The following is a 57,671-nucleotide window of genomic DNA, read 5'->3' as shown; positions in this document are numbered from 1 at the left end:
GCGCGCCACTCAATTGTGTAATAACGGGAAGTAGCACAGCTTGGTAGTGCACCTGGTTTGGGACCAGGGGGTCGCAGGTTCGAATCCTGTCTTCCCGACCATTTAAGGGGCTTTAGCTCAGCTGGGAGAGCGCCTGCTTTGCACGCAGGAGGTCAGCGGTTCGATCCCGCTAAGCTCCACCAATTAAACAGATAATGGCGGGATAGCTCAGTTGGCTAGAGCATTCGGTTCATACCCGGAGTGTCGGGGGTTCGAATCCCTTTCCCGCTACCATTAAACAATTAAAGGTGTTTCTCTGTAAAGGACCCTTAGCTCAGTTGGTCAGAGCTATCGGCTCATAACCGATTGGTCGCAGGTTCGAGTCCTGCAGGGTCCACCAAAAAACATCGCGGGATGGAGCAGTCTGGTAGCTCGTCGGGCTCATAACCCGAAGGTCGTTGGTTCAAATCCTTCTCCCGCAACCAAATATGGTCTGGTAGTTCAGCTGGTTTAGAATGCCGCCCTGTCACGGCGGAGGTCGCGGGTTCGAGCCCCGTCCAGACCGCCATATATTGGTCTCATAGCTCAGTCGGTAGAGCAGAGGACTGAAAATCCTCGTGTCGCTGGTTCGATTCCGGCTGAGACCACCATTAATTGATGCAGGTTTACCCAAGTCCGGCTGAAGGGATCGGTCTTGAAAACCGACAGAGGATGAAAGTCCTGCGGGGGTTCGAATCCCTCAACCTGCGCCAGTTATAATTAAAGCCTCGTTTGAGGTTTTTTTTATTATTCATTATATGGTACTATTTTAATAGTACTGATGTTCAAATAGAGTTCATTATTTATGTATATATTATTTATTTGTGAGGTATTCATTATGATTAAAGGATTGACTCGGCAGGAAGTCATGGAGAGAAAGAAAGCGGGACAGACTAATTTTCTTGACGATAATATTTCTAAATCTAAAAAACAGATTATTCGTGAACATGTATTAACTTATTTTAACTTTCTTAATCTTTTTTTAGCTATTATTATCTTTTTAACAGGTCAGTATAAAAATATGGCTTTTTTAGGAGTGATTTTTACTAATACTTTTATTGGTATCTATCAGGAATTTAAAGTTAAAAAAATTATTGATAAGCTTTCAATAGTTACTCAGTCTCATATTAAAGTATTAAGAGAAAAACAGGAACTATTAAATACTGATGAACTTGTACTTGATGATATTGTTTATTTAGAAGCCGGTAATCAGATACCGGCTGATTCATCTGTATTGGAGAGTCATCATTTAGAAGTTAATGAATCACTTTTAACCGGAGAAGCTGATGCAGTTATCAAAGATAGAGGAGATGAAGTATTAGCCGGCAGCTATGTTATAAGCGGAAGTGCAATTGTTCAAGTGATTAGGACAGGAAAAGACAATTATTCATCTCATATTGTTTTAGAGGCTAAAAAAGGTAATCGTATTACTTCAGAAATGAAAAATACAATAGAGAAGATTATTAAGATATTAAGTATTATAATTATACCGATAGGTCTTTTACTATTTAGAGCTCAATATTATGTTAATGATAATTTATCAGTTGCTGTCATTAAGACAGTAGCCGGTGTGATTGGTATGATTCCGGAAGGACTTGTTCTCTTGACTTCTATTTCTTTTGTATTGGGAGTTGAAAGATTGGCTAAAAAGAAAGCTCTTGTTCAGCAGATGGAAGCTATTGAGTCACTCGCAAGAATTGATGAATTATGTCTTGATAAGACAGGAACAATCACAACAGGGGATTTAAAAGTTATAGATGTTGTTACTTTAGGAAACTATACTAAAGATGACATTGATAAAATAATGGGATCTTTTGTTTATGTAAATGATGATGAAAATGCTACTCAGAAAGCCTTAAAAGATTATTTTAAGAAGAATAGTGAATATAGTTTTATAGATGAAATACCTTTTTCCAGTGAACGAAAAAGTCATCGGGTTAATTTTAAGGAAGGGCAGTTTATCTTAGGAGCACCTGAATTTATAACTGATGATCAGGAAATAAAAGAAAAAACACATTATTATGCTGATGAGGGGTATCGTGTACTTCTTTTAGGAGAATATGATGCAGAGAATTGTTTAATATGCTGTGCCTTGATAATTATTGAAGATGTATTAAGGGAAGATGCGGTTGAGACTTTTCGCTTTTTTGCTAAAGAGAATGTCTCTATTCGTGTTTTATCAGGTGACAATCCCGTGACAGTTTCAAGAATATGTATCAAGGCAGGTATCAAGAATGCTCATCAATATGTGAATGCTATGGAGCTTTCTGATGATTTAGATAGTTTTTCTGAAGAGATTGAAAATATTCATGTTTTTGGACGTGTAAAACCGGAACAGAAAAAGTATATTATTGAATCATTGCAGAAAAAGCATGTTGTTGCTATGGTTGGAGATGGCATTAATGATGTACTGGCTATTAAACAGTCAGACTGTGGTATTGCAATGGCAAATGGAGCAGATGCTGCCAAACAGGCAGCGGCTATTGTATTAGTTGATTCACAATTTTCAGGCATGAAAGATATTGTTAGAGAGGGACGTACAATTATAGGTAATATTGAAAAAGTCAGTTCATTATACTTAACAAAAACTATCTATTCAGCTGTTTTAAGCCTGATTTTCGGATTGCTGGGAGCTCTTTATCCATATACACCGGTACAGCTGACTTTGATTAGCAGCTTTGCAATAGGAATACCGTCATTTTTTATCACTTTACAAAAAAATGTAAAAGTCAGTCGAGATGGTTTCTTGAAGCATGTTTTACAGACTGCTTTGCCTTGTGCTTTGTCTGTAGTAACACAGATTCTAATTCTTTTGGTTCTTAGAAAACACCATTTATTAGAAAATAATCAATATATTGCGCTAAGTTTTCTAGTGACCAATCTTATTAGTTATTTTGTGGTATATAAGGTCTCTCATCCATTCACGAAATTATCTTTATTTATACTTGTTGTAGACTTTGTTTTAAGCTTTAGTTTAATTCTTTTATTTCCTCGTTATTTGGATGTATCAGGTCTCTTTACTTTAAATCTTTTTCATCTTATAATCATATCAGCTATTTCAATAATAATTGTTATGGCTTATTCAAAGATATTAAATCGTATTGAGATAAAGCGAGGATATTATGAATAGAAAATATATATTTTTTGATATTGATGGTACATTAACTGATTTAAAGACTGGAAAATTGGTATCTAGTGCTGTAGAGACAATAGAAAAACTGAAAGAAGCAGGGCATTTTGTGTCTATTGCGACTGGAAGAGCTTACTATAAAACGAAGAAAATTGCTCAGATGGCTCATATTGATCATGTAGTGGCTAATGGTGGAGCATGTCTGGTCTATCATAATAAGGTTATAAAAAACAGTCCTCTAGATAAAGAGAAAGCTATTCAGCTTCTTAAGGAAGCAGATTTATTAGGACTAGGAATACTTATATCTCCTAATGATAGTATAGATGTTATTATGAAGGATGAACGTTTTATAAGGCAGGTCGGATTTAGACAGGAACCGACTCGTTATTTTTATCAGAAAGATTTAGATTTTGAAGATATCAGCGATATTTATAAAATTTATATTGCTTATACAGAAAGGATAGAGAATCTTACATTAAAGGATACCTTAGGGCATATTCATTTTGTAGATAAATATCTTACTTATCAACATGATGCAAAAGATCAGGGAATTAAAGAGATGATTGGGTTGGCACAAGGCAAGGATGAAGATGTTTTTGTTTTTGGTGATGGAGAAAATGATCTTGTTATGTTCAAAGATGAATGGACTAAAATTGCAATGAGCAATGGCTATCCTGAACTTTTGAATAAAGCGGATTATATTACTGATACGCCTATTCAAAACGGTATCCAAAAAGCTTGCTTAAAATATGGTTTAATAAAGTAGAAGAAATATAACAATATATTTCTTCTTTTTATATTTATCAGTTGACTATTTATGATTAAACGATATTCTCTATACATTTTTTTGCTTTTGTGTTATCATAACAAATAATTATACAGGAGAATCTTATGGCAGATATTATTGAGAGAAGTTTTCAGAAAGCACTCAATCAGACAAATATAGAGAATCAGCTTTATAATAAGTATTCAGTAAAAAAAGGACTTCGTAATGAGGATGGAACAGGGGTATTGATTGGCTTGACCAGAATCAGTGATGTGGTTGGATATAGGATGGAAAATCATAAGAAAATAGATGATTATGGACGGCTTTATTATCGGGGATATGAAATAAGGGATATTTTAGAACATAATAAAGGAAATCATTGTTTATTTGAAGAAGTTTGTTTTCTTATTTTATTTGGTTATCTTCCTGATAAAAAAGAATTAGAAGAATTTAAAGAGACAATCATAAAGAGGTATGAGCTGCCTGCTCATTTTCTGGAGCGTTCTATTCTGGGATTTCCTGCTTCTAATTTAATGAATAAGCTTCAGCAGGAAGTATTAATGCTTTATAATTATGATCAGGATAATCCTGACAGTATTGATATTCATGATACTTTGGAAAAGGGAATTCACTTAATTGCCAAGATACCTGTGATTGTCTGTTATACATATGCTACAAAGACATATCATTATGATGAAAGCAGCTTAGTCATTCATCATCTTGATCCATCATTGTCTATTGCTCAGCAGATTCTTCATTTATTGAGACCGGATGGACAGTTTACTTCTACCGAGGCAGAAATATTAGATACAGCACTAGTGTTGCATGCGGATCATGGAGGAGGTAATAACTCTACCTTTACCAGTGTTGTGATTAGTTCTACCGGAACAGATCTTTATTCAAGTGTTGCCGGTTCGATTGGATCACTTAAGGGACCGAAACATGGAGGTGCTAATTTAGCTGTCTGTAAGCAGATGAAAGCAGCTATTCAAGAGATTAGCTTAGAAGCTTCTGATAAAGAAATAAGAAATCTGGTTAGACGTATTCTTGATAAAGATTTTAATGATCACTCAGGACTTATTTATGGTATTGGTCATGCTGTTTATACTCTCTCTGATCCAAGAGCTGAAATACTAGGAGAAAAATGTAAGAAACTTGCTTTAGAGAAAAATAGATATAAGGAGTATCAGTTTTATCGGTTATTCGCAAAAGAAGCTGTCGCTGAAATCGAGGAGAGAAAAGGTATTAATGTCTGCCCGAATGTAGATTTTTATAGCGGTCTGGTTTATGACATGCTGGGTATTCCGGAAGATTTATACACTTTATTATTTGTGATAGGAAGAACAGTAGGGTGGGTTTCTCATAATATTGAAACAAAGCTTTATGCTGACAGAATCATTCGTCCGGCAACAAAATATGTTGGGAATATTCATAATTATATTAAGCTGGAAGATCGATAAAATAAAAGCAAATAGATTGTAAGTTTAAAGAAAGATGTTATCATCAGAATATGGAAATAAGAAATAATGTAGAATTAAAGAATTATCTGACTATGCGTATTGGCGGCATAAGTCAGTATTTAGCTGAAATAAAAAATAAAGAAGAATTATTAGAAGCTTTGACTTTTGCTGATAAAAATCATTTAAGAATATTTATACTTGGTGGAGGATCGAATACACTAGCGAGTGATAAAGGCTTTGCAGGGCTTGTTGTCGTGAATAGAATGACAGGGTCATCTATTCTTAAAGAGGATGATGAATCTATTAGTATCTGTTATGGGAGTGGAGAAGTGCTGGATGATATTATTCTTTCTTCTGTCCAAAGCGGATATACAGGTATTGAGGCAATGAGTCATATTCCCGGTACACTGGGCGGGGCATTGGTACAGAATAGTGGTGCTTATGGTCAGGAAATTGCTGATGTGTTTGAATATATGGAAGTTTATGATTTAAAAGACCATTGCTTTAAAACACTTTATAAAGAGGATTGTCATTTTACTTATCGGCATTCTATTTTTAGAGGACGTGAGAAGGGCAGATATATTATTATAAATGCTGTACTGAGATTATATAAGGGTTTTCCAAAACCTCCATTTTACAAACAAGTTCAGCAGGTTTTAGATGATCAGAATGTTAATGAGTACACACCTGAAATTATTAGAAATATAGTTGTAGATATTAGAATTAACAAATTGCCTGATGTTAATGTAATTCCTAATTCAGGCTCATTTTTTAAGAATGCTGTCATATCTGAAGAAAAGTATTTTGAATTAAAAAAAGTTTATCCTGAACTAAAAGGCTTTAAAAGTAATAATGAATATAAGATATCAACAGGATGGCTTATTGAAAAAGCAGGATTAAAAGGAACTTATCTCTATGGCATGCGTGTTCATGATAAGAATGCTCTTATTCTTACTAATGTTGATGCTTCAGGATATGGAGATTTAAAGAAAGCCAGAGAAGAAATTATTAATAAAGTTAAAGAAAAGTTTGATATAGTCATCAAACAGGAAGTATTAGAAATCTAATGATTCTTATCTTTAGGAGATAAAATGAGACTTACAGAAAATCAAAAAGAGCTTATCAGAGAAGTAAGCAAGAAGAATATACGCAGTTCACGACAGGCAGCTTTAAAATGTCTTGGAGAGGTAGAAAATTTAGATGATCAATGGTTTGTAGAAATGTGCTCAAGGTTATTAAATGAGGAAACATCAATGTATGATCTTCCTTCAGAGATACAGGGATTATTAACTGTAGAAGATGTTAGCGAAACATTTCATGAAGATAGATATTACTTGTCACAGAGAGAAAAAAAGATATTTGATCAGATTATTAAAATGCAGGGTGTTACTGAAAAGTTGGCTTTAAAAGATATACGTTATATCAATTCAACACTTATGTATGGAGTACCCGGAACCGGAAAAACAATGTTTGGCAGATATTTGGCTTATAAAACTAATCTGCCTTTTGCTTATCTTAATTTTTCTAATATTGTTGATTCGCTTTTAGGATCAACTGCAAAGAATATTTCAAAAGCTTTTAAATTTGCGATTAGTACACCATGTATTTTTATGCTTGATGAAATAGATGCAATAAGTACAAGAAGAGATATATCTACAAGTGCATCGGCAGATAAGGAAATGTCTAGAACAACAATTACTCTTATGCAGGAATTTGATCATTTGCCTAATGAGACAATTGTTTTAGCAGCAACAAATAGAATTGACAGGATTGATGAAGCGTTGTTAAGAAGATTTAGTAATAAATATGAAATGACTGTTTTCAATAATCAGGAAAAGAAAGAAATGATTACAAAATATCTTCAGGCAATTGAAATGACTATTTCTAAACAAGATATGAATAATCTTATTAATGGCAAAAAGAGTCAGGCTGAAACAATTACAGAACTTATTCAATGCATTGCTGATACTTTGATGATGGAACAAATTTGATGAATTAATTATTGACACATATGCTTTATTCATGTATATTATTTATGTACTTTTAATAAGGTATATAGGCGCCGCATTCGTATAACGGCTATTATGACTGCTTGCCATGCAGTAGATGCCGGTTCGATTCCGGCATGTGGCTCCATTAATAAAATAGCTCCTAATAAGGAGTTTTTTAAATTATTTATATAAAATAAAGAGATTACAGTTAAATAACTGTAATCTCTTTTTCTCATTTCTTTAAAAGATTTTTATTTTTATCATAGATAATCTTTAGTCCCTTAAATGTAAGATTATTATCATAGATATCAATTCTATCAGTCTGATTAGCGATAATTTTTCCTAAACCTCCGGTAGAAATAACTTTAAGATTTTCACCATATTCTTTTTTAATCTTATCAATGATGTATTCAGTTTGTCCAATATATCCATAGACAATGCCTGCCTGCATGCTTGAAATTGTATTCTTGCTGATCAGATGTTCTGGTCTTGATATTTCTATTTCAGGAAGCTGAGCAGCCATAGATGATAAAGCATTGGCAGTAATACCGATACCGGCAGCTGTGGCTCCGCCAATAAATTCTCCCTTATCAGTAATAACATCATATGTTGTTGCAGTACCAAAATCAATCACAAGACAAGGACCACCATAAGTAAAATAAGCACCTGCTGCATCTACTAATCGATCAGCACCTAATGAAGATGGATGATCAATTCTGATTGATATACCTGTTTTTATACCCGGACCAATAAAAATAGGATGAATATGAAAATACTTAATAATTGATGATGAGAATGAATAATTAATCTTGGGGACAACTGAACTGATGATGACATCATGTAATTCATTAGTTGGATAATGATTTGCATTCATAAATGAAGTAATCATAATACCATATTCATCACTAGTTCTTTGTAGACGTGTAGTCAATCTAAAGTTATTAATGAGCTGATTATCTTTATAGATACCAATAGTAATATTTGTATTTCCAATATCAACAGCTAACAGCATTGCTTATCCTCCATTTCTTTACATTGAAGTAGAATATCATAGCTTAAATCTTCTTTAGATTTCTTATCATAACTGATTATCTTATCTTGAGTAATGATACTAATAACATTTGTATCTGTACCAAAACCAGCACCTTCTACTTTTAAATTATTACATACAATCATATCAGCTTTTTTATCATTTAATTTTTTTTGAGCATTCTCAATAAGATGATTTGTTTCCATCGCAAAACCACAGATAATCTGATGAGCTTTTTTGTGAGTTCCTAAATAAGCAAGAATATCATTTGTTTTCTTTAGTGAAAGAGTCATAGTATCTGATTCTTTTTTGATTTTTTCTGTATATGTGTCTATAGGCGTATAATCTCCAACAGCAGCACTCATAATAATATAATCATAATCATTAGAAATTTCTGTTACCTTCTCAAATAATTCCTGTGCCGATGTTATATGAGTTATAGGAATATAAGGAATTGTAAGATTAACAGGACCACTTATTAAGTGAACATCCGCTCCTAACATAAATGCTGCTTTAGCAAGAGCATAACCCATTTTACCGGTAGAGTGATTAGATATATATCTTATTGGATCAAGGGATTCTTTAGTAGGACCGGCAGTAATAAGAATCTTTTTTCCTTTTAATATGTGATAATTTAAAGCATATTGAATCATAAACTGAATATTCTTTAAATCAGCTAATTTACCTTGTCCGATATCTCCGCAGGCAAGTAGCCCCTTGTCAGGTTCTATCACTAAGGCACCATCTTCTTTTAACTGATTGATATTTCTTTGGGTAACAGTATTTTGATACATATGAACATTCATAGCAGGAGCAATAAGCTTTGGACATACTGCTGCCAGATAGGCGGCTGTCAGCATGTTGTCAGCGATACCACAAGCTAATTTTGCGATAGTAGTAGCACTGGCAGGAACAACAATAAATAAATCAGCATTCTTGACAATATCGATATGGATAATAGATGAAGGATCATCATCAAAAATATCAATATAAACTTTTCTTTTAGTAAGAGCCTGAATACTTTCTTTAGTAACAAAGCGATTTGCTGAAGAAGTCATAAGGACTTCTACCTGATAACCAAGCTTAACAAGATTACTAATAAGCTGAATACTTTTGAAAGCGGCAATGCTGCCGGTAATGCCAACAATAATTTTTTTAGACATAAGGACTCTCTTCTTTCTGATAAACTTTAAATAATACTTTACTTACCATGAATACAATAATAGTTCCAACAACTGCTTCTAATAAGCCGTTAGAGAAAATAATAGATATAAAATAAGGAAAGAGCTCAGCTGTTGTTTTATGCAGTATTTTAGCATAGAGATCTCCAAATATAATTAGAATACCCCCTAATACAAGAATAGTATTTGTAAGAGCACCGGCTAATGAACTGATGATAATAGAAATAATCAGATTATACTTACAAAGATGTTCAAATAGGAGTCCGCTTATGTAACCGATAAGCACTCTGGGAACAATAGAAATAAATAATGAAAGTATTGTGCCACTAATAAAAGGTGAAAAAACAAAGCTTGTAATTGTTGGCTGGATTGTATTTATAAATAAAGACATTAAGCCAAATGTAAGACCAATAAGACTGCCTTCTTTTTTACCTAATACTATACCTGCCGTTATGACAGGAATATGAAGTGTTGTTAGTCGTAATGGTCCAATCGGAATAAATCCTAAAAAGGGAATCATAGAGAGTAAAATCTCAATTGCGATAAACATCGCTAATAATACCTGTTTTTTTGTTTTTGAATATTTCATTTTTCCTCCACTGTCATTCATATAGATATGACGTTTCATTTTATTTTTCTATCCACTCATGATTGATGCCATCAGGTCACCATATGATATGAGTTTCAAGATAAATTTATTATAAATTATTATAAGAATGTTTCAAGATATTCTAATCATTAATAGGCGATTCATGAGGGTGTCTGGTATCTATAGCTTTATCAAAAGAAACTTTCATTTCAGTATTATGCTTATAATCTAAAGAAAAAATATAACTATAAATAAGATTAAAAAGAAAATCAGTAGAAATTGAAGAAGCAAATGGAGCAATTTTATTAAAAATCTTTTCTCTTGATTCAATATGCAGAATATAGTCACCATAATGAGATATCTGATTATCACCTAGGCTTGTAAGAACAATGATAGGAGTTGATCTCTGTTTTAAAATTTTAGCAACCCTGATCATTTCAAAGGTTTCACCGCTATATGAAATAATAATGGCTGTATGTTTTGGATTAGAGCTTCTGGCAAAAAAAGCCTGCTCACCTGTTAAAGTACGCAAATTTACATTTTTATTAATACGAGTCATCTTATGCTGAAAACTCATAGCACTAAGCAGTGAATTACCACTGCCATAGAGATCAATACAACTGCTTTTATTTAATAAATGAACTACTTTATTCAATTCATCATAATTTAAATATTTGATTGTATCTTTAATTACTTCATTATATAAAACAGCCATCTTATGAGCAATCGTTTTATAAGAATCTTTCTCATCGAAAGGAAAATTCACATCAATATTATTCATTTGAGCTGTTTTATTTTCTAATTCTGCTGAATATTTTATTTTAAAATCATTATATCCTTCTAATCCTAATTTCTGGCATAATCTGACAATAGTAGCAGGTGATGTATAAGTTTTTTGTGAAAGCTGACTGACTGTCAGCTTTAAAACATCCTCACCATGTGATAAAAGATAATGTGCTATTTCTTTTTCGCTGTTGGTAAAGTTTAATTCAAACTCTAACTGGGTAATAATATTCATTTCATTATACTCCTTTCAAAATGAAAATATATTTCATAATATGTTATAAAAGTAGAACAACTCTGAAATAAAATTATAAAAGATACAATGTATATTTACATTATATTTTAAAATAACATAAAATGAAATAGAAATAGGAGGAATTATAAATGAATAGTTTGCCAAAAGATTTTTATTGGGGAGGAAGTGTTTCCTCGTTCCAGACTGAAGGAGCATGGAATGAAGGAGGAAAAGGTGTTTCTATTTATGATGTTAGACCTACTCCGGAAGGACATGCAGACTGGAAAGTGGCAATTGACGAATATCATAGATATAAAGAAGATATTGCTTTAATGAAAGAGATGGGATTTAATTTTTATCGTTTTTCTATTGCCTGGTCTAGGATTATTCCTAATGGAGATGATGAAGTAAATGAAGAAGGTGTTGCATGGTATAATAATCTGATCAATGAATTAATAGCAGCTCATATTACACCAATGATCACTCTGGTCCATTTTGATATGCCTTATAAGCTTGTAAAAGAATATAACGGCTTTGCTTCACGTAAAGTTGTAGATTTATTTGAACGCTATGCTCGTGTATGTATGGAAAGATTTGGCGATAGGGTTAAGCATTGGATGAGTTTTAATGAGCAGAATTTACATTCATGTCGTTTGATCTATTCTAATGCTGAAATTATCCCTGAGGGAAAAACATTACCTGAACATTTATATCAGGTTGCTCATAATGTTATGATTGCTCATTGTAAGGCAGTTAAAGCGTTAAGAGAGTTAGTGCCTGATGCAAAGTTTGGCGGTATGACAACGATTACAAATTATTATCCTGCAACGACTTCACCACAGAATATGCTTTTCTGTAAGCAGGCTTATAATCTTGTTTCATTATGGGTTGCTCATGTTCAAGCTAAAGGAGAATATCCTTCATATTATACTGCTTATTTAAAGCAGAGAGGCTGGTTTCCTGTATTTGAAGAAGGTGATGAGGAGTTATTAAAGTATACATGCGATTATCTGGCATTCTCTTATTACCGTTCTAATGTATTAACAGAAGGAACATTTGATAACACAACGCCTTTTGCTGATATAGTAGAACAGCATACTGTTCCTAATTCATATTTAAAAGCAACCGAATGGGGCTGGGAAAAAGATGCTACAGGATTAAGAATTGTTATGAATGATCTGAATGAAAGATTTGATCTTCCTTGCTTTATCTTGGAGAATGGCATGGGTCATCGGGAAGAGCTTGACGAAAATGGTGAAATTAATGATGACTATCGTATTGAATATCATAGAAATCATATTCAGGAAATGAAGAATGCAATGTTTCAGGATGGTGTCAACTGTCTGGGATATATTACCTGGGGACCAATTGATATTCCATCTTCTTCATGTCAGGTTGCTAAAAGATATGGTTTTGTTTATGTAAATAGAACAGATAGTGAACTTTTGGACTTAAGAAGAATACCTAAAAAATCATTTAAATGGGTTTCTAAAGCTTTTAAATCTAATGGTGAAGAATTATAACTTTCAGATTTTCTGAAAGTTTTTTCTTTACTGCAATCATTCTTTAAATGAAGTATAATAGTTTCAAAGGAGTTTTTATTTATGAGATTAGATACCCATTTAGTTAATATATTTTTTTCCCAGCTGCTTCTTATTTGTTCTTTAATTACAGGTATGATATGTATCATACATAATCATATTCTTAAGTACCGATATGTTTCATTTTTAGCAGTTCCTTTAGTGATTATTACTTTTGTTTTAAGCATAACAGGTCTTTTCTTTAATTTATACAGTCTGTTTATGACAGATTATATTTTGCTGTTTATAGGATTAGCCGGTTTAGGAATACTCTTTCTTTATTATATTTTAAAGAAAGATAGTCATTATCTTATTTATCAGTTATTTTTTATAGCTTATATAATTTTACAATATGATGTTATTTTTATGCTTTTAAATATAGGTCATCTTCCATTTTATACTAGCATTATTTTAGGTTTGATATTATTTATGGTTTTTATTATAGATGAAATCGTGTATAATAAATTAAGCGAGAGAAAGTCATATTATTGGCTGGTAGGCATGGGAATATGTTTATTCGTCATTGTATGTCTGAATACTTACTTTATTTTATCATAAGGAGAATATAAAAATGTGGTTTCAGAATGCAGTATTTTATCAGATAAGTACGCTTGATTTTTGTGGCTGTCCTAAAGAAAATGATGGAACAGTTACTGATCATAGAATTAATAGAATAAAAGAATTTGCAGATTATTATAAAGATTTAGGAATCAGTGCTATATACTTTAATCCTGTTTTTTCCAGTGATTCGCATGGTTATGATACAAGAGATTATCGAAGGCTTGATGAACGTTTAGGATCTAATCAGGATTTTAAAGAGATTGTGAAAGAGTTACATAAAAGACATATTAGAGTTGTATTGGATGGTGTTTTTAATCATGTAGGAAGAGGATTCTTTGCTTTTGAAGATGTTATTTTACATCGTGAGAATAGTCGTTATGTAGGATGGTTTAAAATAGATTTTAATGGCAATTCAAATTACAATGATGGATTCTGGTATGAAGGATGGGAAGGTCATTATGAACTGGTTAAGCTAAATTTAGATAATCCTGAACTTCAGAATTATTTAAAAGAATCTATTGGATATTGGATTGACTATTTTGACATCGATGGTCTTCGTTTAGATGTTTCTTATTTACTACCTAGATGGTTTATGTCTATGATTGGTGACTATGCCAGAAGTAAAAAGAAAGATTTCTTTATGATGGGTGAAGTATTAGGAGATAATGCCGGTTATATGTTTAGTGAGGCGTGTTTAAATGCTATTACTGATTATCCCGGATATAAAGGATTATGGTCATCATTTAATAGTTATAATCTCTTTGAAATTGCTCATACATTAAAAAGAAATATGTTTGATATGTATAGGGATCAGCTTCTTTTAACGTTTGTTGATAATCATGATGTAGAGAGAATAGCTTCTAAGCTGGAAGATTCAGCCAAGCTTCCATTAATCTTTGGATTATTATTAAGTCTGCCGGGGATTCCTTGTATTTATTATGGTTCAGAATGGGGACAAACCGGTAAAAAAGAAATAGGCAGTGATGCTTCACTAAGACCGGAATATACAAAGCCTATGCCAAATCAGCTGACTGATATGATTAAAGGTTATATTTCTGCTAGAAGAAAGCATAAAGCATTATCTAAAGGGAAGTTTAGAGAATTAGTTCTTACAAATAGACAATGGGTATTTGAGAGAGAGTATGAAGGGGAAAGAATCATTGTAGCCTTGAATATTGATAATAATCCTTGTACAGTACATTTCGATGCTCGCAGCGGAACTGCTGAAGAATTGATATCTCATCAGATTCATGACTTTGGCGGAGGAAGTGAATTAGCTCCATTATCTTTATATTTATGGAAAACTGAAAAGAAGAAATAAAGCAGCTGATTAAAGGCTGCTTTTCAGTTTATCAGAAAGAAAAAGAAGAAATTTAATTAAAAGTTGTTTTCATATCTTAGGTAAATAAAAAAAGCGACATTTGTCGCTTTTAGTTATATTGCAGTATAACCGCCATCTATTGGTAAGGCTACATCGGTAACATAAGTAGAAGCAGGTGATGCTAAGAAAATAGCAGCACTGTCTAATTCGCCTTCATGTCCATACCTTTCTAATGGAATCATAGTTTTAGCGTTTTGTTGAAAAAAAATCGCTATTTAATGTTTCAGTAGTTAAATCTGTATAGAAATAGCCTGGACAGCTTGCATTAACAGTAATACTATATTTAACCCCATTCAGCAGCTAATGCTCTTGTTAAGTTAATAACACCGCCTTTTGCTGCATGATAAGGAGCACACCCAGCTATTTTATTACCTACTAATCCATACATAGATGCAATATTAATAATGCGTCCATACTTAGCAGGAATCATTGCCTGTTTAGCAACTCTGAATGACCCAAATAAGTCAATTTGCACTTCACTATCAAACTGTGCATCAGTAATATCTTCAGCAGGAGCAACAGCACCAGTTCCTGCATTATTTATTAAAATATCAATGTGTCCAAAGTGCTCCATTGCTTCTTTGACCGCATTATCAACCATTTCAGTATTTGTGATATCGCATGCTATAGTATATGCATCTATATCATACTCCTTCTTTAAATCAACTACAACCTGATCTAATTTCTTTTTACGATGGGCTAATGCAACGATATTAGCTCCTTGTGAAGCAAGAGCTTTAGCCATTTGAACACTAAAACCAGCCGAACAGCCGGTTACTAGGGCAACTTGTCCTTTTAAATCAAAATAATTTTTCATTTTTAATCTCTTCCGATATATATATCGGGATTTGTATTATTTCAATCTTTTTGCCTTATAATAAAATAAGTTTTCTTTGATTAAGATATTTTGACAGTTATTTATATAAATATTAGAATATGAATAGATGTTTATTTTTACTGATGGAGGTTTTATTTATGAAAAAGGATATTCATGGATATATAGGTGTTTTTGATTCAGGAGTAGGAGGTATTTCTGTATTAAGAGAATTGACTGAAATATTACCGGAAGAAAACTTCTATTATTATGGTGATTCTTTATATGCACCTTATGGAGAAAAAAGTGTTAAAGAAGTTACTGATCGGACTATGGAAATTATGAATATGATGGTCAATAAAGGCGTTAAAGCTATTGTAGTAGCATGTAATACAGCTACCAGCATAGTGATTCCAATTATTAGATCAGTTTATAATATACCTGTTATTGGCATAGAGCCGGCTTTAAAACCGGCTATTGTTAAAGATCATCATCAGAGGGTTCTTGTTTTAGCAACATCTAATACATTAAAACTTGATAAATATAAACAGCTAGCAGAAGTATATGGAGAGAATATTACTCTTTATGAAGTAGCAGCTGTTGGTTTAGCAAAAGCAATTGAAGAGGGAGATATTCATTCACAGAAAATTAAGAATTTATTGAAACAATATTTAAATCCCTATAAAAACAAGATTGATGCGGTCGTATTAGGATGTACACATTATCCTTTTGTAAAAGATGAAATACAGGCTATTTTAGGAGATATAGATTTTTATGATGGTGCATTAGGAGCTAGTAAGCAGCTAAAAAGACAGCTGACAGAGAGAGCTTTATTAAATAATAAAGGGGGAGACATTATTTTTGCAACCAGCAGTAATAATCCTTCAGAATTAAATATATATAAAAAGCTTTACGGTATGTAATACACATATTTTCACATATCATAGACATATTCTTTCGGCTTATTTTAGATAATATAAATATAAACAAGAAAGGGTGATATTATGGATAACAATCAGTTTTATGGAAAAATGAAAAGAAAACATTATTTTTTAAAAAGAATGATAATTGTTTTTCTTATTATGGTTTTAGCAGCATTTAGTGGAGCTATGGGTGCTTATTATCTTTTATCACAAACAAAAGGCACATCAGTGGCTACAACGACTGTTTCCGGAGCATCAGCTATATCAAGCAAGCAATCCGTTTCAGTAGCTTCCAAAATCACAAAATCAGTTGTTGCGATTAGGACGGAAGCAATGACTACAAATAATTATTGGTATGGATCACAGGTATCCAGTGGAGCCGGAAGCGGCGTTATCATGAGCAGTGATGGCTATATTATTACTTGTGCACATGTTGTTAATGGGGCTTCTTCTATTAAAGTTACCACATCAGATAAGAAAATTTATTCAGCTAAGTTGGTAGCTAGTTATACGAAAGGAGATATCGCCGTTCTCAAGATTGAAGCAACTAATCTAAAGCCGGCAGTTTTTGCAGATAGTAATAATTTATCTCAGGGTGAAAAAACTTATGCTGTTGGTAATCCGGAAGGGACTTTTTCCGGGTCTATCACATCCGGTATTGTTAGTGCATTAAATAGAACGATAAAAGTATCAATTAACGCTTCTTCGTCTGAAAATTCAAGATTTCCTTATCTGGGAGATAATTCTTCTCAGATTGCTGTATTAAAGGTTATTCAGACAGATGCTGCAGTATCTCCAGGGAATTCCGGAGGAGGATTATTTAATGCTAATGGGGATTTGATTGGTATTGTTAATGCTAAAAGTTCCAATGCTAATTCTGAAGGATTAGGTTTTGCGATTTATGGAAATAATGCTTTAAAAATCGCAAAATCACTTATTAAAACAGGAACTTACAGCGAATAAGAAGACTTCGGTCTTCTTTTATTGTATTTTAATAAAATAAGCTTACAATAGAAAAGAGGAGGTAACAACATGAATAAATTAAGATATCGTATTTATCAGTTTATGCAAGGAAGATATGGCTTAGATACACTTAATCAGCATTTGAATTATGCTCTCTTAGTATTGATTTTTATTCATTTCTTTATTAGATTATACTGGCTGAATGTACTTATCTGGGTGCTTCTTATTATTGAAGTATATCGTATGTTGTCAAAAAAAATTTATGCCAGACAAAAAGAAAATGAAGCTTATCTTAGAATCATTTCTCCATTAAGAGATTTTTTTCATTTACTCTCATTAAGAAGAAAAGATAAAGAACATGCTTATTATAGATGTCCCCAATGTAAACAGATTACCCGTATTCCTAAAGGGAGAGGAAAAGTGGATATTACTTGTCCTCAATGTCATTGTGTATTTGAAAGAAAAAGCTGATTAGTTTTTTCTTTTTTTGTAGGATTATACACTTTTATTAAATATTGTATTAAAATACAAAAAAGAGGTGAGATTTATGGATACATTCTTAAGAGATATTAATACTCTTATTTATTTCAAATATATTTTATCCTTATCACTGCAAGGTATTAAAATTACTCAGGGAAGTAATGAAGATGAATTACTTTTAGATACACCTTTTGTAAAAGGGAAAGTAACAAAATATAAAAATAATGTAATTGAAGAAGAAGTTATTTCTAAAGATAAGGAAGAGGTTTTATTCTATATCCATTTTCAAATGGCTAATATGAAACATGCTTTAGATCTTTTAAAAGAAATGATTGATTGTATCTATGAATCTTATAATGAGCCTATTGGAAAGATATTACTTTGCTGCAGTGGTGGAATGACGACAACCCTGTATGCTCATAATATGCAGAAATTAGCAAAAATGGAACATTTAAATTATTCTATTGATGCCTGTGGATTTAATCTTCTTTATGAGATAGGAGAAGATTATGATGTGATTTTATTAGCACCTCAGGTGGCTTATCTCTTAGCAGAAGCAAAGAGTCATTTATCGGTGAAAGTAGAGGCTATACCTACAAAATACTTTGCCAGAAATGACTATCATCATGCTTTAATGTATGCAATTAAATTGAATGAAGGTGAGAAATAATGAATATTGAAGAAGAACGCTTATATCGTAAAAAAAATAAAACAAATATTATCTCTTATTTGAAAGAAAGAGATACTGTTTCATTAGACGAAATATGTAATTATTATGATTATTCTAAGGTCTATGGGAAAAAGATTCTAGATAGTCTCATAAAGGAAAATAAGATTATAGAAAATAATAATAATTATCAGCTAAATCCCTCTGCTCAAAGAACACTTTGTATTGCAATTTTTAGAAATAGTTTGAGAATTCATCTTGTTTATCGAGTATATGATTATAAGAAGACTATTGAAACTGAAAAGGATATTATTAAGAAATATCTGAGTATTGAAGATTTCTATGATATTATTGATACGACTCTTGCTAATTATGACAATGTAGAAGCTATTGGCATCAGTATACCGGGTATTATAGTAGATGGATATGTAACTAGTACAAGTGTATCGAATTTTGATAATATTAATATGCATCATTTATTAAAGAAGAAATATACGCAGAGAATTGTAATTGAAAATGATGTGAATAGTGCAGCCTTAGGTTTTTATATTGATTCTAGTGAATATGATAATGTAGCTATATTATTCCAGCCTGTAGCGGCTAATGCCGGTATAGGAATAGTTACAAACGGTCATTTGCTTAGAGGAAAAACGCATATAGCCGGAGAGGTACAGTATCTGCCAACTATTTATAGCCAACCCTTTGAAGAATTGCTAAAGGCACCGCAGGGCTTTGAAGAACTCCTTTCTAAACAGTTACAGACACTTATTGCAATGATCAATCCTGATGCTGTAGGGATCTACTGCAGTGCTATCTTTGATTATACAAATATTATTCATACTTTAAAGAAAGTATTCAATTCAGCAAATGATTTACCGATCTTAGTAAAAATAGATAGTCTTTATGATTATATTCTTATTGGACTTAATGAGCTTTGTTTGGATAAAGTTCATGACAGTTATATTTACTAAAGGGGGTGAGAGACCTCATTGAGGTCTTTTTATATGGTTTATTTTTTAATATTTGTTTTAGGAACTATTCTTGCCAGTTTTTGCAATGTTATTGGTTATCGTTATTCATTACATATTTCTTTTGTTAAAGGAAGAAGTCATTGTGAAATATGTCATCATCAGCTCTATGCATGGGATTTAATACCTATAGTCAGTTATGTTCTGTTAAAAGGAAGATGTCGCTACTGCAATGCTTCGTTATCATTTAAGCATCCAATGATAGAATGTATTGGAGGAGTAATCACAGTATTGTGTTTTTATCAATATGAATTGAATAGTCAATTTCTTTTTACAGTTTTATTATTTTTTATTCTTTTAACAGCTTCTCTTATCGATATTTCAATTCAGGTAGTTTCAGATTTATTCATGATATGCTTATTTATTCTTTCTTTGTTTTCTTTATTGATCTATTCAGTTCCTATCACTGATCGTTTATTTGGCTTTTTTATTATTCCTTTACTGATGTTACTTATTAATATCTGTAAAGAGAGTTTTGGCGGAGCTGATATAAAATTGACAGCTGTCATGGGATTTCTACTTGGTTTTGAAAGATTGGTGTTGGCTATGATTATTTCTATTTTTGTAGCAGGAGGATATTCTATTTATGGAATTATAAGTAAAAGATATACAAAGAACACATATATTGCTTTTATTCCTTTTTTATCTTTAGGATATTTTGTATCTTTACTTTATGGATATCAAATTATTACTTTTTATTTAAGATTATAAAAGAACTTATCTGGAGATTAGATAAGTTCTTTTAAAACTGCGTAACTCTTCAGTAAGAATAAGATATGCTTCCTGATTAAAAGATTTACCGGTTAGCTTTTTTATATTATTCTTATTGTTTTTTATAAGTTTATGATATTCTTCGATAATTTTCTGATTATCAGTTATTGTTTCTATATAACCGTATAACTTATCATATAAATCATCATGCATGAAAATATCATAATCCTGATTATGTTCGATATTTAAAATATTTATATAGCATCTTGCTCTTAATTCAGTATCCATTTTTATCACCATATGTATTGTACATGAACTGACAAAAGAATTCAAATTATGAAAGTTAATTTTATATTAGATATGTTATACTTTAGAAAAAGAGGGGAAAGATAAAATGAATATACAGTATATGATTTTAGCTTTTATGGGTGGAGGACTAGGGACGATTATTGGCGGGACGCAGACATTTATTATAACTGGTTTAGTGGGTATACTAGCCGCTTTAATGACTGTATCAGGAGTTTCTGTCGAATGGTTTAATAATACGGTTTTAAATTTGATTTTTCTTCCCTGTGTCATTTTTAATGGAGCTGTATTGGCAACAGGATATGCAAGCTTAAAATATGATATTAAGGGTTATGAAACGGGGCGTTCACTGGCTTTTACTGCAGATCCGATTGTTTTTTTAATGGGTTGTAGCGGTGGCTTTATTGGCTATGTCATCTATATTCTTGCTTTAGAAGCAGGTTTAAAGGCTGATCAGGGGGCTTTATCAGTTATTCTGCTGGGAATTCTCACAAGGCTTTTATTTAATCATTCTCAATATTATAATCCTAAAGGAATTCGATTTTTAAAGGAAAACAACAGCAAGTACTGGCTGTTTCTGATTTTCTTTTCATCTACAGTCAGCTATCTGACTGCTTATTGTACTGAGATCACAAAGTTTTATACTATTGGTTTTTCTATAAGTGCATTGTCACTGATCTTTGTTTACGTAGAACCCTTATTTCCTGCTACACATCATATAACTTTAGTATCCGGATATGCAATGATGTGTACTCATAATATGCTGATAGCTGTTTTATTTGGTATTTTATCTCAGATTATTACTGATAATTTTGGCAGAATTTTTAATATTGATTGTGGAACTCATATTGATCCCCCGGCAGTAGCTATCTTTTGTTGTTCTTTAATTCTCTTTACTTTTTTTAGATAATCCTTGTTTAAGGATTATCTTTTCATTTATAATGAGAAAAAGGAGAAGAACTTTATGGAGAAAGAGACAGAATGCATACATGCCGGTTATAATCCAAAAAATGGAGAACCACGTATGATACCAATTATTCAAAGTACAACTTTTAAATATGATACCAGCGAAGATATGGGAAAATTATTTGATTTGGAAGCAAACGGATATTTTTATACAAGATTACAGAATCCAACTAATGATTATGTTGCAAATAAGATCTGTGCTTTAGAGGGCGGCAGTGCAGCTATGCTGACAAGTAGCGGACAGGCAGCAAACTTTTATGCGATCTTTAATATTGCATCATCCGGTGATCATGTAGTTGCTTCAAATAGTATTTATGGAGGAACTTATAATCTTTTTAATGTGACAATGAGAAAGATGGGAATAGAGTTTACTTTTGTTGATCCTGATTGTTCAATAGAAGAACTGAATGCCGCTTTTAAGGAGAATACAAAAGCTGTTTTTGGTGAAACTATTGCTAATCCGGCATTAACGGTTTTAGATATAGAAAAATTTGCACTGGCTGCTCATGAACATGGTGTGCCTTTAATTATAGATAATACATTTGCAACACCTATTCATTGTCGTCCTTTTGAATGGGGATGTGATATTGTGACTCATTCTACTACAAAATATATGGATGGACATGATGCAACAGTAGGAGGCTGTATTGTTGATTCAGGCCATTTTAACTGGCTGGATTATCCGGATAAATTTCCCGGTCTAACAGCACCTGATGAAAGCTATCATGGGATTGTTTATGCTCAAAAATTTGGGAAAGCTGCTTATATTACTAAAGCAACTTCTCAGCTGATGAGAGATTTAGGATCTATTCCTGCTCCGATGAATGCTTATTTACTGAATCTTGGACTAGAATCATTGGCTTTAAGAATGGAAAGACATGCTTCAAATGCTTTAGCTGCTGCAAAGTTTCTAGAAAAGCATAAAAAAGTCAATTGGGTTAATTATCCCGGACTGCCATCAAGTCGATATTATGCACTTGCAAACAAATATATGCCCGAAGGAACATGTGGTGTTGTTGTATTTGGTGTAAAAGGAGGACGAGAAGGTGCTGAAGAGTTTATGAAGCATTTAAAGCTTGCTATGATTGCCACTCATGTTGCTGATGCTCGTACTTGTGTACTTCATCCTGCTTCATCAACACATCGTCAGCTTACTGATAAAGAATTAGAAGCAGGAGGAGTATCAGGAGATCTGATTCGTTTTTCTGTTGGTATTGAGAATATAAATGATATTATTTATGATTTGAAACAGGCATTAGAAAATTTATAGAAGAAGGGATAATAAAATGTATGTAGGATCATCTGGCTTATTGAAAAAATATGATGAATATTTATTAGAACATGGCTATGGTATTGAAGAGCTTGTTGCTAAGGCTGCTGACTGTTTATTTAAACATTTTAAAGATTATCAGTCTATTGCTTTTTTAGTGGGACCCGGTAATAATGGAGCAGATGCTTTATGTACAGGACTGATGCTTCATCATATAAAAAAACAGGTTGTTTTCTATTATTGTGGTGAACCGGATAATTTTTCAAAAGCAAATCAGTATTATTATGATAAATGTTTAGATGAGAATCTGACACTGATTTATCTTAATGATCATACTATTTATGAATTTGCTGAAGATTTACAGAATTATGATTGTATAGGTGATGGATTTTTTGGTTTTGGATTACATTCTTCACCAAGAGGGATATATGCAGATGTGATTGAATTGATTAATAGCCGATATAATAAGGATATTCTTGCGATTGATATCCCTACAGGATTAAACTGTAATACCGGGTATCCTTATGGTGCTGTTTTATATGCTACTAAGACAATCAGCTTAACTGCATTAAAAGAAGGCTACCTTAATCCTGATAGTCAGTCTTTCTGTGGTGAGATTGTTCTGGAGACACTGGATGTAGAGAATGTTTTCATGGAAGCCGGACTTTTTGAAATGGTAGATGATGATTATGTTCATTTGCATTTAAAAGAGCGTAAATTTGATGGTTATAAGAATTATTATGGAACAGATTTAATTATTGCCGGCAGTGATGAATATAAAGGTGCTCCGTTGCTGGCAGCTAAAGCTTGTCTTAATAGTGGAGCAGGCATTGTAAAAGTTATGTCTGTAGATTCGGTAATCAAGATACTTCCTTTATCCATACCGGAAGCTATTGGCATTAAGATACATCGTTTGAGTGAAACGGATTTTGAAGGCTACCAGGCTGTTATGATAGGCAGCGGTCTAGGTCTGGATTTGGATGCTTATAATTATCTGTTAGATACATTACAGTATACAACATCACCGCTTATTATTGATGGAGATGGACTGACAATCTTAAGTAATAATTTAGATCTTTTAAAGAAACAGAAAAAACCGGTTATCTTAACACCTCATTTAGGTGAATTTAAACGCTTAACTGATTATAATGATCAGGATGATATAATGGAAAAAGCTGTGGAATTTGCTAGAGAATATGAATCTATACTTGTTTTAAAAGGACCTCATACAATAGTTACTAATGGATATGAATCTTATCGTATGACTTCAGGCAATAAAGCGATGGCAGTAGGAGGAATGGGAGATACATTAGCCGGTATGATTACCGCTTTTCTAGGACAGAAATATGATCCTCTAACAGCAGTTATTTTAGCTGTTTATATTCATGGGTTTACCGGAGATATGCTTGCTAAAAAAAGATATACTGTACTGCCAAGTAAATTATCTGATATGATACCATCCGCCATGTTTGTTTTATCACAGAATTATAAAATTATAGACTAAAAGGTGCTTTTAAGCACCTTTTAATTATTAATCGGATGATGATGACAAGTAAATTCAGCTTCACCAAATGTTTTAAACTCATATCCGTTTTTCTTATAATATTCAATAATAGCCGGCAAAGCTTGAGGTGTTGTTACTTTAGCAGGGGCATCATGCATTAAAATAACTGCCTGTTTGACATGACTTTTAGAATTTCTAATAATATTTTCAACACTATTTACATTTTTAGCAGCATCTGTACTATCAACATTCCAGTCCTGATAAGTATATCCTCTTTTTTCTACTTCTTTGACCAGCTTAGTCATAATACCTTTAGAATATTTAGCTGATATCTTATTGCTGGATCCGCCCGCAAATCTAATTAGATTGCTTCTTTGCCCCGTTTGTTCCTGAATCAGTTTCTGAAGCTTTTCAATATCTTCAAAAAAGGCATCCGTACTCTTATAAATCTGTGAGTATTTATGAGAATAACTATGGGCGGCAATTGTATGACCCTGCTGATAAGCTTCTTTAATATAATGACGATATTTAGGATTTAATCCGGTTACATAGAAAGTAGCTTTAACATTATACCTCTTTAGTACTTCTAAACATTTTGCAGTGTTTAATGAAGGACCATCATCAATAGTTAAAAAAACAACTTTCCGGTCTTTTTTTATAACCTCTCTTTTTTTAACAACAGGTGTCGCACCTGTTTCTTTCTTTTTAGACTCTTTTTTCTTCTCTACAACAGTAGTCTTCTTTTCGTTAGTTTTCTTACTGTTGATAACAGTAACTGTTCCAATAATGAGACCAATTATTATGGCAACAATAGGAATTAAATATTTTTTATTAAAATTAAAATGACTCATTGTTTTAAACCTCCACATACATATGAGTTAAGACATTATCAAAAAGTGACAAAAACATATCATCTATATGATAATCTGAATAAGATAAAAAATCAAACCAATAATAAAAATAATAAATGCGAATATTAAATAACCTGAAAAAAGGAAAAACACTAAAATAAAAGGCATTGTGAATAGCCAGAAAAAAATCTTAAAAAGTCCCCATGATGCTATAAAAGCAATTTTGATTAACTGAATAAAAATATATAAGGCACAAATAAAAATAATAATACTCAACATAGACATTCACTCTCCTCAGTTAAAATAACTATATAGGACTTCTTAATAAAGTCAAGTAATAAAAAGAAGATAATACTTGCATTTCTCCTATGGTTAGAATAAACTAACTATAGGAGGTATTCCTATGAAGAAAACTATATATACTATTATTATAATAGAATTAATAAGTATAGTGATTGCTTTTTATTTTAAAAGTGAAAATATCCTTAATAACAGTTATCCAAAAATTTCTTTAGTTTTTATAGTATTATTTATTATTATGATTATTTATTTATTAAAGTCAGAGAGATCAGATAAGAAATAAGAGTCAGGCTCTTGTTTTTTTATACCTTCATTACTATAATAACCAAAGGAGGTTTTACTTATGAATTATCAGGCTGTTCTATTTGATATGGATGGAACTATTTTAAATACTATTGATGATCTTACTTATGCTCTTAATTATGCTTTAGATAAGACATCACATGCTCATGATTATTCTTCTGAAACAGTTATGCTTTTTTTTGGCAGTGGGGTCAATACTGCCATTAAACGAGCTTTGTATTTTGAACAGGGAATGAGTGATGAAGATCTTCTGCTGGCAGGAACTGATCAGGAAATAAGATGTCCGGAAGTTACAGATAAAGAAATAAGAAGAGTAGAAGCAATATTCAGAGAGTACTATGTTAATCATTGTCATATTCATACAGCTCCATATTCGGGCATTATAAAATTTATCAATTATTTGAGATCAAATCATATAAAGACTGCTGTAGTTTCTAATAAACAGAATAATGCGGTTGAGCTGCTGGTAAAAGAATGGTTTCCGGATGTTTTTGATTTCTTTACCGGTCAGAAAGAAGGAATCAGAAGAAAACCTTATCCTGATATGATTGAAGAATGTTTAGATTATTTGGATATTTTAAAAGATAAATGTATATATATAGGTGACAGTGAAGTTGATATAGAAACAGGTATTCGCTCGGAAATGGATTATATTGCGGTCAGTTGGGGATTTAGAAAAAGGAGCCTGTTAGAGAAACTGAAAGCTCCCATAATTGTAGATAGTGTTGATGAGTTATATAATTTTTTTGATAAGAGTTAAGAAATATACAAATTTTATAAGATAAAGAAAATAATGGTTCACAAATCTGTTATATTCAAGTAAGATAAAAGTAATAAAAAGATAAGGAGCTTTTATGGAAGAATTAAATTTAAGTTATAACATTATTTTTGATCATAGTTTTATATCATCAGTGAATGAAAAGACAGGGGATTTTAATACTGAGGAACTTATTGAAGCATTGATGAATCAGACTATTGATACATTTCTTCGTCTATTAGATGATACAGAGGAAGAGAGAACTTTTGCTGATAAGTTTTTATATATTGAGAATGCCGCTTTAGATATGAAAAAGATTTATACATTATATACTAATGTAGAAGAAAGTTTTTTAGATGAAACTATCAGTTATCATCCGACTGTAGATCTGGGACTTGCTTTTATTGAGGATGAATTAAAAGTTGTTTTTAGAAGTGTGGGAGAAGAGGATATTACTTATATTTCAGTCTTATATGCAATTGCCTGTACTGCCGGTGAATTCTTAGAAGAAGAAGATTTTGATCGTTTCCTATCTATCACATTAATCAATACATATCATTATTTAGGATTATTGAATGATAACCAATAAAATTCTATATAAAATTATAAAAAAACGAGCTTTCATTGTGTAAAAGCTCGTTTTCTTATTAATAATATTTATTTTTATGCTTATACTTATGAAAAATACGAATAAGCTTTAGGTAAGTATCTTTATCTTTAATAATCTGATAAGGCTTTTTAATCAGAATATTTGAAATTCTTCCTAGTGAACGGTTAGTACTCTCACTTAACAGATAATAAAGAATAGTAACGGTACGATTCATTTCTCTTAAATAGATGATACTTAAAATAATATCAAGAGAAATAATAGCTAATAGAAATGAAGCAATCAAATGGAGAAAATGAAGGTCATGTAAAAGTAGAAATGATAAGAAGTGAGGAATAATAAATTTACAGATTGTAACATTTGCAATTCCAAAAAATAAAGCTGCGTAGATACAGATATGACCATGAATATTTAGCGGAAAATGGCTATAGTCCCACCATCGATTATGAAAAAAATGTTCCAGCATAGTTCCTGAAATATATTCTACCAGAGAACATAAGCAACAGGCACAAAGGAAAAAGATAAAAATGTTATCAATACGATTAAAAATCAAATAACATAGAATAGCTCCTACACCGTAAATAGGACAATAAGGTCCATAAAGAATGCCTTTATTTTTAAACTGTTTATTGTAAATCATCCCACAAACAGTCGTTTCATAAAACCATCCTATAAAACTAAAAAGCAGGAATATAAAGAAAGCATATGTCCAAGTCATTCTTTCACCATCTTTCTTAGATAAGGAGATAAAGTTTCTGCACTTGCTGAAATCTTATCAGCAATACATACAATCCATCCCTCGATTGTTGTTGGAGGGATAGGGACTAAAGGAAACATATGATGCTTAATAATATCTTCTTCAATATAAGTTAAAAAGAAATCTTCACAGGCATTCTTATAAGCAATATAAGGATGAGTGAATCCATGATATTTATGACCATCATCATGCCAGTCATATAAGAAGTAATCATGAAGCAATGCTCCACGAATAAGAGCATATCTATTGACAGGTAAATGGAGCTTTAGTGCTATCTTTAAAGATAGCTGTGTTACTTTTAAGCTATGTTCATAAACAGACGTTGTACCATGCTGCGTAAATTCTTTTTGTTTAAGATATCTTTTATTTTCAAGTTCTTTTAAAACATCTTTTATGTTTACTTTCATATGGCTTCCTCTCTTTAAGATTATTATATTAAAAAGATAAGCAAACGCAAGCATTTTTATTATTGTCATTAATTTTATAAGTATAAAGTTGCCTGATAGAGGATGTTTATTGGGATATTCAGAAAGTTATTTCTTGATATATATCATTAAAAATGTTTGAATAGATAAAGAGGTCGTTATGGAAATAATTAGTAAAAGAAGTATTTTTAAAATTGATGAAATTTGCCGTGGCTATGCTCTTACTAAAGCATTGGCTGAACTAACGGTTAACGATAATGAGCAGATATGTTATATACTTTGTGACTGGAAAAAAGAATCCCCGGATTATCTTGTTTTTAGTGCAACTTATCATAGTGTTTATGATCTTTCTTTATTTGAATATTCAGATAGTGATTATCTTACATATCTAAGAGATCAGGGAGAATTCTTTATTAATGTTGATGGGATAGAGAAAAGTAGATACTATTCTTTTTATAAATTAGTATTAAAGGAAGTGACTGACTTATTAAAAAAGCATCACTATTATTTGGATAAATATGATAATATGTGGTCACTATATGAAAATAATATTGATCTTTCTAAGATTAGAAAAGAGATAAATTTTAGAGAATTAGGAAATTTGAAAACTGCTGATCAGAGGCGTATAAAGAACCATCTATTTTATCGTTCAGCAGGATTACATCTCTTAAATAATCAGGAAAAAGAAATTCTTGATCAGCTTCATTTAGATACAGTTCTGGATTTAAGAAGTCAAAAAGAGATAGATAGACATCCTGATCCATCCGGCAGTTATATTTATTCACATATTAGTGCATTAACTGATGAGAATGGAAATGATGTCAGTTTTGAACCACATGATATTGTTAGATATATTATTAAAACTCCTAAGAAAAAACTGTTTAAAGATTTTTATAAGATTCTTGTCTTTTCAAATAAATCTTATCAGTATATGTTTGATTGTCTAAAGGAAAATAAAGTGCCTTTCTTATTTCATTGCAGTGCCGGCAAGGATAGAACAGGTGTTGCTGCCTGTCTTTTATTACTGGCATTAGGAGTCAATAAAGAAACTATTATAGAAGATTACTTACAGACAAATGAGTATCGAAAAGAGCTGATTGACAAGAAAATGCAGAAATATTATTTTATGAATCATCTTATTCCTCAATTAAAATATATACATATGATTTCAGAAGGAGTATTAAGAGAAGGAATAGAAACTGTTTTTTTACTAATAGAAGAAAAATATGATAGCTATGAAGACTTTTTTGAACAGGAATATGGTCTTACAGTAAAAGACCTAGATCAGCTTAAAGAGAAGTATCTATATTAACTGATATATCTTTTTTATTTAATATGAGAAAAATAGGTAAAGAAAGAGAATATTAATAGTAGGAAGACTATTTATAGAATGATATGAATATAGTTAATTTAGTAGGTCATATAGCAACTGATGTTACTGTAAAAGAAACAAAGAGTCATCATTTGGTATGCAATTTTAATATGGCAGTGTATGATTACAAAGATACAAGCTTTATTCCGGTAACAGTGTGGAATAAACGAGCAGAGAATTTAGAAAAGTATTGTAAAAAGGGAAGTAAGATTGCAGTATCCGGTTATCTGAAGCAGGACGATTATCAGAATGGTGAGGGGATAACGTATAAGCATATGATTGTGATTGCAAATAATATTGAATATCTTTCACCAAAAGAAAAATTTGAGAATATTGATGAAATAAATATTTAGAAAGGAGTATATAAGTAGTCTTTCTAATTTATAACTAATTTCTGTTGAAAAGATCATTAGAGATTTGTAAAATGGAGAGCAGGAGGATGAATCTATGGGTAAAATAAGTGCTGATGTTAAAAAAATGTTAAAACAGTTTGATCATAATGAAAAAGAGGTTATGCTGACGCTTGGGTATGCTTATTGGAATGGAGAAGGCATTAATAAAAGTAAAACAAAAGCTATTGAAGTATGGACTAAAGGATCTGAATTAGGAGATGGAGAATGCAGTTATCATTTAGGAGAGCTTTATGAAAAAGGGCTTATTGTAGATATGAGTGCAAATAAAGCTCGTACTTTTTATCAGGCTTCTGCATCTCAGGGGTATCTTGAAGGAATATATAAGACAGGGTATTGTTTTGAATATGGCTTTGGTGTTTATAAGGACTTAGAAAAAGCTGCTGATTATTATAAAAAAGCTGCCCGGATGGGCAGTCAGAAAGCAAAAGATGCTTTGTTAAGATTAGATATTAGTATTTCTTAAACGAATAATACACATATTGCGATCTTTGGTTTTTGTTTTTCGGTAAGAAAAATAACGCGGATCTTCCATTGTGCATATTTCTGATACAAAGATATTCTTTTCGGGAATACCTAATAATGTCAGCTGTTTGGAGATGAGACCTTTACTGTTTAATAAGTAATGAGTATCATCTTTTTTTATATAATATTCATCTGTATTAAAACTCATTTTTTTAACAGCATCAATAATATCGTCCATTGCTTCAAAATTTCTTTGTTCAATAGAAGGACCAATAAAGGCTTTAAGAGTTAGTGGATTGACGTTTTCTTTTTCTATGAGATATTTTGTTATTCTGCCAGTTATTTCATGGACAGTACCTTTCCATCCTGAATGGATAGCCGCAATAAGAGGAATAGAAGAATCATAAAGAAGGACAGGACAACAGTCAGCATGACTGGTCATTAAAATAAGATCAGAATCAGTGGTATATAAGCCGTCACAGTGCATAAAGGCATCATCTAAAGAATACATACCCTTACCGCCATCTTCTAAACTGACTTTTCTGAAATGAACAGTATGTTCCTGGTGAGGAACAATCATATGATCAAGATCAGTATCTAATAAAGCAGCTAAAGTTTTTCTATTTAATAAAGCTTGTTTAGGATCATAGCTGCTAAGACTTAAATTAAAATTATGACCTTCTTTATCAAAGGCAGGAACGCTATAGGCCTCCACCTGATGATTATTAAAAAATACAGGAATTAATTCTATCATTTCTTAGTCACTTCCTTTAAGAATTCATTATCAGGATCAATGTAAATGGTTTTGTACTGATTTAATAAGACCAAACCGGGTTTATTACCTCCGGGCTTTTTAAGTGTCTTTATAAGCGTATAATTAACCGGCACAGAAGATGATAATCTTCCTTTTGAGTAATAAGCCGCTATTTTAGCAGCTAAACGAATTGTATATTCATCAAGATTCTCACTGTGTACAATTACATGGCTGCCGGGCATATCCTTAACATGAAACCACATATCATTTCTTTTTGCTTTCTTAAATGTCAGATAATCGTTTTGAATATTATTTTTACCTACATAAATAATAATATTGTCTTTAGTCTGATAAGATGTATAATGCGGTTCTTTGTTTTTAGGTTTTAAAGTGTTTTTTTTCTTTTTATGAATATAACCAAGTTTTTCAAGCTCTTCTTTTATTTCCAAGGCATCATAATAATCAGCCTGAGATATAAGAGTATTTAATGAATCAAAATAGCTGATTTCTTCTTCTGTTAAATGAATCTGTTTATTAAGAACTTTTAAAGAATTTTTAGCTTTCTGATATTTGTTGTAATATTTATTAGCATTTGCTTTGCCATCAAGCTTAGGATCTAAATCAATGGTAAGAAGTGAATTGTCATAGTAATTTTCTACAGTAATTCTTTTCATACCTTTTTGTATTAAATGTAAAGAGGCATAAAGCAGATCACCTTTTATACGATAATCATCACTGTTTTCGCTATCAAACAATGTTTTCTTTAATTTATTAAGCTTATTTATATTCTTTGTATATTCATTCTTAATATATCTGGCTAAATCATTGGTCTGCTGCTTAATACGATCTTTCTGATCTAAATCATCATAGTAAATATCCAGACCTTCATTTAATAAATAACTTTCATAAGGACAATTCAAAAAAGTTAATGGGATAATATGGTAATAGTCTTTGTGAATTGTTCTGGTAATATAAAGAGATTGACTGTTATCAAGAGTATTCATGATCTCTTTAAATGATATTCCCTGATTCATACGATAGATTACTTCTTGTGATAATTCTTTAGAAAAGCCTTCATAAACTTGAACAAGATTGTCGGAAACAATATATTCCTCGGTATAAGGATTATGCTTTTTTATCATTGGTGGAAGCACATAATGAATGCCCGGCTGAAGAATCCTCCGGCTTTCTGATGGAGAAACCCTTTTAAGACATTCAATAATTTTTCTTTTATCATCAGTTAAAATAAAATTAGAATGCTTACCCATGATCTCAATATATATATGATAGGTTCTCAAATCCTTAAATTCATTTCTTCCTTTAATTACACAATGAATCAAACGATTTAATTCAATTTGTTCAATTGATTCTATAAAAGAACCTTCAAGGTGCTTTCTTAAATGCATTGTAAGAGCATTAGGAAAGTCAGGGGTTGGATAACTAAGAGAAGTTAAATGAATACGGGCATAACTGGGATGAATAGAAATAATCAATTTATAATTTTTATTGTAAGATCTTATATGAATAAGCAATTCATATTGTGAAATAAGATAAATTTTACTGATACGTCCTGTTTCCAGCTGTTTTAGTTGTTTTGTTACTTGTCTTAATAATATTCCATCAAATGCCATATTTATCACCTAAAAAAGTATAACACATTTGAAAATAATTGACATCTTTATCTTTATTTTGTATCCTAAATCAAAAGGAGAATAGGCAATGAAAAAAGGAAAGCTGATTATTCTTTCAGGACCCAGCGGTGTGGGCAAAGGAACTGTAAGAGAAGAGGTATTTAAAAAGCCGGAACTGAACCTCGCATATTCTATTTCAATGACAACACGTAAGCCTAGACCGGGAGAAATTGATGGTAAAGATTATTATTTTGTGAGTGAAGATGTATTTAGAACTAAAATAGCTCAGAATGGCTTTTTAGAATATGCTGAGTTTGTTGGTAATTTCTATGGAACACCACAGGATAAAGTAGAAGAACTGCTGATAAGTGGAAAGAATGTAATGCTGGAAATAGAAGTACAGGGAGCTTTACAGGTAATGAAGAAAGTTCCTGAAGCACTGACAATTTTTTTAGTACCGCCAAGTTTAAACGAACTTGAAAAGCGTATTCGTGGACGCCGCACTGAAGCTGAAGATGTCGTACAAGCAAGATTATCTAAGGCGGAAAAGGAAATAAAAACAAAAGATGAATATAAGTATGTTGTTGTTAATAGTAAAGTACATCAAGCAGCTGATGAAATTGCCCAAATTATCCAATCAAACATAACTGAGTAAAATTACTCGGTTTTTATTTTAAGAAAAGCTTAGAAATATTCTTCATATTGGAATATTATTTGGTTTTTCTTAATAAGAAAATTAAACGTCTTTTTAATAAAAATTACATATAATATTATTGGAGGATCTTTTATGAATAATGCAAAAACATTGAATATCAAGTATGCATCAATACAAGGATTGTATTATATTGTAATTTGTTGTGTATTAGGGTACGCAGCGGTTTATTTGGGAGCAATCGGTTTTTCCGCTACATGGATCGGTATTTTATTGGCAATAGGAAATATTATTACTACAATTCTTGCACCTATGCTTGCAGGATATGTAGATAAATATCATTTATCATTAAATAAAGTGCTTATCGTATTAGCCGGATTAAGTACTGTTTTGAGTGTTTTATTAGCCATCTTCACAAAAATACCTTTTATCATAGCTGTTCTTTTTGTGATCATGTTCGGTTTGCTTAACTGTATGATGCCTTTAATTAATGCTCTGACCTTTGCGTTTGAAGAACATGGTATTAAATTAAATTATGGGATAGGACGAGGCATTGGTTCAGCGGCCTATGCTTTGACATCACTTGCTTTAGGCTATCTTGTCAAAGTTTTTTCACCTGCTTTGATGCCTATTGCTTATGTAATTATTCTTGCCGGTCTTATTCCATTATTATCATCATTTAAATTAAAAAAAGCGGGAATTTCCAAGGGGCATAATGAGCCTGTCCATGCAACCTCTTTTAAAGACTTTTTTACTAAATATACAACATTTATGCTTTTTCTGCTTGGCTTTGTACTGGTTTATGCAGATCATATGATTATTAATAATTTCTTTATTAAAATTGTTGAAAATATTGGTGCGGATGTCAGTGTTATGGGCATTGCGGTGTTTTTAGCCGCTATTTTGGAGCTTATTTCTATGAGTGCTTATGAAAAATGGAAAGATCATTTAGATATTGCTTTTGTTATTAAGTTTTCTGTTGTTATGTTTACAATTAAGCATATTATCACCTGGTTGGCTCCTAATGTGTTTGTATTATATATTGCTCAGATTACTCAGATGTTTGCGTATGCTTTATTTATCCCGGCATCAGTTTATTATGTAGAAAAATTATTTAATAAGAATGATGCAGTTAAAGGGCAATCACTGATTACTGCATCAATGACTGTGGCAGCTGTAGCTGCTTCACTATGTGGTGGTTTTTTATTAGATAGTCTGGGAACAAACATGACTTTATTAATAGGTGCCATAGTATCAGTGATAGGAACAATTATTATGCTGTTCACAACACAGAAAGTGTAGGTATAAAAATGAAATATGTAGTATTTGATATCGGAGGCAGTTCTATAAAATATGCTTTAATGAATGAAAAAGGAGTTTTTCTAGATAAAGGAAAGACACCTGTTCCAAAAGATTCGCTTAATCATTTGTTTGATGTACTGGAAGAAGTTTATCATCAGTATCAGGGTGTTGCCGGTATTGGTATATCACTTCCCGGGGTTATTGATCCAATTAGGGGTTATGCCTATACTTCAGGTGCTTTGCGTTATTATGATGAAACAGAGTTTGTAAAGCTCCTTCAAAAGAGAATAGCTCTTCCTATTACTATAGGAAATGATGCAAAATGTGCAGCTAATGCAGAAATAGGTTTTGGATCTTTAAAAAACATAGATGATGGAGCTGTTCTTGTCTTTGGGACAGGCATTGGTGGTTGTCTGATAAAAGATCATAAAGTTATAACAGGCAAACACTTTAGTGCAGGAGAAGTTTCTTCTATTATTACAGATTATCATTATGGAACTGATTTTAATTATGCCTGGGCTTCACGTAATGGAATTAAAGGACTATTAAATAGAGTTCAGGAAGCACTTAATACAAAAGAGAATTACTCTGGAGAGAAAATATTTGAGATGGCTAATCAAGGTGATAAAAAGGTCTTAGCAGCTTTAAGAGAGTTTACTTTTGAAATATCTGTTCAGCTGATGAATATCAATACATGGTTTGATTGTGAGAAGATTGCGATTGGCGGAGGAATAAGTGTTCAGCCACTATTTATCCAATTGATTAATGAAACATTTGACGAAATATTTGAGGCTTATAAAAAAGCTTATTATCCATGTGCTCATCCGGAAATAGTCTTATGTACTTATGGAAATGATGCTAATTTAATAGGTGCACTGTATCAACATTTGATCAGATAATAACTCATTGGGTTATTATCTTTTTTTATAAAGAAAAGACAAGAAGTAAAAGATTATGATAAAATAACACCGAGGTGAAAACTATGTATTTAATATCAGTGCTTATTGAACATCCTGTTAATAGTCTGGATCATCCATTTACATATTTAAATCAGGCAGAAATTCCTCTTGGCGTGAGAGTGCATATATTATTTCATGGACAGTCTATTGTCGGTTATGTACTAGATAGTAAATATACAGACAAAACAAAAAAACAGCTTGAAGAAGAAGCCGGATTTTGCTATGCCTATATTAAAAAAATTATTGATCAGAAACCTTTATTAAATAAAGAACTTATGGAATTAGCTGATAGAATGAGTGAACTTCTCTTATGTCCTCGTATTGCCTGTTTACAGACAATGCTTCCTCGAAGCTTAAAGCCTAATAGTTCTAAAGGTGTTCAGATTAAAACATTAAAGGCAGTCAGGGTTATTAAAGAAGGAGAACCCAAGACTCCTATTCAGAAAGAACTTTATGCTTTTTTGAAAAGTAAAGGAATTCACTTAGTTAAAGATCTTCCTTATTCATCATCTCCTTTAAAAGGTTTAATCAATCAGCATCTTATAGAAATATATGATCAGCAGATTGATCGTAATCCTTATGTTTTTAATGAAATGATAGACAGAAAGTCTATTACTTTAACAGATGATCAGAAATATATTGTTGAAAGCATTATGAGTAAAACAGAAAGAATATCACTGATTCAGGGAGTTACCGGAAGCGGCAAGACAGAGGTGTATTTAGAATTAACTAAACAGATGCTTCTTAGAAATAAGAATGTTTTAATGTTGGTTCCGGAGATTTCTTTAACACCTATGATGGTTAATGTTTTTAAACAGAGGTTTCATGAAGATGTTGCGATTTTTCATTCTCGTTTATCAGAAGGTGAAAAATATGACGAATATCGTCGGATAGCTCAAGGGAAAGTACATATTGTGGTGGGAGCAAGAAGTGCTATTTTTGTACCATTAGATCATATAGGTATGATTATTATGGATGAAGAGCATGATTCTTCTTATAAGCAGGATAATAATCCAAGATATCATACTCTTACTATCGCAAAAGAGCGTGCTTATTATCATCATGCTCATATTGTTTTAGGCAGTGCTACTCCTTCAATAGAAAGCTATGCCAGAGCACAAAAAGGAACTTATGATTTATACAGATTACAATCACGTATTAATAATAAACCGCTTCCTCGCTGTGAAATAGTTGATATGAGTGAAGAAGCCAGAAACCACCATCATTCCATTATGTCTGAACTTATGAAAAAACATATACAGACAACACTTGATAAGAATGAACAAGTTATTCTTTTGCTTAATAAAAGAGGATATGCCTCATTTGTAAAATGTGAAAATTGTGAGACATTGTTACGATGTCCCCATTGTGATGTCACTTTAACTTATCATAAGGAAAGTAATAGTCTTAAGTGTCATTATTGTGAATTTAATATGCCTTTTTCTGAAAAATGTCCAAATTGTCAGGAAAAGAAATTAAAGAAAATAGGTTTTGGGACTCAAAGGATAGAGGAAGAGCTTTCTGATACATTTAAAGAAGCAAGAGTTATACGCTTTGATTTTGATACTACGAGAAATAAGAATGATCATTTAAGACTTTTAGAGGCTTTTAGTAATCATGAAGGCAATATCCTTCTAGGAACACAGATGATTGCTAAAGGATTGGATTTTCCTGATGTGACTTTTGTAGGTGTATTAATGGCAGATGCTTCACTTACAATGCCTGATTATAGGGCCGGGGAACGCACTTTTCAGCTTTTAACACAGGTTGCCGGAAGAAGCGGACGTTCAGAAAAGGAAGGTCATGTACTGATTCAGACTTTCAATCCTCATCATTACTCTATTAAATATGGAGCACTTCAGGATTATCAGTCATTTTATAAACAGGAAATGGAATTTAGAAAACTGGCTATGTATCCGCCGTTTTGTCATATGTTAAGTGTTATTATAACAAGCTTTAATGAAAATAGCTGTAGGGAGGCATCTAGTCATATTAAAACAATATTAGATAAGTATTTAAGAAATTCAGTTGTTATTTTAGGACCTTCACCAGCTACAATTTTTAAGATGCAGGATCAGTATCGTATGAGAATAATGGTTAAATATAAGAAATCTGATGCTGTTTACAGTGTTATGAAACAAATTCTTGATTATTATAAGAAAAACAGAAAGGTTATTGTTGGATGTGATTTCCATCCATACAATCAGATATAGATATGGAAAAACAGATAGCAGCTAAGATATTAACAGATTATTTTAAAAAGAAAACTTATTTAAACATTGCTTTAAATAAAGAACTGAATCATGCTTCTTTAAATAGACAGGGAAAAAACAGAGTAACTGTTATGGTTTATGGAACTATTCAAAATCTTCTTTTTTTAGAATATCAGTTGCATGATCTTATTCAGGGAAAACATGTAAAAGTTTATGAAAGATCATTGCTGTTGGTCAGTCTTTATGAATATTACTATATGCATGTACCTGAGTATGCGATTGCTGATGAAAGTGTTAAAATTGCTAAAAAGAAAGGTCAGAGAACAGCCGGCTTTATAAATGCTGTATTAAGACATGCCTTTAAATCTCAAAAGCCTTTACCTGATGATGATATAGAAAAGATCAGTGTGGAAACAAGTCATCCATTATGGATGGTTAAAATGTTTATTAAGCAATATGGGTTAGAAGAAACAAGAAGAATATGTCTGGCTAATTTACAAATTCCTAACAGGACAGCAAGAGTTAATACCCTAAAGATAACTAAAGAACAGTTTCTTAAAGATTATTCTGATTTTAAAGAAGGATTATTAAGTGAAGATGCTGTTATTTATAATCAGGGGAATATTGCTCATACAGAAGCTTTTAAGAAAGGCTTTATTACTATACAGGATGAGTCTTCTCAGCTTCCTGCTAAATTTCTTAATCCTCGGGAAAACTCTACGGTTTTGGATATGTGTGGAGCACCGGGAAGTAAAACTGCACATCTGGCAGCTTTAATGAATAATACGGGACATATAGATGTGTATGATCTTTATGAACATAAGATAGAATTAATTAAAAAGAATATTACTCGTTTAGGTGTAACTAATACAACTATTCATTGTGGAGACAGTACTTTATTAAATGAACAGATAAATAAAAAATATGATTATATTCTTTTAGATGGACCATGTTCGGGATTAGGAGTACTTGCAAGAAAGCCGGAAATAAAGTATCATGACTCACGTGTAATGGATGAAATCATACCATTACAGTTAAAATTATTGGAAAATGCATATGTTTTATGTAAGAATAGTGGTAGTATCGTATATAGTACATGTACGATTAATAAAAAAGAGAATGAAAAACAGATTGAATCGTTTTTATTAAAGCATCCTGATATGAAAAAAAAGAAAGAATTAACGATATTGCCTTATATGTATCACAGTGATGGTTTCTATGTCTGTTTATTAGAGAAGGAATAAAATGGAGTCAGTTTACAATTATACTTTAAAAAATTTGGAAAAGAAATTTGTAGAATTAGGGGAAAAGCCTTTTAGAGCTAAACAGGTATTTGAATGGATATATGTTAAAGAGGTTTATGATTATGATTTGATGACTAATCTGTCTCAGTCATTAAGGGATAAGCTTAAAACAGAACTTTTATGTCAATTGTTAGAAATTTATGAGAAGCAGGTATCTGCTGACGGAACAGTAAAGTATTTGTTAAGATTAGATGATGGCGGATTAATTGAAACAGTCTTAATGATTCATCCTTATGGACATTCATTATGTGTAACAAGCCAGTTAGGATGTAATATGGCTTGTGGTTTCTGTGCCAGCGGATTATTAAAGAAACAGAGAAATTTAAGTGCTGATGAAATGGTTAGACAGATATTAACTGTTCAGAATGATTTACAAAAAAGAATCAGTCATATTGTTGTCATGGGAACAGGAGAGCCTTTTGATAATTATGATCATGTTATGAATTTTATTTATATTATCAATGATCCTAAAGGATTAGCTATCGGAGCTAGACATATAACTGTTTCTACATGTGGAATTATTCCAAGAATATATGATTTTGCGAATGAAGGGATACAGGTTAATCTGGCTATCTCATTGCATGCTCCTAATGACAAAATAAGAAATAAGCTAATGCCTATTAATAAAACTTATTCAATGGATCAGTTACGTAAAGCAATGGAAGATTATATTAATAAGACTAATAGACGTATTACGCTGGAGTATATCTTATTAAAAGATATTAATGATGATATCAAATATGCCAGACAGTTAGCTCATTATTTAAGGGGATTAAATGCTTATGTTAATCTGATACCTTATAATAGTGTTGATGAAAAAGAATTTAAGGCATCGTCGCATTCAAGGATTCAAATTTTTAAAGATGAACTATTGAGATTAAGAATTAATTGTACATTAAGAAAAGAACATGGCAGTGATATTGATGGAGCATGTGGACAACTGCGTGCTAAAAAAGAAGGAGGACGATAGTATGTATATTGCATCCGCAACAGATATAGGGAATATCAGAAGCAATAATCAGGACTATGTTGCCTTTAAAGAATATGGTGACCATGAAGCATTATGTGTTCTATGTGATGGGATGGGCGGTCATAAAGCCGGAGAGGTTGCTAGTGAAATTACCGGACGCTATATTATTGATCATTTTGATTTACATACACCTTTTACAGGGGATGAAATGATTAGTCAATGGATGTCACTGCTTATTGAAAAAGCTAATCATCAGGTGATGGAAGCAAGCAGTCAGAATAAGGATTATGAAGGCATGGGAACAACTTGCGTAATCTGTTATATTAAAGATGATGATGTTTATATTTCACATGTTGGTGACAGCAGATGTTATAGTTGTAATGGTTATGAATTAAGACAGATAACAGAAGATGATACGCTTGTTAATGAGTTACTTAAAAGTGGATATATAACTGTTCATGAGGCAAGTCATCATCCTCAAAGAAATGTATTAGTACAGGCAGTAGGAGTCAGTGAGCCTTTAAAGATTTCTTTTTATAAGGAAAAGTTTAATCAATCATTTCTTATTTGTAGTGATGGATTATATAATTCATTATCTTCAGGGCAGATATTAGATACATTAAATAGTCATCAGACTATTTATGAAAAAGTAAAAGAACTTATTAATCTTGCAAAGAAATACGGCGGATATGACAATATTTCTGCAATGCTTATAGAAAAGGAGGTGTCAGAGGATGAGTGAAGTCAATAGAATATTAGCAGGACGATACCTCTTACAGCGTTTGATTGGTCAAGGAGGCATGGCTGATGTTTATTTGGGAGAAGATACAATCTTAAAAAGAATTGTAGCGGTCAAGATATTAAGATCATCATTAACCGGTGATCCAATCTATATTACTCGTTTTCATCGTGAAGCAAGTGCAGCGGCCGCCTTATCACATCCTAATATAGTTGCTATTTATGATGTTGGTGATGAAGATGATCTTTATTATATTATTATGGAATATATTAGAGGACAGACTCTAAAATCATTAATCCATAAGCGTGGGGCTTTACATTATGTAGAAGCTATAGATATCATGAAACAGGTTGCTTCCGGTGTAGCACATGCTCATTCTAATGGTATTGTTCATCGAGACTTAAAGCCTCAGAATATTCTTGTCACTGACAGCGGAACTGTTAAGATTGCTGATTTTGGAATAGCATCTATTCAGTCATTATCTCAGGTCACGCAGACTGATACAATCATGGGATCATTGCATTATTTGGCACCGGAAATAGCTCGTGGAGAAAAAGCCACACCGCAAAGTGATATTTATGCATTGGGAATAGTATTTTATGAATTACTAAGAGGTGAAGTTCCTTTTAATGGAGAATCACCGGTTAATATAGCTTTAAAACATATGCGTGATGAAATACCTTCAGTGAGAAGCTTTAATCCATCTATTCCTCAGTCAGTAGAAAATATTATTATCAAAGCAACGGCTAAGAATATTAAAGATCGTTATCATGATGCAAATGAAATGCTTCAGGATCTGATGACATGTCTAACTCGGGAAAATGAATCTAAGATTGTATTTGATATAATAGATGATGATCCGACAATTGTTGCCGGTGAAACACAGTTCTTTAAAAAAGAAGAAATAGAAGAAAAAAAGGTTCCGGTAGAAAAAGAACCTTTAGAAAATAGAACATCAAGAGTAACAAGAATAGATCAGAAACAAAAGAGATCATTAAATATTCCTAAAAAGAAAATTGCAATCGCAGTGAGTGTTATCTTAGCTGTCTGTTTATTGATTGGAGTTATTGTGTTTATTAATAATAGCAGTCAGACTGCGAAAATACCTGATGTTACAGGCCTTAAAAAGTCTGAAGCAATTAGCTTATTAAAAGAAAAAGGATATAAAATAGATAAGACAGAAGATAGTGAATTATCAGATAAATATGAGAAAAACTATGTTATTCAGACAACGCCTAAAGTTGGAACAATAGTTGCTAAAAATTCTTTAATTCGATTGACTGTTTCTAGCGGTAAATATATTGTAATGGAAGACTATACAGGTAAGAAATACAATAATGTCAAAGCAAAACTGGAAGCTTTAGGGTTTAAAGTTAAAAAATATGAAAAAAGTGATGAGGAATATGCCAGCGGTATTGTGATAGATCAAAGCATATCAGCAGGAGAAAAACAAGATCCTAATACAAAAAATAAAACAATAACACTGACTGTCTCAAAAGGAATTACAATCACTGTTCCTTATCTCTATGGAGAGAATATAGAATCAGCTAAAAAGACTCTCAAGAATTTAGGCTTTAATCCAACTGCTGAAGTTCTTTCTCCGCCTACAGATAAGAATGAGGCTTCTAAGATTACAATTAATACTGTAGTTAAGATGTCACTAGATCCTTATACACAGGTTCATGAAAAGAATAAAAAGATTATTATTTATTACTATGATCGTAAGCCGGAAACAAATAATGATAATTCAAATAATGGCGGAACAAATACAGACGGCAATACTAATAATCAAGGGCGTTCAAATAATAATGGCGGGACAGGACATTAAGAGATGCTAGAAGGTCGTATTATTAAATCTCTTGCTGGATTCTATTATGTAGAAAACGAAGGAAGAGTTTATTCTACAAAAGCACGAGGAAAGTTTAGAAACAAGAATATTAAGCCTTTAACAGGTGATTTTTGCAGCTTTATTCTTGATGAAAACAATGAAGGCTATATTCAAGAGATTAAGCCTAGAAAGAATATGCTGGAGAGACCGCCTATTGCAAATATAGATCAGGCATTACTGGTTTTTTCTATCACTCATCCTGACTTTGACAGTCTGTTGTTGGATCGCTTTCTAGCTCTTGTTGAAAGCAGACATATTAAACCGTTTATTATTATTACAAAGATTGATCTTAATTATGATTTAATAGAGAAGATAAAAACAGATTACTCTCCTTATCCGCTGTATTTTGTTTCGTCTAAAAAGAAAATAGGCTTAGAAGAAGTGAAAGCATTATTAAAAGATAAAGTGACTGTTATTACAGGGCAGAGCGGGGTAGGAAAGAGCAGTTTATTAAATGCTTTAGATATTCAATTAAATATTGAAACGAATGAAATATCAGAAGCATTGGGACGAGGAAAACATACGACAAGACATACTGAACTTATAAAAATGTATGGCGGCTATGTAGCAGATACACCGGGCTTCTCATCTCTGGAATTAGACTTGACTGCTAAAGAGCTTTCGGTAAGCTATCATGATTTTGATGATTATTCAAGAGAGTGTAAATTTAGAGGCTGTCTTCATGACAGTGAGCCTTATTGTAAAGTTAAAGAAGCTGTAGAAAATGGAAAGATTGCTCGAGAAAGATATGAGCATTATTTAATGTTTTTAAAAGAAGCAAAAGAGAAAGAAGAAAGAAAATATGATTGATATTGTACCATCACTTTTATCAGCAAATTTTATGCATTTATGTAAAGATATTAAGGATTGTCAAAAGGCAGGAATAAAAATGTTTCATTATGATGTTATGGATGGACATTTTGTTCCCAATATATCATTTGGATATTCTATTCTTGCAGATATTACAAAAGAATGTCAGTTGGATATAGATGTACATTTAATGATTTCTAATCCTTTAAAATATATAAACTGCTTTATTGATGCCGGTGCTTCTATTCTGACATTTCATTATGAAGCCATGCAGAATGATGAGGAGATTAAACAGATGATCGATTATATTCATCAAAAAGGCATTCAAGCAGGTATTTCTATTAATCCCCAGACTCCTGTTGATAAAATTATTCCTTATCTGAAAGATATAGACTTAGTTCTTGTGATGAGTGTAGAGCCGGGATTTGGCGGACAGACATTTAATTTCAGTGCTCTTGAAAAGATTAAAGAGCTTTCAAAATTAAAGAAGAAGTATCATTTTATTATTGAAGTAGATGGTGGTATTAATGATCAGACAATCAAGGAGGCAAGAGCTGCCGGTGCTGATCTGTTTGTGGCAGGAAGTTATATTTTTAAAGCGAAAAATAGGAAGGAAGCGATTAAGAGCCTGTTATGAAGATTGGAATGTATGGTGGTATAGATAACGGGCCGGTTCATGATTTATCTATTGATTATATTGCGATTGATAATGGATTGACTTTTCTTAACAGGCAACATATTTCACCTTTAATTGCGATTGGAGATTTTGATTCTTTAGAAGATCAGAATCTTTTAATCAATACTAATATAATAAGATATCCATCTCATAAAGATGAGACAGATACTGCTTTAGCTATTAAATGGGCAATTGATCATGGATATGATGAAATTGATCTTTATGGAGTTATCGGAGACAGAATGGATCATTATATGGCTGTTTTGGCTTTGCTAGAAAAGTATGCTTATATGTCTATTATTTTATATGATAGACATAATAAGATACAGGTGCTTACTTCCGGCAAATATCATCTTTCTGCAAAGGAATATACTTATTTTTCTGTTTTTGCTTTTAATCAGAGTGTTATAACGCTTAAAAACTGTGAATACCCATTAACAGATTATTTATTAAAGAGAACAGATTCAATATGTGTATCTAATAGATGTAAAGATGAACTGATATTACATACCAGTGATACTGTATTACTGATTCAGGCATCATAGTGATGTCTTTTTGAAAGGGATTTTTATGAAAGAGGAATATGCAAGAACACAGCTGCTTTTAGGTGAAAAAGGAATAAACTGTTTGAAGAATAAAAAAGTGATTATTTTTGGTGTTGGAGGAGTAGGCAGCTATGTTGCAGAAAGTCTGGCCAGAACCGGCGTTGGAATGATTGATCTGGTAGATGATGATGATGTTTCATTATCTAATATCAATAGGCAGATTATAGCTCTTCATTCTACGGTAGGATTAAAGAAGGTAGATGTTATGGCTGATCGTATAGCTGATATTAATCCGGATATTAAGGTATGCAGATATCCGATATTTTATCTTCCTGAAATAAAAGATCAGTTTGATTTTTCTAGTTACGATTATATGATTGACTGCTGTGATACAGTAAAAGCAAAGCTATCTATTATTGAAGAAGCATATAGTGTAAATAAGCCGGTTATATCAGCAATGGGAGCAGGTAATAAACTTCATCCTGAATTGTTTGAAATAACAGATATATATAAGACATGTTATGATCCTCTATCCAAGGTGATTAGAACAGAATGTCGTAAACGTGGTATTAAGAAACTTAAAGTTTGTTTTAGTAGGGAACAGCCAATAAAAATATCATCAGCTCATCAGAGAATTCCGGGAAGTATCAGCTTTGTTCCATCAAGTGCCGGTTTATTAATCGCATCAGCTGTTATTAATGATCTATTATCTGCTTAAAACATTCGTTTTAACAGCTGAATTGATTAATGTGTAAATTTTAATAAAGGTTCTTGTAATTGAGAGTGGTTTTAGATATAATTTATTAGAGTCAAATTTGGAGGTATATTTATTATGAGTAAGGAAGTTAAAAAAATAGCTTTACTTTCCGGTGGAGGAGACTGCCCGGGCTTAAATGCAGTTATTCGTACGCTCACCAAGACAGCTATTGAAAAATATGGTTGGGAAGTTATTGGATTTGTTTATGGTTATAGAGGTCTATATACAAATAACTATATTAATTTAACTTTAGATAAAGTAGAGAATATTTATAAAGAAGGAGGAACTATTTTATATAGTTCTAATAAAGATAACCTTTTTGATTATTTAGTGGATGATGGGCAAGGCGGTAAAGTTAAAAAAGATGTTTCAGATGTAGGTGTTGAAAATCTAAAAAAAGATGGTGTTGATGTATTGGTTATTCTTGGCGGTGATGGAACATTAACGAGTGCTAGAGATTTTTCAAGAAAAGGCGTAAATGTTGTTGGTGTTCCTAAGACAATGGATAATGATTTAGCTTCTACTGATGTTACTTATGGCTTTATGAGTGCAATGAGTGTTGGTACTGAGTTTATTGATCGTCTTCAGACAACAGCCAAGTCTCATCATCGTGTTATTCTTTGTGAGTTAATGGGCAGAGATGCCGGATGGATTACTTTATATGCAGGATTGGCAGGAAATGCCGGTGTATGTCTGATTCCGGAAATTCCATTTACTGTTGAAAATGTTGCAAAAGCAGTTAAGAAAAGGGATGAAGCAGGTCTGCCATATACTGTTATTGCGGTTGCGGAAGGTGCAAGATATGCTGATGGCACAAAGGTTATTGGTAAGATTGTTGAAGATTCACCGGAACCGGTTAGACTGGGCGGTATTGCTAAACAGTTAGAAGAAGACTTAGAAAAAGTTATTCCTAATCATGAAGTACGTTCGGTAAATCCCGGACATATTATTCGTGGCGGTGATATTTCAGCTTATGATAGAATTTTATCAATTCGCTATGGTGTAGCTGCTGCTGATTTGATCAATGAAGGTCATTTTGGCAATGTAGTCACTATTAATGGTGATAAGATGGGATATACTTCTTTAGAAGAAGTTATTGGTGCTGCTAAAGTAGGGCAACAGAAACATGTTGATCCAAACGGTGAATTAGTCAAAGCAGCAAAAGCTGTTGGTATTTCATTTGGTGATGAATAGAACCTTACATATGTAAGGTTTTTTCTTTAAGAATAGGGGTGAAATAATGGTTGAGGAACTCATAGAATCCGGCAGTTATGATGAAGCATTAAAGCAGTTATGTGATATTAATGATGAAAAAACACGCTATTTAAGGCTAATTTGCTTAAATGCTTTAGGAGAATATAAACAGGCCTGTGCTGAAGGCTCAGCAGCTCTTTTAAAAGCTCAAGAAACTTATTATGATGTTGTTGGTGAATACTTGACTTCATTAAAAGAATGTGAAGAATATGATAAAGCTATTGATTTATTAGTTGAAGAGCTCTCTATGCCTTATATTCCGGCAAATTATGAATTATTATATAATACAGCTTATGATGAAATTCTTAGATTAAAACAGGAAGCACATCAGCAACTGGAAGATAAGTCACAAATATTTTCAGTTGAGGAACTGGAATTGCTTTTAAGAAGAAATGATATAAATGATGATTTATTGTATATGGCTTTAGATCAGATGCAGCAGATTAATATCAGAATGCTGTTATATCCTATTAGAGATTATTTAAAAGATCCTCATAAGCCTTCTTTTGCAAAGACGCTTATCATGGAAATATTAATAGCTCAGGAGATTGATGAAGAATTAGAAGTAGAGAAGAATGGGCATCTTTATTATTTTAATCCGAGCATATCTCCTCTTGTTTTAGAAAGAGAGTGCTATAATGGAGTAGGCAGAGTCCTGCAAAGAGTTCTTGAAGATAATAATCCCAGTCTTTTAAATCAATGCCTTGATTTTTTAGAATATTATCTTTATGATACTTATCCGGCAGATATTTATGAAGATGAATATATTCAGACTGCGGGAGTTATTCATTATTATGTAGCATCTTTACAGAATATTGAAATAGATGAAATAGACCTTCAAATTCATTATGATATGACACTTGAAGAAGCAGAAAGAAAAAGTTTAGCACTCAGAATAATAGAGTGATAAAAACAGTTGCAAATAGAAAAAATATGTGTATAATGAATACGTACGAAAACAAGGAGAATTATAAATGAAGACAGTTGTTAATAAGCTAGAAAATTCAATGGTAGAAGTAAAAGTTACTTTTGAAGAAAAGGAATGGAAAGAAGCACAGGATAAAGCTTTAAATAAGCTTGCTGCTACCGCAAATCTTGATGGTTTCAGAAAAGGACATGCGCCAAAGGCTTTAATTAAAGCAAGAGTAGGTTCTAAAAATATTCAGAATGAAGCAGTAGATGTTATTTTACAGGAAAGTTATTCTAAGATTTTTTTGGATAATAAGGTAGAACCTGTTGGACAGCCTACAGCTGCTGTTGATAAGATGACTGCTGATGTTTTAGAGATGACTTTTAAAGCACCGGTTGCTCCGGAAATTACATTAGGTGAGTATAAAGGTCTAAATGTTAAAAAGAAACAGGTAAGAGTAAGTTCAAAAGAAGTTGATGAAAGAGTAGAAAATTATCGCAATGAATTTGCTGAACTTGTTATTAAAGGTGAAAAAGATGCAATAGCTGAAAATGGTGATACAGTTACTATTGATTTTGAAGGTTTTAAAGATGGAGCTCCATTTGAAGGTGGGAAGAGTGAAAACTATCCTTTAGAATTAGGAAGCGGATCATTTATTCCCGGTTTTGAAGAACAGGTAGTGGGTATGAAAGCTGATGAAGAAAAAGAAATCAATGTAACTTTCCCGGAAAATTACCAGGCTAAGGATTTAGCCGGAGCAGCAGTTGTTTTTAAAGTTAAGGTTCATGAAATTAAGTCTAAGGTGTTACCGGAGGCTGATGATGAGCTGGCAAAAGATGTTAATATTGAAGGTGTAGAGACACTTGAAGATTTAAAGAAACATATTAAAGAAGAAATTAAAGGTCAGAAAGAAAGAGAAGCTGAAGATAAATTCTCTGAAGATATTGTTGATGCTTTAATTGAAAAGAACCCATTTGAAGTACCGGAAGCAATGATTGAGAATGAGGTACAGAATATTGTTTCAGAGATTAACTCTAATTTAAAGAGACAAGGTCTAACACTTGAAATGTATCAGCAAATGATGGGACAGACAATTGATGACTTAAAAGAGTCTGTAAAAGATCAGGCTGAAAAAAGAGTAAAGTATCAGATGATTATTTCAGAAATTGTTAAGGCTGAAGATATTCAGGTTAGCGATGAAGAAGTAGAAAAGGAAATTGGCGATATTGCTGCTTATTATGGCAACAGTGTTGAAGAAGTAAAGAAGACGTTGGCTGGTCAGGAATATCGTATTAAAGGAGATATTGCTGCTAGAAAAGCTTCTACTTTAGTAAAAGAAAATGTAAGCAAATAAAAGTAAGACGCTTCAGGCGTCTTATTTTCAAAAGGAAATGGAGGAAACTTATGGATATATTAAAACTTCCTGTATTATGCACTAGAGGTATGATTGTTTTCCCCGGTCATGAATTATCTATAGATGTAGGACGTTCTTATTCATTAAAAGCAGTCAATCAGGCTATTTCTGATTATAGCAGTCAGATTATTATTGTTTCACAGATTAGACCGCTAGATGAAGAGATTTCTTATGATTCTATTTATCATACCGGAACATTGGCGACAATCATAAAAAGAGTAAAGAAAGATAATCATGGAACGATTAGGTTAACTGTAACCGGTAAGCAGAGAATAGAGTTAGATGATTTAGATTTGGATAATGATTGTATGTTTGCGAATGCTCATCTTATTAATGACATTCATGGTGATGAAAATGAAGAGATTGCTTTAGTAAGAAAAATTTCTTCACAGATGCAGTATATGAATAGAAATGTACAGTTGCTGCCTCGTGAATTACTTTCAAATATTACACAGGGATTATCAGCCGGTGAACTAGCTGATACAATTGGTCATTACATGAATATAGAAATTCATGAAAGACAGCTTATTTTAGCTGAATCAGATATTAATCAGAGATTATTAAAAGTACTTGCATGTATGCAAAAAGAAAAGACTATTAATGAAATTGAATCAGATATTAATAATAAAGTAAAAAAATCTATTGATGAGAATCAGAAAGAATTTTATTTGCGTGAGAAGATGAAAGCTATTAAAGAAGAATTAGGAGATGTTCCTAATGGAGCTGATGATGTTTCATCAATTAGAGAAAAGATTGAAAAGAATCCTTATCCTGAAAATATTAAGGCTAAGTTAAAAGAAGAATTGCAGAGATATGAAATGATGCCTGCTTCTTCACCGGAAGCCAATGTGATTAGAACATATATTGATTGGGTTATGAAAACACCTTGGTATGATCAGACAGAGGATAATGAGGATTTATCTGATGTTCAGGCTCGCTTGGATGCTGATCATTATGGTTTAGAAAAGCCAAAAGAAAGAATTGTTGAATACTTGGCTGTTAAGCAAATGACTAATTCTTTAAAAGCACCTATTATCTGTTTAGTAGGACCACCGGGAGTAGGGAAGACAAGTATTGCTAAGAGTGTAGCTCGTGCTTTAAATCGCAAATTTGTAAAGGCATCTCTAGGTGGAGTAACAGATGAATCTGAAATCAGAGGTCATCGTCGTACTTATTTAGGATCAATGCCGGGAAGAATTGTTCAGGGAATGAAGAAAGCCGGAGTTATTAATCCGGTATTCTTGCTTGATGAGATTGATAAGATGTCATCTGATTATAAAGGAGATCCTACAAGTGCTATGCTTGAGGTTTTAGATCCGGAACAGAATGAATTCTTCTCCGATAATTATATTGAAGAGCCTTATAATCTTTCTAAAGTTATGTTTATTGCTACTGCTAACGATTTAGGTGGTATTCCCGGTCCGTTAAGAGATCGTTTAGAAATTATTGAGCTTTCATCTTATACAGAACAGGAGAAAGTAATGATTGCTAAAAATCATCTTATTAAAAAGCAGAGAGAGATGAATGGTCTTAAGGAAAATCAGATTTCTATTACTGATCAGGCATTATTATTTATTATTCAGCATTATACAAGAGAAGCCGGAGTCAGACAGTTAGAGCGATTAATCGCAAAAATCTGTCGTAAAGCAGTCTTAAAAGTGTTAAGAGATAAAGAAGAATATATATCAGTTGATGTCAGTGATTTAGAAGAATTCTTAGGTAAAGTTATTTTTGATCATACGAAACAGCTGAAGCAGCCAACAGTAGGTGTTGTAACAGGATTGGCATGGACTCAGTTTGGCGGAGATATACTTCCTATTGAAGTGAATCACTTCCCGGGATCCGGAAAATTTATTGTAACAGGTCAGCTGGGTGATGTGATGAAAGAGTCAGCTTCTATTGCTTTAGACTATTTAAAGGCACATGCTTTACAATATGGTCTTGAAAATACCGATTTTGATAAGCAGGATATTCATATTCATGTTCCTGAAGGAGCTGTTAAAAAAGATGGACCATCAGCCGGTGTTACTCTTACAACTGCTATCTATTCATCATTTATTGATAAACCTGTAAAAAATGATGTGGCCATGACAGGTGAAATCACTTTATCCGGAGATGTTTTACCAATCGGAGGATTACGCGAAAAATCTATTAGTGCCAGACGTTCCGGAATCAATACTATTATTATTCCTAAAGATAATGAAAAGGATATTGATGACATTCCGGAATCTGTCAGAAATGAATTGCAGATCATTCTAGCTGATCAGATAGATACTGTTTTTGAGAATGCTCTTGTCTCATAAAATGTATAAAGTTAATAAAGCAAAATATCTTTTATCAGCTGCCTGGGTTTCACAATGGCCTGATGAAGACGTTCCGGAAATCGTTTTAGCAGGACGCAGTAATGTAGGTAAATCAAGCCTTATTAATACACTAACGAATATTAATGGATTAGCTAAAGTATCCGGAACACCCGGTAAAACAAGAACCCTTAATTTTTTTGACATCAACGATGAATTAAGACTCGTTGATGTTCCCGGTTATGGATATGCTAAAGTACCTCATAAAATGCTAGAACAGTTTGCAGATACTATTGATACATATCTTAGAGATAGAAAGAACTTAAAAGGTATGATTTTAATTGTCGATTATCGTCATTCTCCTAAGGAGGATGATATCGACATGTATAATTATGCTAAATATTATGATATTCCTGTTATTGTAGTAGCTACAAAAATGGATAAGATTAAGAAGAATGATTTAAAGAGTTTTGAAAAAAGAATTAAAGAATATCTTGGTTTTGATGATCATGATTCATTTGTTCGTTTCTCTTCTTTAAACAAACAGGGAATAGATGAATTGTGGGCTGAAATATTAAAATTATGCCATATCGATAATAATTAAAGAATACAATAAAAGCAGAGACATCAAAATAAGATGGCTCTGCTTTTATTTAAATTATAAGAATTTATAGTATAGACTATTCTAAAGAAAAATCTTTGTATTAATGAAAGAAAATAAAAGATAGCTTTAAGTAAAAGAGAAATAAAGTATGGATTTGATTATTACCACAAAGATGATCTGTATCCTAAAAATGTTTTTACACCACAATATAAGACTTCAAAGAGAAAAAACGTGTTTTAAAGGAATGGTGTGATTTTTTATCGAACAACCCGACTGCATTTACAGAATTGTCGTTTGGGACAAGAATGCCGCAGGAGTTATTTGATGCTCTTTGTTTTCAGCAAAACCTGGGAAAACTATCAATAAAATGGGGTGTATATCATAATATTTTTAAGATTAAGAGTCTTAAGAAACTGCATATCGGTTCCGGTGCAGGGTTCAAAGCATAGAACCAATTACATCCTTAAATAAGCTGATTGCTTTATCAGTAGAAAATTTTTAAAATATTGATGTTCACAGTTTGTTTGCCGGACTCAAAAATTTAGAAAGTCTTTCAATTGAAGGCTATAGTCTTAGTACCCAATATATTTATATAGAATCATTGGATTTTTTATCTGATATGATTTTTTAAACTTCTAAGTGTACGACTTAAAAGTAAGGATTAGCATCCTATTTTAAGTCTTAAAAATATTAAACATTTAACATTAAGACCATCCAAAGAAGTAAAAGAGCTATATGACGATATTATAAAATTATCTGGCTTAAAATATGGTTTATTAAAAAATAAGTTTGAACTTTATAAGATCTAGCATGACAATAATAATATCGTTTTTTTAATTTGTTTATTAATATCTATAGGATATCATAAAATAATGTTATAATTAAACAAAGAATGATATGATTTTTTATGGAGATATTTATATGTGCATAATATGTGAAAAAGTAAAGTTGATAGAAGTTTTCTTGGCTCCTAATATTTATTTGGGTTATCTAACCATAAGTAGACGATGAAGAGTTTATGTTTGCATCAGAAGATTGTGAAATAGATAAGATTAAAGATAAAATTGGATATTGTATTAATGACATTATTTGTCATGTTATAAAATGCGAAAAAATGCGGAGTATGTACAGGGCTAAAGTATTTGAAGTATTTCTTCAACTTAATGCTTTATTTGAAAGTAATGAATAGATAAATATATGACAAAAAGAAGAGAAGGTTTAACTATGGTAAAATTAAAAGATATTGGCAATTTTCAGTCTGTTCCTCAGCTCATAATGGATATCATCAATGAAGATACTGTTACACTAGATGAATATTTATCACAAGGCTGGGATATTGAAAAAGAAATAGAAATCAGTAAATATACTAGTTTATTGCCTTTAGATTGTGCTTTGATTATGGAATCATTTGAGTCTGTAAAATGGCTTATAGAGCATGGAGCGAATCTCAATGTAAGGAATAATCCAAGTTTTCTACTGGCTGTTAGATATTGTGATGAAGCAATCATTCAATATATTGTGAAACATGGGGCAAAGATAAATGTTACTAATAATGTAGGAACAGAGGCATTTGAACAGGCACTATTTGGAAAGCAATATAAAAATCTATCCGTTATTCATGCTCTCGGTCATACTGTAGAAAAATATGGAGGCAGTGCTTTTCGAAATGCTGTTGCTGATAGAAATTATGATGTATTAGAGTTTTTCCTGAAAAATGGAGTGGATATAAACTATAATCGTGCTGATTCTGTATATCCATTTAAGCCTACACCATTATGCGTGGCAGCAAGATATAATGATTTGAATATGTGTAAGTATCTTGTTGAACATGGAGCGGATGTTACGTTAAAAGAGAAAGACGGCATGAGACCATATAGTATTGCTTTAGAAAGAGGTGATACCGAAATGGCGGAATATTTTAAATCTTTAGAGCCTGCCAATTATCATAGCCTACAAAATAAGCTGGATGAATTAAAGTCATATAAATTGCCGAAAGCAATGATAGATTTTTTACAAAAGGATGAACTGCATTTTGAATTAGATGAATGTGATTTTAACTTCATTGATTTCTTCCCGCTTATTGAGACTGTTCCTATGAAAGCAGGAAGGCAAAAACTGCTGCGTATTTCTAAATCAACCGGTAATTATAATTATATATATGTTGTTTGGAATCCAAAAACAAAGAAAATTGCTTTTTATGATATGGAACATGAGGAACTTAAAGATATTTCCGGTTTTAAAGATTATATAGAGAATATGTCAGTATATATGCAGGAAATAATTGATGGAGATTTATAATTATTACTTTTGAAGAATAAAAAACTGATATGAAATAGGAGGAGGGATATATATTTGGAATAAAGTAAGAAAAATGAATTTAGAATTAGATGGAAATAATAAATCCGATTTTATTTTTGAACTACATAATAGAAAACAGAAACTTTTTTGATGAGGATAAGTTTTATAAATGATGAATTGCAAAGATATGGATGTTTGTAAGATATTCTATGTCCGACCATGGGCTTTTATAGGTAAATCAAATAAATTTTATTTTGAATATCATATTTGAAATTTTCGAGAGTTAAGAGAAAATGAAATATAGCATAAGATTTTAAGAGATACTAAATCAATAACTAAGGTTATAAAAAGTATGGTAATAAGAAAAGGAGAATAGCCTGATAGATTACCGGCTAGATGATATTTCAGAAAGAAAATGTACAACATTTTATATCAAAATTGAATATTATATAAGAAAGTCAAACTGTAGTTAAAAAACATTTAAAGACTTTTGTTTTTGGGAGAATGATTATGAAAAAGAGAATCTTAATTGAAGGAAATGAATTTGTATTAGACAAAAACGGCGATTATATTGGAGAGTTAATCGTTTGGAGAAGAAAAACAAAAGCTTTTTTGGATCTTGGTGAGAATACTGATGATGTGATGGATAAAGCTTCTGAAAAGATAAAATGGTTAAATAATAATAGGAAGTCTATAATTAATGCCTTTGTTGAGGAAAATGATCATCTTGTTGATATTGTTAATAATATGATTAAAAATGGTGGTTTTAAGGCAGATAAACAGATTTCTATGGACGATTTTAAGTCATCTTTGTTTGTCAATAATGTATGCATATATATAAGAGGAAGAAATAGTGAATTTACTCTAGATTTAGATGCTCATCCAGACTATCTGTTTGGTCATTTGGCGTGTATGGAAATCAATAGTCAATATGAAGTGGAATTCGGCGGACTTAATGGGTAGGAGTATATCTGAAATAAATTTATAACTTAAAGGAGTTATCATAGGGAAATTACAGCTATCAAAAGAGTGGATGTAGGACTTGTAGCAATTGTTGATATTAAAGCGAGAGATACATATTGTGATTTTGAAGAAAACCGGTATCAAGAAAATCCTCTGTATCAAAGAAAAGAGGGATATTGGATCAATTTTAAAATTTCTAATACAGATTTATCAATATCAATGATACAAATCAGGATTTGCTGATGGAGTATATCCTGTGTATTTTGGACATAATCAAAATAATAAACTTTATGATGCCGTTATTGAATATATTTATGTGTTATAAAGGGGGATAATGATGTATATAGAAAATAAATATTGGACTAACTATATTGGAGATAGTGATGATAGTCCGATATTAATAGTATATCTTGTAGATAAGAAATCGGAAAAATTTCTTTAAAACATTTTTATTAAATAGGATTTTTTTCAGTTATTGTATCAGGTATAAATCTATTTTATAATAATCATTTATATACTATTGATTTTATTTTTATAATATGATATTAATTTTTTGGGAGGTTATATTTATGGATGATTCGCCGAAACTTATAGATATAAATACATAGATATAACAGTTTTTCTATGCCTTTAAACCTGTTATATCTATAACAGGAGAAAGGGGTAATAGAATGAATTTAGAAAAAATATTAGAATTATTGAATAGCAGTCATTTAAAAGAATTACATGAATATCTGCTTAATTATAATGCTGTAGATATTGCTGAGATATTAAGTGAATGTAATGATCATGATTTGGCTATTATTTTTAGAGTCTTAGAGAAGAAGCAAGCCGCGGAAGTATTTTCATATATGGAAAATGAGCAGAGAACAAGAATAATTAATGTATTTAATGATCAGGAAATTGTTAAATTATTAAATAATCTCTATGCTGATGATGCTGTTGATTTTCTTTCTGAGATGCCTTCTAATCTGGTTACTCATCTGTTAGATCGAGTAGATAGTGATGTTAGAAAAGATATTAATAGTCTTTTACACTACGAAGAAGATACTGCAGGCAGTATTATGACTGTAGAGTTTATTGAATTTACTTTAGAAATGACGGTTAAGCAGGCTTTAGAAAAGATTAAAAGAGTCGGTATAGACAGTGAAACTGTATATACCTGTTATGTTGTTGAAAGAAGAAAGCTAATTGGTATTGTGAGTGCCAAAAGTCTGATACTTAGTGATGATAATGTCTTGATTAAGGATTTAATGGTATCAGAGTATATTTTTGCTTATACAAGTGATGATAAAGAAGATATTGCTAAAAAGCTGAAGAAGTATGATTTAATCGCAATACCTGTACTTGATGAAGAATTATGTATTGTCGGTATTGTTACTTTTGATGATGCGATTGATGTATTAACTGAAGAAACAACGGAAGATATGCAGAAAATGGCAGCCATTGTTGCTAATGATAAAAGTTATCTTAATACATCTATCTGGGATCATGCGAAAAGCAGAATAGTATGGTTATTAATTTTGATGTTTTCAGCTACCCTTACCGGTAGTATTATTTCACGCTATGAACATGCCTTTTCAGTTATGCCTTTACTTGTTTCATTTATTCCGATGCTTATGGATACAGGAGGAAATTGCGGTTCTCAAAGTTCTACTTTGATTATCAGAGGATTAGCAGTTGATGAAATTGAATTCAGTGATTTTTTTAAGGTTGTATTTAAAGAATTTAGAATATCAATTGTAGTTGGTTTTTTCTTAGCTATTGCTAATGGGGTTAGGATAGTTATCATGAATCGTGATGTCGGCTTAGCAATAGTTGTTTCATTGTCAATTATGGTTACGGTTATGATTTCTAAACTGGTTGGCTGTATATTACCTATTGCTGCTAAAAGACTGAATTTTGATCCGGCTATTATGGCGGCACCTATTATAACTACTGTTGTTGATACTCTTGCAATTATTGTTTATTTTACAATCGCATCTCAGCTTTTTCATTTATGAGTCATTGACTCTAAAATAAAAATATAATAAAAAGGAAGAGTACATATTTGTATCTTTAAAGAGATAAGCTATGTAAAATATTAAAAGTATCTCATAAGTGAAAAATATATAATTTTCACAAAAACGATTGCTTTTATGTGA

At 31.8% G+C, this 57,671-nt stretch carries 56 protein-coding genes and 10 tRNA genes (1 of these 66 running past the window's edge); 54 read left to right on the top strand and 12 right to left on the bottom strand.

The window, feature by feature from the left end:
• The 15 genes from HMPREF9943_RS07700 to HMPREF9943_RS07630 all read left to right on the top strand — a co-directional run.
• Positions 1-8 (top strand) — tRNA-Arg (locus tag HMPREF9943_RS07700); it begins 69 nt to the left of the window's first position.
• A 16-nt stretch (positions 9-24) separates the two neighbouring features.
• Positions 25-101, top strand: a tRNA-Pro gene (locus tag HMPREF9943_RS07695).
• 5 nt (positions 102-106) lie between these two features.
• A tRNA-Ala gene (locus HMPREF9943_RS07690) sits at positions 107-182 on the top strand.
• A 14-nt stretch (positions 183-196) separates the two neighbouring features.
• Positions 197-273 (top strand) — tRNA-Met (locus HMPREF9943_RS07685).
• A 29-nt stretch (positions 274-302) separates the two neighbouring features.
• A tRNA-Ile gene (locus HMPREF9943_RS07680) sits at positions 303-379 on the top strand.
• Positions 380-387: 8 nt separating this feature from the next.
• Positions 388-464: transfer RNA gene (locus HMPREF9943_RS07675), tRNA-Met, on the top strand.
• Positions 465-469: 5 nt separating this feature from the next.
• Positions 470-547: transfer RNA gene (locus HMPREF9943_RS07670), tRNA-Asp, on the top strand.
• A gap of 6 nt (positions 548-553) precedes the next feature.
• Positions 554-629 (top strand) — tRNA-Phe (locus tag HMPREF9943_RS07665).
• 9 nt (positions 630-638) lie between these two features.
• Positions 639-731 (top strand) — tRNA-Ser (locus tag HMPREF9943_RS07660).
• 125 nt (positions 732-856) lie between these two features.
• The gene (locus HMPREF9943_RS07655) at positions 857-3,148 is read left to right on the top strand and encodes an HAD-IC family P-type ATPase (protein ID WP_004803673.1); all 2,292 of its coding nucleotides are present in this window, start codon (positions 857-859) and stop codon (positions 3,146-3,148) included.
• Entirely contained in the window at positions 3,141-3,914 is a 774-nt protein-coding gene (locus HMPREF9943_RS07650; protein WP_004803671.1) for an HAD-IIB family hydrolase, read from the top strand. The genes HMPREF9943_RS07655 and HMPREF9943_RS07650 overlap by 8 nt, the downstream gene beginning before the upstream one ends.
• 125 nt (positions 3,915-4,039) lie before the next feature.
• Entirely contained in the window at positions 4,040-5,374 is a 1,335-nt protein-coding gene (locus HMPREF9943_RS07645; RefSeq protein ID WP_004803670.1) for a citrate synthase, read from the top strand.
• A 50-nt stretch (positions 5,375-5,424) separates the two neighbouring features.
• The gene (murB, locus tag HMPREF9943_RS07640; RefSeq protein ID WP_004803668.1) at positions 5,425-6,441 is read left to right on the top strand and encodes a UDP-N-acetylmuramate dehydrogenase; all 1,017 of its coding nucleotides are present in this window, start codon (positions 5,425-5,427) and stop codon (positions 6,439-6,441) included.
• A gap of 24 nt (positions 6,442-6,465) precedes the next feature.
• Positions 6,466-7,365, top strand: a complete 900-nt coding sequence (locus HMPREF9943_RS09755; RefSeq protein ID WP_004803667.1) for an ATP-binding protein — start codon at positions 6,466-6,468, stop codon at positions 7,363-7,365.
• 70 nt (positions 7,366-7,435) lie between these two features.
• A tRNA-Gly gene (locus HMPREF9943_RS07630) sits at positions 7,436-7,510 on the top strand.
• Between the two features lie 87 nt (positions 7,511-7,597).
• Here HMPREF9943_RS07630 and HMPREF9943_RS07625 read toward each other — a convergent pair.
• From HMPREF9943_RS07625 to HMPREF9943_RS07610, 4 genes are all read right to left on the bottom strand, one after another.
• Complete coding sequence (locus HMPREF9943_RS07625) at positions 7,598-8,377, bottom strand: type III pantothenate kinase (protein WP_004803665.1); 780 nt, start codon at positions 8,375-8,377, stop codon at positions 7,598-7,600.
• Positions 8,368-9,558 carry a bifunctional phosphopantothenoylcysteine decarboxylase/phosphopantothenate--cysteine ligase CoaBC gene (gene coaBC, locus HMPREF9943_RS07620; protein ID WP_004803663.1) on the bottom strand — a complete coding sequence of 397 codons (1,191 nt, stop codon included), beginning with the start codon at positions 9,556-9,558 and terminating at the stop codon, positions 8,368-8,370. Before coaBC ends, HMPREF9943_RS07625 begins: the two co-directional genes overlap by 10 nt.
• Positions 9,551-10,165: an ECF transporter S component gene (locus HMPREF9943_RS07615; RefSeq protein WP_004803661.1), complete on the bottom strand. Its 615-nt coding sequence runs from the start codon at positions 10,163-10,165 to the stop codon at positions 9,551-9,553. The genes coaBC and HMPREF9943_RS07615 overlap by 8 nt, the downstream gene beginning before the upstream one ends.
• A gap of 142 nt (positions 10,166-10,307) precedes the next feature.
• Positions 10,308-11,183: a MurR/RpiR family transcriptional regulator gene (locus HMPREF9943_RS07610; protein WP_004803658.1), complete on the bottom strand. Its 876-nt coding sequence runs from the start codon at positions 11,181-11,183 to the stop codon at positions 10,308-10,310.
• Positions 11,184-11,332: 149 nt separating this feature from the next.
• Here HMPREF9943_RS07610 and HMPREF9943_RS07605 point away from each other — a divergent pair, with 149 nt between their 5' ends.
• The 3 genes from HMPREF9943_RS07605 to HMPREF9943_RS07595 all read left to right on the top strand — a co-directional run bounded on the left by HMPREF9943_RS07605 (position 11,333) and on the right by HMPREF9943_RS07595 (position 14,645).
• On the top strand, positions 11,333-12,706 hold the full coding sequence (locus tag HMPREF9943_RS07605) for a glycoside hydrolase family 1 protein (RefSeq protein ID WP_004803657.1): 1,374 nt from the start codon (positions 11,333-11,335) through the stop codon (positions 12,704-12,706).
• A gap of 81 nt (positions 12,707-12,787) precedes the next feature.
• Complete coding sequence (locus HMPREF9943_RS07600) at positions 12,788-13,321, top strand: hypothetical protein (protein WP_004803655.1); 534 nt, start codon at positions 12,788-12,790, stop codon at positions 13,319-13,321.
• Between the two features lie 13 nt (positions 13,322-13,334).
• Positions 13,335-14,645, top strand: coding sequence for an alpha-amylase family glycosyl hydrolase (locus HMPREF9943_RS07595; protein WP_004803653.1), 1,311 nt, complete (start codon positions 13,335-13,337; stop codon positions 14,643-14,645).
• 113 nt (positions 14,646-14,758) lie between these two features.
• On the opposite strand, the gene HMPREF9943_RS10390 is transcribed toward HMPREF9943_RS07595, so the two are convergent.
• Entirely contained in the window at positions 14,759-14,914 is a 156-nt protein-coding gene (locus tag HMPREF9943_RS10390) for an SDR family oxidoreductase (protein WP_274517950.1), read from the bottom strand.
• Between the two features lie 74 nt (positions 14,915-14,988).
• Entirely contained in the window at positions 14,989-15,522 is a 534-nt protein-coding gene (locus HMPREF9943_RS07590; protein WP_004803651.1) for an SDR family NAD(P)-dependent oxidoreductase, read from the bottom strand.
• A 158-nt stretch (positions 15,523-15,680) separates the two neighbouring features.
• On the opposite strand from HMPREF9943_RS07590, the gene murI reads away from it, so the two are divergent.
• From murI to HMPREF9943_RS07560, 6 genes are all read left to right on the top strand, one after another.
• On the top strand, positions 15,681-16,442 hold the full coding sequence (murI, locus tag HMPREF9943_RS07585) for a glutamate racemase (protein WP_004803648.1): 762 nt from the start codon (positions 15,681-15,683) through the stop codon (positions 16,440-16,442).
• Between the two features lie 81 nt (positions 16,443-16,523).
• Positions 16,524-17,405, top strand: coding sequence for a S1C family serine protease (locus tag HMPREF9943_RS07580; RefSeq protein ID WP_004803646.1), 882 nt, complete (start codon positions 16,524-16,526; stop codon positions 17,403-17,405).
• A gap of 69 nt (positions 17,406-17,474) precedes the next feature.
• The gene (locus tag HMPREF9943_RS07575; protein WP_004803644.1) at positions 17,475-17,876 is read left to right on the top strand and encodes a hypothetical protein; all 402 of its coding nucleotides are present in this window, start codon (positions 17,475-17,477) and stop codon (positions 17,874-17,876) included.
• Positions 17,877-17,952: 76 nt separating this feature from the next.
• The gene (locus tag HMPREF9943_RS07570; RefSeq protein ID WP_004803642.1) at positions 17,953-18,555 is read left to right on the top strand and encodes a PTS sugar transporter subunit IIB; all 603 of its coding nucleotides are present in this window, start codon (positions 17,953-17,955) and stop codon (positions 18,553-18,555) included.
• Positions 18,555-19,523 carry an ROK family protein gene (locus tag HMPREF9943_RS07565; protein ID WP_004803640.1) on the top strand — a complete coding sequence of 323 codons (969 nt, stop codon included), beginning with the start codon at positions 18,555-18,557 and terminating at the stop codon, positions 19,521-19,523. Before HMPREF9943_RS07570 ends, HMPREF9943_RS07565 begins: the two co-directional genes overlap by 1 nt.
• Positions 19,524-19,556: 33 nt before the next feature.
• Positions 19,557-20,291 (top strand): prepilin peptidase, encoded by a 735-nt coding sequence (locus HMPREF9943_RS07560; RefSeq protein ID WP_004803638.1) that lies wholly within the window; start codon positions 19,557-19,559, stop codon positions 20,289-20,291.
• A 6-nt stretch (positions 20,292-20,297) separates the two neighbouring features.
• On the opposite strand, the gene HMPREF9943_RS07555 is transcribed toward HMPREF9943_RS07560, so the two are convergent.
• A complete protein-coding gene (locus HMPREF9943_RS07555) occupies positions 20,298-20,579 on the bottom strand; it encodes a hypothetical protein (protein ID WP_026624215.1) in 282 nt (93 codons plus the stop codon).
• A 106-nt stretch (positions 20,580-20,685) separates the two neighbouring features.
• Here HMPREF9943_RS07555 and HMPREF9943_RS07550 point away from each other — a divergent pair, with 106 nt between their 5' ends.
• From HMPREF9943_RS07550 to HMPREF9943_RS07540, 3 genes are read left to right on the top strand one after another with little or no spacing between them, the layout of a single operon-like run.
• On the top strand, positions 20,686-21,507 hold the full coding sequence (locus HMPREF9943_RS07550; RefSeq protein ID WP_004803634.1) for a DUF7973 family transport facilitator: 822 nt from the start codon (positions 20,686-20,688) through the stop codon (positions 21,505-21,507).
• 54 nt (positions 21,508-21,561) lie between these two features.
• Complete coding sequence (locus tag HMPREF9943_RS07545; protein WP_004803632.1) at positions 21,562-22,833, top strand: O-acetylhomoserine aminocarboxypropyltransferase/cysteine synthase family protein; 1,272 nt, start codon at positions 21,562-21,564, stop codon at positions 22,831-22,833.
• A 16-nt stretch (positions 22,834-22,849) separates the two neighbouring features.
• Entirely contained in the window at positions 22,850-24,337 is a 1,488-nt protein-coding gene (locus HMPREF9943_RS07540) for an NAD(P)H-hydrate dehydratase (RefSeq protein WP_004803630.1), read from the top strand.
• Between the two features lie 20 nt (positions 24,338-24,357).
• Here HMPREF9943_RS07540 and HMPREF9943_RS07535 read toward each other — a convergent pair whose 3' ends face one another.
• A complete protein-coding gene (locus HMPREF9943_RS07535; RefSeq protein ID WP_004803628.1) occupies positions 24,358-25,188 on the bottom strand; it encodes a polysaccharide deacetylase family protein in 831 nt (276 codons plus the stop codon).
• Between the two features lie 403 nt (positions 25,189-25,591).
• Between HMPREF9943_RS07535 and HMPREF9943_RS07525 the strand changes: the two genes are divergently transcribed.
• From HMPREF9943_RS07525 to HMPREF9943_RS07515, 3 genes are all read left to right on the top strand, one after another.
• The gene (locus tag HMPREF9943_RS07525; RefSeq protein WP_004803624.1) at positions 25,592-25,771 is read left to right on the top strand and encodes a hypothetical protein; all 180 of its coding nucleotides are present in this window, start codon (positions 25,592-25,594) and stop codon (positions 25,769-25,771) included.
• Positions 25,772-25,831: 60 nt separating this feature from the next.
• A complete protein-coding gene (locus HMPREF9943_RS07520; protein ID WP_004803621.1) occupies positions 25,832-26,551 on the top strand; it encodes an HAD family hydrolase in 720 nt (239 codons plus the stop codon).
• Between the two features lie 94 nt (positions 26,552-26,645).
• Positions 26,646-27,137, top strand: coding sequence for a hypothetical protein (locus HMPREF9943_RS07515; RefSeq protein WP_004803619.1), 492 nt, complete (start codon positions 26,646-26,648; stop codon positions 27,135-27,137).
• A gap of 58 nt (positions 27,138-27,195) precedes the next feature.
• Here the strand turns inward: HMPREF9943_RS07515 and HMPREF9943_RS07510 are convergent, their stop codons facing one another.
• Positions 27,196-27,873 carry a putative ABC transporter permease gene (locus HMPREF9943_RS07510; protein WP_004803617.1) on the bottom strand — a complete coding sequence of 226 codons (678 nt, stop codon included), beginning with the start codon at positions 27,871-27,873 and terminating at the stop codon, positions 27,196-27,198.
• On the bottom strand, positions 27,870-28,319 hold the full coding sequence (locus tag HMPREF9943_RS07505) for an HD domain-containing protein (RefSeq protein ID WP_004803614.1): 450 nt from the start codon (positions 28,317-28,319) through the stop codon (positions 27,870-27,872). The genes HMPREF9943_RS07510 and HMPREF9943_RS07505 overlap by 4 nt, the downstream gene beginning before the upstream one ends.
• Positions 28,320-28,497: 178 nt before the next feature.
• Between HMPREF9943_RS07505 and HMPREF9943_RS07500 the strand changes: the two genes are divergently transcribed.
• The 3 genes from HMPREF9943_RS07500 to HMPREF9943_RS07490 all read left to right on the top strand — a co-directional run bounded on the left by HMPREF9943_RS07500 (position 28,498) and on the right by HMPREF9943_RS07490 (position 30,585).
• Positions 28,498-29,649 (top strand): tyrosine-protein phosphatase, encoded by a 1,152-nt coding sequence (locus tag HMPREF9943_RS07500; protein WP_004803612.1) that lies wholly within the window; start codon positions 28,498-28,500, stop codon positions 29,647-29,649.
• Positions 29,650-29,732: 83 nt separating this feature from the next.
• Positions 29,733-30,062 (top strand): single-stranded DNA-binding protein, encoded by a 330-nt coding sequence (locus HMPREF9943_RS07495; RefSeq protein WP_004803610.1) that lies wholly within the window; start codon positions 29,733-29,735, stop codon positions 30,060-30,062.
• 94 nt (positions 30,063-30,156) lie between these two features.
• Positions 30,157-30,585 carry a tetratricopeptide repeat protein gene (locus HMPREF9943_RS07490; protein ID WP_004803608.1) on the top strand — a complete coding sequence of 143 codons (429 nt, stop codon included), beginning with the start codon at positions 30,157-30,159 and terminating at the stop codon, positions 30,583-30,585.
• On the opposite strand, the gene pgeF is transcribed toward HMPREF9943_RS07490, so the two are convergent.
• Entirely contained in the window at positions 30,565-31,338 is a 774-nt protein-coding gene (pgeF, locus tag HMPREF9943_RS07485) for a peptidoglycan editing factor PgeF (RefSeq protein ID WP_004803605.1), read from the bottom strand. The genes HMPREF9943_RS07490 and pgeF overlap by 21 nt on opposite strands.
• A complete protein-coding gene (locus tag HMPREF9943_RS07480) occupies positions 31,335-32,969 on the bottom strand; it encodes an Rqc2 family fibronectin-binding protein (RefSeq protein WP_004803604.1) in 1,635 nt (544 codons plus the stop codon). Before HMPREF9943_RS07480 ends, pgeF begins: the two co-directional genes overlap by 4 nt.
• An 88-nt stretch (positions 32,970-33,057) precedes the next feature.
• Here HMPREF9943_RS07480 and gmk point away from each other — a divergent pair, with 88 nt between their 5' ends.
• From gmk to mgtE, 21 genes are all read left to right on the top strand, one after another.
• Positions 33,058-33,624, top strand: coding sequence for a guanylate kinase (gene gmk / locus HMPREF9943_RS07475; protein ID WP_004803602.1), 567 nt, complete (start codon positions 33,058-33,060; stop codon positions 33,622-33,624).
• A gap of 132 nt (positions 33,625-33,756) precedes the next feature.
• Positions 33,757-34,923, top strand: coding sequence for an MFS transporter (locus HMPREF9943_RS07470; protein WP_004803600.1), 1,167 nt, complete (start codon positions 33,757-33,759; stop codon positions 34,921-34,923).
• Between the two features lie 8 nt (positions 34,924-34,931).
• Positions 34,932-35,822 carry an ROK family protein gene (locus tag HMPREF9943_RS07465; RefSeq protein ID WP_004803598.1) on the top strand — a complete coding sequence of 297 codons (891 nt, stop codon included), beginning with the start codon at positions 34,932-34,934 and terminating at the stop codon, positions 35,820-35,822.
• Positions 35,823-35,905: 83 nt separating this feature from the next.
• Positions 35,906-38,095, top strand: a complete 2,190-nt coding sequence (gene priA / locus HMPREF9943_RS07460) for a replication restart helicase PriA (protein WP_004803596.1) — start codon at positions 35,906-35,908, stop codon at positions 38,093-38,095.
• A gap of 2 nt (positions 38,096-38,097) precedes the next feature.
• A complete protein-coding gene (gene rsmB / locus HMPREF9943_RS07455) occupies positions 38,098-39,339 on the top strand; it encodes a 16S rRNA (cytosine(967)-C(5))-methyltransferase RsmB (protein ID WP_004803594.1) in 1,242 nt (413 codons plus the stop codon).
• 1 nt (position 39,340) lies between these two features.
• Entirely contained in the window at positions 39,341-40,369 is a 1,029-nt protein-coding gene (gene rlmN / locus HMPREF9943_RS07450) for a dual-specificity RNA methyltransferase RlmN (RefSeq protein ID WP_004803592.1), read from the top strand.
• A gap of 1 nt (position 40,370) precedes the next feature.
• Positions 40,371-41,111 (top strand): Stp1/IreP family PP2C-type Ser/Thr phosphatase, encoded by a 741-nt coding sequence (locus tag HMPREF9943_RS07445; RefSeq protein ID WP_004803591.1) that lies wholly within the window; start codon positions 40,371-40,373, stop codon positions 41,109-41,111.
• On the top strand, positions 41,104-42,936 hold the full coding sequence (gene pknB, locus HMPREF9943_RS07440; protein WP_004803589.1) for a Stk1 family PASTA domain-containing Ser/Thr kinase: 1,833 nt from the start codon (positions 41,104-41,106) through the stop codon (positions 42,934-42,936). Before HMPREF9943_RS07445 ends, pknB begins: the two co-directional genes overlap by 8 nt.
• A gap of 3 nt (positions 42,937-42,939) precedes the next feature.
• Positions 42,940-43,806 (top strand): ribosome small subunit-dependent GTPase A, encoded by an 867-nt coding sequence (gene rsgA, locus HMPREF9943_RS07435; protein ID WP_004803587.1) that lies wholly within the window; start codon positions 42,940-42,942, stop codon positions 43,804-43,806.
• Complete coding sequence (gene rpe / locus HMPREF9943_RS07430) at positions 43,799-44,443, top strand: ribulose-phosphate 3-epimerase (protein WP_004803585.1); 645 nt, start codon at positions 43,799-43,801, stop codon at positions 44,441-44,443. The genes rsgA and rpe overlap by 8 nt, the downstream gene beginning before the upstream one ends.
• Positions 44,440-45,027: a thiamine diphosphokinase gene (locus tag HMPREF9943_RS07425; RefSeq protein WP_004803583.1), complete on the top strand. Its 588-nt coding sequence runs from the start codon at positions 44,440-44,442 to the stop codon at positions 45,025-45,027. Before rpe ends, HMPREF9943_RS07425 begins: the two co-directional genes overlap by 4 nt.
• A gap of 25 nt (positions 45,028-45,052) precedes the next feature.
• Positions 45,053-45,745 (top strand): tRNA threonylcarbamoyladenosine dehydratase, encoded by a 693-nt coding sequence (locus tag HMPREF9943_RS07420; RefSeq protein ID WP_004803582.1) that lies wholly within the window; start codon positions 45,053-45,055, stop codon positions 45,743-45,745.
• 114 nt (positions 45,746-45,859) lie between these two features.
• The gene (locus HMPREF9943_RS07415; protein WP_004803580.1) at positions 45,860-46,978 is read left to right on the top strand and encodes a 6-phosphofructokinase; all 1,119 of its coding nucleotides are present in this window, start codon (positions 45,860-45,862) and stop codon (positions 46,976-46,978) included.
• 46 nt (positions 46,979-47,024) lie between these two features.
• Positions 47,025-47,945: a hypothetical protein gene (locus HMPREF9943_RS07410; protein WP_004803578.1), complete on the top strand. Its 921-nt coding sequence runs from the start codon at positions 47,025-47,027 to the stop codon at positions 47,943-47,945.
• 67 nt (positions 47,946-48,012) lie between these two features.
• Positions 48,013-49,302, top strand: coding sequence for a trigger factor (gene tig, locus HMPREF9943_RS07405; RefSeq protein WP_004803577.1), 1,290 nt, complete (start codon positions 48,013-48,015; stop codon positions 49,300-49,302).
• A 50-nt stretch (positions 49,303-49,352) separates the two neighbouring features.
• Positions 49,353-51,665: an endopeptidase La gene (gene lon, locus HMPREF9943_RS07400; protein WP_004803575.1), complete on the top strand. Its 2,313-nt coding sequence runs from the start codon at positions 49,353-49,355 to the stop codon at positions 51,663-51,665.
• Position 51,666: 1 nt separating this feature from the next.
• Entirely contained in the window at positions 51,667-52,266 is a 600-nt protein-coding gene (gene yihA, locus HMPREF9943_RS07395; RefSeq protein ID WP_004803573.1) for a ribosome biogenesis GTP-binding protein YihA/YsxC, read from the top strand.
• Positions 52,267-53,490: 1,224 nt separating this feature from the next.
• Positions 53,491-54,564: an ankyrin repeat domain-containing protein gene (locus tag HMPREF9943_RS07385; protein WP_004803571.1), complete on the top strand. Its 1,074-nt coding sequence runs from the start codon at positions 53,491-53,493 to the stop codon at positions 54,562-54,564.
• Between the two features lie 510 nt (positions 54,565-55,074).
• On the top strand, positions 55,075-55,527 hold the full coding sequence (locus tag HMPREF9943_RS07380; protein WP_004803569.1) for a DUF2262 domain-containing protein: 453 nt from the start codon (positions 55,075-55,077) through the stop codon (positions 55,525-55,527).
• 334 nt (positions 55,528-55,861) lie between these two features.
• Complete coding sequence (locus tag HMPREF9943_RS10095; RefSeq protein ID WP_241431586.1) at positions 55,862-55,969, top strand: imm68 putative immunity domain-containing protein; 108 nt, start codon at positions 55,862-55,864, stop codon at positions 55,967-55,969.
• Between the two features lie 229 nt (positions 55,970-56,198).
• Positions 56,199-57,530, top strand: coding sequence for a magnesium transporter (gene mgtE, locus HMPREF9943_RS07370; protein ID WP_004803565.1), 1,332 nt, complete (start codon positions 56,199-56,201; stop codon positions 57,528-57,530).
• Positions 57,531-57,671: the final 141 nt, after the last annotated feature.

The organism is Eggerthia catenaformis OT 569 = DSM 20559 (genome assembly GCF_000340375.1).
Classification (GTDB): domain Bacteria; phylum Bacillota_I; class Bacilli_A; order Erysipelotrichales; family Coprobacillaceae; genus Eggerthia; species Eggerthia catenaformis.
Note: the sequence above shows the minus strand (reverse complement) of the source record. Positions and strands in the feature narration are given on the sequence as shown.

Bases quoted from the DNA above. Each gene is read 5' to 3' on its own strand.
- HMPREF9943_RS07655 (WP_004803673.1), top strand. From the start codon at position 857: ATGATTAAAGGATTGACTCGGCAGGAAGTCATGGAGAGAAAGAAAGCG.
- HMPREF9943_RS07650 (WP_004803671.1), top strand. From the start codon at position 3,141: ATGAATAGAAAATATATATTTTTTGATATTGATGGTACATTAACTGAT.
- HMPREF9943_RS07645 (WP_004803670.1), top strand. From the start codon at position 4,040: ATGGCAGATATTATTGAGAGAAGTTTTCAGAAAGCACTCAATCAGACA.
- murB (WP_004803668.1), top strand. From the start codon at position 5,425: ATGGAAATAAGAAATAATGTAGAATTAAAGAATTATCTGACTATGCGT.
- HMPREF9943_RS09755 (WP_004803667.1), top strand. From the start codon at position 6,466: ATGAGACTTACAGAAAATCAAAAAGAGCTTATCAGAGAAGTAAGCAAG.
- HMPREF9943_RS07625 (WP_004803665.1), bottom strand. From the start codon at position 8,377: ATGCTGTTAGCTGTTGATATTGGAAATACAAATATTACTATTGGTATC.
- coaBC (WP_004803663.1), bottom strand. From the start codon at position 9,558: ATGTCTAAAAAAATTATTGTTGGCATTACCGGCAGCATTGCCGCTTTC.
- HMPREF9943_RS07615 (WP_004803661.1), bottom strand. From the start codon at position 10,165: ATGAAATATTCAAAAACAAAAAAACAGGTATTATTAGCGATGTTTATC.
- HMPREF9943_RS07610 (WP_004803658.1), bottom strand. From the start codon at position 11,183: ATGAATATTATTACCCAGTTAGAGTTTGAATTAAACTTTACCAACAGC.
- HMPREF9943_RS07605 (WP_004803657.1), top strand. From the start codon at position 11,333: ATGAATAGTTTGCCAAAAGATTTTTATTGGGGAGGAAGTGTTTCCTCG.
- HMPREF9943_RS07600 (WP_004803655.1), top strand. From the start codon at position 12,788: ATGAGATTAGATACCCATTTAGTTAATATATTTTTTTCCCAGCTGCTT.
- HMPREF9943_RS07595 (WP_004803653.1), top strand. From the start codon at position 13,335: ATGTGGTTTCAGAATGCAGTATTTTATCAGATAAGTACGCTTGATTTT.
- HMPREF9943_RS07590 (WP_004803651.1), bottom strand. From the start codon at position 15,522: ATGAAAAATTATTTTGATTTAAAAGGACAAGTTGCCCTAGTAACCGGC.
- murI (WP_004803648.1), top strand. From the start codon at position 15,681: ATGAAAAAGGATATTCATGGATATATAGGTGTTTTTGATTCAGGAGTA.
- HMPREF9943_RS07580 (WP_004803646.1), top strand. From the start codon at position 16,524: ATGGATAACAATCAGTTTTATGGAAAAATGAAAAGAAAACATTATTTT.
- HMPREF9943_RS07575 (WP_004803644.1), top strand. From the start codon at position 17,475: ATGAATAAATTAAGATATCGTATTTATCAGTTTATGCAAGGAAGATAT.
- HMPREF9943_RS07570 (WP_004803642.1), top strand. From the start codon at position 17,953: ATGGATACATTCTTAAGAGATATTAATACTCTTATTTATTTCAAATAT.
- HMPREF9943_RS07565 (WP_004803640.1), top strand. From the start codon at position 18,555: ATGAATATTGAAGAAGAACGCTTATATCGTAAAAAAAATAAAACAAAT.
- HMPREF9943_RS07560 (WP_004803638.1), top strand. From the start codon at position 19,557: ATGGTTTATTTTTTAATATTTGTTTTAGGAACTATTCTTGCCAGTTTT.
- HMPREF9943_RS07555 (WP_026624215.1), bottom strand. From the start codon at position 20,579: ATGGATACTGAATTAAGAGCAAGATGCTATATAAATATTTTAAATATC.
- HMPREF9943_RS07550 (WP_004803634.1), top strand. From the start codon at position 20,686: ATGAATATACAGTATATGATTTTAGCTTTTATGGGTGGAGGACTAGGG.
- HMPREF9943_RS07545 (WP_004803632.1), top strand. From the start codon at position 21,562: ATGGAGAAAGAGACAGAATGCATACATGCCGGTTATAATCCAAAAAAT.
- HMPREF9943_RS07540 (WP_004803630.1), top strand. From the start codon at position 22,850: ATGTATGTAGGATCATCTGGCTTATTGAAAAAATATGATGAATATTTA.
- HMPREF9943_RS07535 (WP_004803628.1), bottom strand. From the start codon at position 25,188: ATGAGTCATTTTAATTTTAATAAAAAATATTTAATTCCTATTGTTGCC.
- HMPREF9943_RS07525 (WP_004803624.1), top strand. From the start codon at position 25,592: ATGAAGAAAACTATATATACTATTATTATAATAGAATTAATAAGTATA.
- HMPREF9943_RS07520 (WP_004803621.1), top strand. From the start codon at position 25,832: ATGAATTATCAGGCTGTTCTATTTGATATGGATGGAACTATTTTAAAT.
- HMPREF9943_RS07515 (WP_004803619.1), top strand. From the start codon at position 26,646: ATGGAAGAATTAAATTTAAGTTATAACATTATTTTTGATCATAGTTTT.
- HMPREF9943_RS07510 (WP_004803617.1), bottom strand. From the start codon at position 27,873: ATGACTTGGACATATGCTTTCTTTATATTCCTGCTTTTTAGTTTTATA.
- HMPREF9943_RS07505 (WP_004803614.1), bottom strand. From the start codon at position 28,319: ATGAAAGTAAACATAAAAGATGTTTTAAAAGAACTTGAAAATAAAAGA.
- HMPREF9943_RS07500 (WP_004803612.1), top strand. From the start codon at position 28,498: ATGGAAATAATTAGTAAAAGAAGTATTTTTAAAATTGATGAAATTTGC.
- HMPREF9943_RS07495 (WP_004803610.1), top strand. From the start codon at position 29,733: ATGAATATAGTTAATTTAGTAGGTCATATAGCAACTGATGTTACTGTA.
- HMPREF9943_RS07490 (WP_004803608.1), top strand. From the start codon at position 30,157: ATGGGTAAAATAAGTGCTGATGTTAAAAAAATGTTAAAACAGTTTGAT.
- pgeF (WP_004803605.1), bottom strand. From the start codon at position 31,338: ATGATAGAATTAATTCCTGTATTTTTTAATAATCATCAGGTGGAGGCC.
- HMPREF9943_RS07480 (WP_004803604.1), bottom strand. From the start codon at position 32,969: ATGGCATTTGATGGAATATTATTAAGACAAGTAACAAAACAACTAAAA.
- gmk (WP_004803602.1), top strand. From the start codon at position 33,058: ATGAAAAAAGGAAAGCTGATTATTCTTTCAGGACCCAGCGGTGTGGGC.
- HMPREF9943_RS07470 (WP_004803600.1), top strand. From the start codon at position 33,757: ATGAATAATGCAAAAACATTGAATATCAAGTATGCATCAATACAAGGA.
- HMPREF9943_RS07465 (WP_004803598.1), top strand. From the start codon at position 34,932: ATGAAATATGTAGTATTTGATATCGGAGGCAGTTCTATAAAATATGCT.
- priA (WP_004803596.1), top strand. From the start codon at position 35,906: ATGTATTTAATATCAGTGCTTATTGAACATCCTGTTAATAGTCTGGAT.
- rsmB (WP_004803594.1), top strand. From the start codon at position 38,098: ATGGAAAAACAGATAGCAGCTAAGATATTAACAGATTATTTTAAAAAG.
- rlmN (WP_004803592.1), top strand. From the start codon at position 39,341: ATGGAGTCAGTTTACAATTATACTTTAAAAAATTTGGAAAAGAAATTT.
- HMPREF9943_RS07445 (WP_004803591.1), top strand. From the start codon at position 40,371: ATGTATATTGCATCCGCAACAGATATAGGGAATATCAGAAGCAATAAT.
- pknB (WP_004803589.1), top strand. From the start codon at position 41,104: ATGAGTGAAGTCAATAGAATATTAGCAGGACGATACCTCTTACAGCGT.
- rsgA (WP_004803587.1), top strand. From the start codon at position 42,940: ATGCTAGAAGGTCGTATTATTAAATCTCTTGCTGGATTCTATTATGTA.
- rpe (WP_004803585.1), top strand. From the start codon at position 43,799: ATGATTGATATTGTACCATCACTTTTATCAGCAAATTTTATGCATTTA.
- HMPREF9943_RS07425 (WP_004803583.1), top strand. From the start codon at position 44,440: ATGAAGATTGGAATGTATGGTGGTATAGATAACGGGCCGGTTCATGAT.
- HMPREF9943_RS07420 (WP_004803582.1), top strand. From the start codon at position 45,053: ATGAAAGAGGAATATGCAAGAACACAGCTGCTTTTAGGTGAAAAAGGA.
- HMPREF9943_RS07415 (WP_004803580.1), top strand. From the start codon at position 45,860: ATGAGTAAGGAAGTTAAAAAAATAGCTTTACTTTCCGGTGGAGGAGAC.
- HMPREF9943_RS07410 (WP_004803578.1), top strand. From the start codon at position 47,025: ATGGTTGAGGAACTCATAGAATCCGGCAGTTATGATGAAGCATTAAAG.
- tig (WP_004803577.1), top strand. From the start codon at position 48,013: ATGAAGACAGTTGTTAATAAGCTAGAAAATTCAATGGTAGAAGTAAAA.
- lon (WP_004803575.1), top strand. From the start codon at position 49,353: ATGGATATATTAAAACTTCCTGTATTATGCACTAGAGGTATGATTGTT.
- yihA (WP_004803573.1), top strand. From the start codon at position 51,667: ATGTATAAAGTTAATAAAGCAAAATATCTTTTATCAGCTGCCTGGGTT.
- HMPREF9943_RS07385 (WP_004803571.1), top strand. From the start codon at position 53,491: ATGGTAAAATTAAAAGATATTGGCAATTTTCAGTCTGTTCCTCAGCTC.
- HMPREF9943_RS07380 (WP_004803569.1), top strand. From the start codon at position 55,075: ATGAAAAAGAGAATCTTAATTGAAGGAAATGAATTTGTATTAGACAAA.
- HMPREF9943_RS10095 (WP_241431586.1), top strand. From the start codon at position 55,862: ATGATGTATATAGAAAATAAATATTGGACTAACTATATTGGAGATAGT.
- mgtE (WP_004803565.1), top strand. From the start codon at position 56,199: ATGAATTTAGAAAAAATATTAGAATTATTGAATAGCAGTCATTTAAAA.